This window comes from Actinophytocola sp. (genome assembly GCF_036402745.1).
Classification (GTDB): domain Bacteria; phylum Actinomycetota; class Actinomycetes; order Mycobacteriales; family Pseudonocardiaceae; genus Actinophytocola.
Genome location: NZ_DASWSJ010000085.1, coordinates 1 through 45,570, shown reverse-complemented (window position 1 = coordinate 45,570; position 45,570 = coordinate 1). Strand labels below are relative to the sequence as shown.

Sequence of the window (45,570 nt, the reverse complement as noted above, 5' to 3'; positions counted from 1 at the left end):
GTGCCGGCGGCGCTGGCTGTATGGGTCGCGACCATGCTCGGGCTCGTGCTGGGCTGGTGGTGGGTCGCGATCGGCGGCGTCCTCACCATCGCCTGCGGGACGGCTGTGCTGCGGGCCGCTCGGGGACGGCCGCCGGTGGTGCGGTGTTGGCGCCTCGGGGTCGGCTGGGCGCTGGTGATCTGCGGGCTCCTGGTGGCGGCGGGTAACACCGGTCGCCTGCGCGACGCCGCCGAGGACCCGTTGCGGGCGCACGCCACCGAGGGTGCGTCGGGCGTGTTCCGGGTGACGGTCACCGAGCGGCCGCGGCCGGTGTTCTCCGCAGGGTTCGGCGGGCAACAGGGCGGGGTGCGCGCGGTCGTGGTGCCGGCACGCGTGCGTGATGCGACGGTCGGCCGGGCCCCGGTGGCCACCACCGGCCGGGTGGTGCTGATCGCGCCGGTGGACGGGTGGTCCACGCTGCTTCCCGGGCAGGACGTCACCGCCACCGCACAGCTCGCGCCCGCGCGGACAGGCGAGCTCACGGTGGCCGTGCTTCGGGTCCGTGGTCCGCCGGACCAGGTCACCGACGCGGCGGTCTGGCAGCGCGTCGCGCAGGAGCTGCGGTCCGGGCTGCGGGATGCCGCGGCAGTGCTCGACCCGGAGCCCGCCGGACTCCTGCCTGGGCTGGTGGTGGGCGACACCGACCGGTTACCCCGGCAGGTCGAGGAGGAGTTCCAGACCGCGGGCCTGGCGCACCTGCTGGCCGTGAGCGGCGCCAACCTCGCCATCGTGTGCGTGGCGGTGCTGTTGCTGCTGCGGGCGATGCGGGTCGGGCCTCGGGGTGCGGCGGCGGGCGCGATGGCGGCGTTGGTCGGCTTCGTGGTGCTGGCGGGGCCGGAGCCGAGCGTCCTGCGGGCCGGCGTCATGGGTGCCGTCGGGCTGCTGGCCCTGGCCATCGGGCGGGAACGGGCGGCGCTGCCGGCGCTCGGCACCGCGGTGGTGCTGCTGGTGCTGTGGGACCCGGCGATGGCGATCAGCTTCGGGTTCGCGCTGTCGGTGCTCGCCACGGCCGGGCTGGTGCTGCTCGCGCCGCGGTGGGCCGACCGGCTGGCCGCGCGGGGTGTGCCGCGCGGGCTCGCCGAGGCGCTCGCGGTGCCGGCCGCGGCGCACCTGGTCACCGCGCCCGTGGTGGCCGGGATGGCTGGACAGGTCAGCCTCGTGGCGGTGCTGGCGAACCTGCTGGCGGCGCCGGTCGTCGCGCCGGCCACGGTGCTGGGTGTGCTGGCGGCTCCGGTCGCGCCGGTGCTGCCGTGGCTTGCCGAGCTGCTGGTTCGGCTCGCCGGCCCGGAGGCCGACTGGCTCATCCTGGTCGGCCGGCACGCGTCCCGGGTCCCCGGCGCCGCCATCGACTGGCCGGACGGGTGGTGGGGCGGCCTGCTGCTGGTGGCGTGCGTGCTGTTGCTGGTGGCGGCGCTGCGACACCGGCGGCTGCGGGTGCTGGTCGGTGCGGCGTTCACCGGTCTGCTGGTCGTGGTCATCCCGGTGCGGGTGATCGCTCCCGGGTGGCCGCCGGCGGGGTGGGCGATGGTCGCCTGCGATGTCGGCCAGGGCGACGCGGTCGTACTGGCCACGGCTGAGCCGGGGCGAGCGGTGGTGGTGGACACCGGGCCGGAGCCGGGCCCGCTGGCCGCGTGCCTGGACCGGCTGGACGTGTCGCGGGTGCCGCTGGTGGTGCTCACCCACCTGCACGCCGACCACGTCGGCGGGCTCGACGCGGTGCTGCACGACAGGGCGGTGGGCGCGGTGGGGGTGGGTCCGGCGCGGGCGCCGGACTGGGCATGGAAGGAGGTGCGGACGAAAGCCGCCACGGCGGGTGTGCCGATCGTCCAGCTCGACGCGGGGCGGCGGCTGGACTGGCCGGGGCTGACGCTCGAAGTGTTGGCACCAGGAGGAAGGGAGGTGATGCCGGCGGCCGAGGCCGACGGCACGGAGATCAACAACGCGTCGGTGGTCATGCGGGCCGCGACGCCGGCGGGCCGGATCCTGCTCAGCGGTGACGTCGAGCTGGCCGCCCAGGCCCACCTGCTGAGCTCGCGGGCCGACCTGTCCGCGGAGGTGATCAAGGTTCCCCATCACGGCAGCCGCTACACGACGCCGGAGCTGTTCGCGGCGATCAGGCCACGGATCGCGGTGGTGAGCGTGGGCGCCGGCAACCGGTACGGCCACCCCAGCCCGATCACCCTGCGAGCGTTGGGGCGGTCCGGGACGCTGGTCGTCCGCACCGACACCGCCGGCGACGCGGCCATAGTGCCGGGCGACTCCGGCCCACGCGCGATCACCCGCGGCGCGGCCAGAGGCCCACCGACGGCCGGAGCCGAGGCTCGGCGACGGGTTCAGGCTGCCGTGCAATCGCTTGCCTTGCCGTGACCCGTGTCCGCCGCGGCTGCCGTGCCCGGACCGAAGGCCTGGACATTCCTCGGTGTGTTCACCCGTGTCGGTTGGACCGATCGGCGGCGAGCCGTTACCGTGCCCGCCCGTGTTCGACAGGTTGCGCAAGACGATGGTCGGCGCCGACATCCCGACCGAGCCCGTGATCATCCAGCTGCCCGACCAGCGGTTCGGGGTGTTCACGGTGACCGGCCAGTGGGACCCACGGGTGGTGACGGTCACCGGGCCGTGGCGAGCCACGCTGACGTTGAGTGCCGTCCTCTCGTTGCCGGAGGTGCTCAAGCGGCGGCTGATCTGGAACCTCCCGCCGCCGCGGATCACGCCGATGACCCGCGACGCCGTGCGGCTGGAGGTCGACGGTCAGCCCGCACCGCTGGACTGCGGGCGCCGGGCCATGCGGCGCGCGACCTACAACGTGCGGGCCACCGTGGCCGGCCGGGAGTACCTGCTGCGCCACGAAGGTCGCTGGCGAGCCCGTCTGGAGCGCGACGGTCAGCCTGTGGCGCGACTGTCCACACCGGACCAAGGGCGGACGATGTCGGCGGTGTACCAGCCGGCCGCGGACGCCGCTGACGCCAGCGTCGGCGTGGCCCTGGGCATGGTGCTGGGCATCGGCGCGCCCGGGTTCATGCGCAACCTGCTGGCCAACCTGCCCTGACGGCCGCGACGCCGCGGACAGCGCGCGGGGTGGCGCCGAAAGACGTCCGTCGGGCGGCAGCAGCGAGGACTGACGGGCAGCTGGGTTGGCGTCGGGCGTGCACACGCGACCGCCGCGGGCGCGTGCGGCGCTCGCGGCGGTGCTGAGTGTCTGGTTAGGACTCGAGGGCTTCGCGGACCGCGGCGGTCGTCGGGGGCACGGTGGCCTTGGGGCCGATCTTGTCCTGGACCGCGTCGAGAGTCTTCAGGCCGTCGCCGGTGATCAGGAGCACCGTCTCGGCCTCAGGGTCCAGCTGGCCGGTCTCGACCAGCTTCTTGGCTGTCGCCACGGTGACGCCGCCCGCGGTCTCGGCGAAGATGCCTTCGGTCCTCGCCAGGAGACGGATGCCGTCGACGACCTCCTCGTCCGAGACGTCCTCGACGGCCCCGTTGGTCCGGCGGACGACGTCGAGCACGTACGGGCCGTCCGCGGGGGCGCCGATGGCCAGCGAGCGGGCGATCGTGTCGGGCTTCACCGGGCGGACCACGTCGTGGCCGGCCTTGAACGCGGCCGACACCGGGGAGCAGCCCGTGGCCTGGGCGCCGAACACGCGGTAGGGCTTGCCGTCGACGAGACCGAGCTCGGTGAACTCGCGGAAACCCTTGTCCACCTTGGTGAGCTGCGCGCCGGAGGCGACCGGGACCACGATCTGGTCGGGCAAGCGCCAGCCGAGCTGCTCGGCCACCTCGTACCCCAGCGTCTTCGAGCCCTCGGCGTAGTACGGCCGCACGTTGACGTTGACGAATGCCCAGTCCTCGTGCTCGGCCGCGAGCTCGGTGGCGAGCCGGTTGACGTCGTCGTAGTTGCCGTCCACCGCGATGAGCGCGCCGTCGTACACGGCCGTGGTCAGGACCTTGGCCCGCTCGAGAGAGGACGGGATCAGCACCACCGAGTTCCAGCCGGCGCGCGCTGCCGCGGCGGCGACGGCGTTGGCCAGGTTGCCGGTGGACGGGCAGGCCAGCACGGTGAAGCCGAGCTCGCGGGCGGCGGCGAGCGCGACGGCGACGACGCGGTCCTTGAAGGAGTGTGTCGGGTTGCCGGTGTCGTCCTTGACCCACAACGACTTCACGCCCAGGGCCGCACCCAGCCGGTCGGCCTTCACCAGCCGGGTGAGGCCGGGCTCGGTGTTGGCGTACCTGTCCACATCGGACGGGATGGGCAGCAGGCGGCGGTAGCGCCAGATCGACTTGGGGCCGGACTCGATCTCCGCCCGGGTGACGTCGCCGAACTCGTAGGCGACCTCGAGCGGGCCGAAACACTCGGCGCACGCGAACTCGGCGGCAAGTGGTACCTGGTTTCCACACTCCCGGCAGGTCAGGGCGCGTGCGGGCCCGAGGTCGAGCGTGGTGCCGGCGGCAGTAATAGTCATCGCGAGGTATCTCCTCATCTGTCCCGCGTGCGGGTCGGAATTGGCACCGTGGTCGTAGCCGTCCTCGCGGAAAGCGAAATGGCTGACGCCGGTTGCCGGGGCTTCTTCGGGCCGATCCCTCTGCCCCTCTGGATGAGCTGTATTCAGTTGTCTGTAGAACACGTTACGGCACGACCCGGCGGCTCGGCCAATGTGAGGTCCATCATTCGAGAGAAGCCTCAGCCGGGTCATGTCGATCATGGAAGCGGCGGCGACACGGACCCCCGCCAGGCTTCGGGGCGACCGCGGTGGTGCGAGGATGGCGGCGTGAAGTCGCCCGTCGTGACGCCGCCGACTCTGCAGCTCGTGCTCGGTGAGGAGGAGCTGCTGGTCGAGCGCGCGGTCCGGGCCGCGATCGATTCCGCGCGGCTCGCTGACCCGACCGCCGAGCTGACCCGGGTGAAGGTGTCGGACCTGACGTCGCCCGAGCTGGCCGAGCTCGTGAGCCCCTCGCTGTTCGCGGAGCGGCGGGTGATCGTCCTCGAGGGCGCGCACGACGCCGGCAAGGACATCGCCGCCGCGATCACCTCCTACGTGCGCGAGCCCGCGGAGAGCGTGCAGCTCGTCGTGCTGCACACCGGCGGCGGACGCAAGCCGGCCAAGGACCTGATCACCACGCTGCGCTCGGCGGACGCGCAGGTCGTGGACTGCCCCAGGATCACCAAGCCGGCGGACCGCGAGGCGTTCGTGCGCAACGAGATCCGCCGGGCCGGGGGCAAGACCGATGCGGACGCGGTGGCCGCGCTGATCGACTCGGTCGGCTCGGACCTGCGTGAGCTGGCGTCGGCCGCCGCGCAGCTCGTGGCCGACACCGGTGGGCAGGTCACCGCCGACGAGGTGCGTCGCTACCACCGCGGCCGGGCGGACGTCACGGGGTTCGCGGTGGCCGAGAAGGCGGTCACCGGCGACGTGGCCGGCGCGCTGGAGATGCTGCGCTGGGCGATGCAGCTCGGCGTGCCGCACGTGCTGGTGGCCGACGCGCTGGCCGACGCGGTGCGGACGGTGGCGCGGGTCTCCGGCGCGGGCCGCGCCGACCCGTACCGGCTGTCGACCGAGCTCGGCATGCCGACGTGGAAGGTACGCAAGGCGCTGTCCCAGTCCCGCGGCTGGCACCCGGCCGGCCTGGTGGTGGCGATGCAGGTGGTGGCCGACGTGAACGCGGACGTGAAGGGCGTCGCGGTGGACGCGGACTACGCCCTGCAGCGTGCGGTGCTCCGCCTCGTCGAGGCCCGCCGCCGCAGCTGACCGGGACTGGAGGTCGGCGTCGGCTGGACAGACAGTCGGCTGGACAGACAACAGTGCCGGCCACCCCGGGAGGGATGACCGGCACCGTCGGTACGAAGCTCAGATCTCGTTGGCGCGCTTCGCCATGGCGGACTTCTTGTTCGCCGCCTGGTTGGCGTGGATCACGCCCTTGCCGGCCGCCTTGTCGAGCTTGCGGCTGGCGTCCTGGAGGAGCTCGGTCGCCTTGTCCTTGTCGCCGGCGTCGGCGGCCTCGCGGAACTTGCGAATCGCGGTCTTCACCGAGGACTTGACGGACTTGTTGCGCTGCCGCGCCTTCTCGTTCGTCTTGATCCGCTTGATCTGGGACTTGATGTTCGCCACGCGTGTGCTCCTCGATGTCGATCACGGAAGTCTGTGCCGCGTTCAGGTGGCCCCACCGAAGCCGAGACGAACACCGGTGAGCTTCCTCCATGACGGAATGCCACACGGCACGAGAAATGAGGATAACAGCGGGTCACGACGCCCCGGTCAGCGGCTACCCAGCATGCTGCGGGTGAGCGCCTGCTGCTGGGACATGAGCTCGTCGAGGGCGGTCCGCAGGCACGGCTCGTCCAGGGCGCCGTCGTTGTCCACCGCGTGGAGGACCGCGCGCCGAACCCACTCCTTGACGAACGACGCGGTCACGCCCTCGGTGGCCGCGACCAGCGGCTCGGCGTCCGGGAGGTGCAGCGCCGCACCGGCGTAGAGGCGCAGGAGGCGTTCGCGGCACTGGGCGTCCGGGCGAGGAACCTCCACCGCCAGGTCGATCCGGCCGGGGCGTTGCGCCAGCGCCTCCTCGAGCGCCTCCACGCGGTTGGTCGTGAGGACGAACGTCACGTCCGCCTCCGAGCCGATGCCGTCCATCACGTCCAGCAGCTCGAACAGCACCGGGTTGCCCGTGGGCGACATCGACCGGTCCTGGGCGATCAGGTCGACGTCCTCGACCACGACAACCGACGGCTCGAGGCGCCTGGCCAGGGCGGCCGTCGCGCGCAGCCAGCGGATCAGCGCGATGCCGGTGAGCAGGAAGACCGTGCACTCCGGCAGCCGTGAGAGCAGGTAGCGGACCGTGTGTGTCTTGCCGGTGCCGGGCGGCCCGTACAGCAGCAGGCCGCGCTTGAGATGCTGGCCATGGTCACGCAGTGCCGAGGTCTGCGCGGCGGAGCGCACGACGTGCCGCTCGATCGAGGTGAGGACGCCGTCGGGCAGCACCACCTGGTCCGCGCGCAGCGACGGGCGGGGCATGAACGACAGCAGCTTGTTGCCCCGGTGCTCGCTCATGCCGAACGACAGCACCTGACCACGGAAGACGTCCTGCTCGCGAGCGTGTTCCAGCACCTCCTCGCGCACCGCCGAGCCCGTGTGCCGGTCGGCGGCGAGGACCTGCAGGTGGCAGCGGTCCTCGCCGCGGTCCTCCTCCGCGCCCTGGACGGCGAGCACCACCGGCGAGCCGTCCGGCGCGACCGTGCACACCAGGCCCAGCTGCACCGCCTCGGTGGCCGTGGCCGGGCCGGTCGCCACGGTCGTGTAGTCGACCGCGCCGAGCCGGTAGGACTGGCTCGTGTCCGCCGAGGCGAGCATGTCGATGACGGATGTGAAGTGCCGGGCGCCGGCGATGCCGAACCAGGCCGCGTCCGGCGAGTTTCGGGCCAGGTAGGCGTCGATGCCGCGCTGCAGGTTGGCGTGTTCCCAGCTCGGTAGGTGCTCGGCCACGTTCGGGATCTCGGCCAGCGGGCAGCCGACGTGCTCGGTGATCCGGGTGATCAGCGGCGAGCCGGACTCCGCGAGCGACTGCTGGCCGGCGTTGAGCAGGTCGGTCAGGGCACGGGCGAGCCCACGGGCGTCCTCGGTCGGCAGGTTCACCACACCAACGTGCCAGAACTCGCTACTCGGCGTCGGGCTGGGAACGGGACGACGCGGCGGGTCGGAAAAGCTTGGGGCTACGAGGGCTCGGAAGGGTTGGAGGGTTCGGTCGACGCGAGCGACGCGGGCGACGCGGCGGGGTCGGAGGGCAGCTCGGGTTCGGAGGGAGGGTCGGGTTCGGAGGGCTCGGGAGACTCGTCTCTTGGGGGGCGGCCGCGGCGGGGGAGGTGGCCTGCGTTGTCTGGTAGGCGGCCGGACTGGGACAGGGCTCGGCGCAGGAGGAACTCGATCTGTGCGTTCGTGCTGCGCAGCTCGTCGCCCGCCCACCTGGCGACCGCGTCGTGGATCGCCGGGTCCAGGCGCAGCAGCAGCTTCTTTCGTTCGGCCACGAGGACTCAGTGGTAGAGGGAACCGGTGTTGACGACGGGCTGGGTGTCGCGGTCGCCGCAGAGCACCACCAGCAGGTTGCTCACCATCGTGGCCTCGCGCTCCTCGTCGAGGTCCACGACCTCCCGCTCGGCCAGCTTCTCCAGCGCCATCTGGACCATGCCGACGGCCCCCTCGACGATCCGCGTCCTGGCCGCGACGATCGCGCCCGCCTGCTGGCGGCGCAGCATCGCGCCGGCGATCTCCTGCGCGTAGGCAAGGTGCGTGAGCCTCGACTCGATCACCTCGACACCGGCCGCCTCGACGCGGGCGCCGATCTCCGCGGACAGCTGGTCGGTGATCTCCGTCGTGTTGAGCCGGAGCGAGAGCTGCTCGTCGCCGTGGGCGTCGTAGGGGTAGGTGGTGGCTATGTGGCGAACGGCGGTTTCGGTCTGGGTGTTGACGAACTGGTGGTAGTCGTCGACCTCGAACATCGCGCGCGCCGTGTCGGTGACCCGCCAGACCACCACCGCGGCGATCTCGATCGGGCTGCCGTCCGCGTCGTTGACCTTGGTGACCGCGGTCTCGTGGTTGCGGATCCGGGTGGAGATCTTGCGCCGCATCGTGAACGGGTTGGTCCAGCGCAGCCCGTCCTCCCGCACGGTGCCGACGTAGCGGCCGAGGAACTGGATGACCCGCGCCTCGCCGGGCGCCACCATCATCAGCCCGCCGCCGAGGATGGCCGCGGCCAGCGTCACGAGGCTGCCGACGACCACCAGCACGATCATTCCCGTCGTGCCGGGGTGCAGAGCCAGCCGAAGGATCCCGACCAGCAGCATCGCCGCGCCGGCTAAACCCAGCACCACCGCGACGGCGAGCACGGGCAGCCCGCCGGCGCCGAACGCGGCCCGCTCCCGGAGGTGGGGTTCCGGCATCGGCGACTCGACTGTCTCGGCCATGGCGATTCCTTCGGCTCGAAGTGTCTATCAAAGTGATATCACTTTATAGTAGTCTGGCGCCATGAGCGAGGCTTTGAGGTTGTCCAGGTTGTTCAAACGGTTCGGCCGGACGATCGCGGTCGATCACGTCGACCTCGCGGTGCCGGCCGGCTCCTTCTTCGGGCTCGTCGGCCCGAACGGCGCCGGCAAGACCACGTCGCTGTCGATGGCCGTGGGCCTGCTGCGCCCGGACGGCGGCACCGCCACCATCTTCGGCGTCGACGTGTGGGCGGATCCCTTGCGCGCCAAGGCGTTGATCGGCGTGCTACCCGACGGACTGTCGCTGCCGGAGCGGCTGACCGGCGCGGAGCTCCTCACCTACATGGGCCTGCTGCGCGGCCTCCCGAAGGAGACCGTGGCCCAGCGGGTCGACGAGCTGCTCGCCGTGCTGGAGCTCGACGACGCGCGCAACCGCCTGGTCATCGACTACTCCGCGGGCATGCGCAAGAAGATCGGGCTCGCGACGGCGCTGCTGCACGCGCCCCGGCTGCTCGTGCTCGACGAGCCGTTCGAGGCGGTCGACCCGGTGTCCGCCGCGACGATCCGCACGATCCTGCGGCGGTTCGTCGCCTCGGGCGGCGCGGTCGTGCTGTCCAGCCACGTGATGGCCCTGGTCGAGCAGCTCTGCACGCACGTCGCCGTGATCACCCGCGGCCGGGTGGTGGCCGCCGGGCCGGTGGCCGAGGTGCGCGGCGGCACGAGCCTGGAGGAGGCGTTCGTGCACATCGTGGGCGGGCGGACCGGCGGCACGGAGGGCTTGTCGTGGTTGGCGTCCTGATCCGGATGAAGTGGCGGGTGCTGCGGCACTCGTTGCGTGGCAAGCAGGCCGTGCTCACGGCGGCCGGCGCGGTGGTCGGGCTGCTGGCGGCGCTCGGGACCATCGCGGTGGCCACGGCCGACTTCGACCACCCTGGCGTCGCGGTCGACGTCCTTGCCGCGGCCTACCTGCTGTGGACGGTCGGCTGGCTGGTCGGGCCGGTGCTCACCGGCGGCGGGGACGAGACGCTGCGCCCGGAGCACTTCGCGTTGCTGCCGATCGCGCCGCGCCGGCTGGCCGGCGGGCTGCTCGGCGCCGCGTTCCTCGGCGTGCCGGCGATCGTCACGTTCCTCGCGTTCTGCGGGCTGGTGCTGCACGCGGCGGGTCCCGGCGCGGTGGTCGTCGCCGTGCTCGCCGTGCCGTTGCAGCTGGCGCTGGTCGTGGTGCTGTCCCGGGTGGTGATGGCCGCGCTCGGCGCCGCGCTGCAGTCCCGCCGCGGTCGCGACCTCGGCGTGCTGCTCGCCGCACTCGTCGGGCTCTCCGGGTTCGTGATCCAGGCGGTGGGCCGGACGGTCGGGCCGGTGCTGCTGGAGGGTGGGTCGGCGACGCTGTCCACCGTGCTGCGGGCGCTGCCGCCCGGCTGGGGAATCGTGGCCGTCGACGCCGCCGGGAACGGCGACTGGCTCCTCGCGGTCGGCGGCCTCGCCGGGCTCGCGGCGGCGACCGGTGGGCTGCTCGCGGTGTGGGGGGCGCTGCTGGTCCGGCGCACCACCCGGGTCCAGGCCAGCGGCGGGCCGAGCGAGCGGCGAGCCGGCCGGGCGCGGATCGGCGACCTGCTCCCCGCGACACCCGTCGGCGCGGTGGTGGGCAAGGAGCTGCGCACGTGGGTCCGCGACGCCCGCCGCCGGGTCGCGCTGCTGTCGACGGCGATGGCCGCGGCGATCGTCGCGGTGGCACCGGCGCTGAACGGCGGCGGCACCGGGTCCATCCCCGTCGCCGGCCTGGTCGTGGTGTCGCTCGGCTGCGTGCTCGCCGGCAACCTGTACGGCATGGACGGCAGCGCGCTGTGGCACACGCTGGTCGTCCCCGGCGGGGTGGCGGCCGACGTGCGCGGGCGGCAGGTGGCGTGGCTGCTGGTGGTCGGACCGGTGGCGTTGGTACTCGCCATCGTGCTGCCCGCGGTGGCCGGTCCCGACGTCTACCCGTGGGTGCTGGGGCTCACGCCCGCGCTGCTCGGCGGCGGCGCGGGGCTCGTGGTGCTGCTGTCGGTGTTCGCCGGGTACGCGATGCCCGAGCAGCGCGCCAACCCGTTCTCCGCCGGCAACAACCCGGGGATCCTGCGGGCCCTGCTCCAGCTCGCCATCTCCCTGCTGCTGGGGGTCGTGGCGACGCCGGTGGCGGCGATCCTGTGGTTCGCGCCCGAGGTCCGCTGGCTCGGCGTGCCGGTCGGGATCGCCGTCGGCGTGCTGTGCTGGTGGTGGTGGGGCCGGATCGCGCAGCAGCGGCTCGAGCGGCGCGGGCCGGAGCTGCTCGCCCAGGTCGGCAAGCCGGTGTGAGATGACGTCACGGGTGGTCGTCCTCGCGCTCGTCCTCGCCGTCGCCGTGCTCGTGGTGCTGAGCCTCGGCCTGCCGGTGGGGCTCGGTGGCGGGGCCCGGCAGGGGATGGACTGGCTCGGCACCTGGGGGTCGGCGCTGCTGGCAGTGCTCGTGAGCAGGCCCGACCGGCGCGGGGCCGCGGTCTGACAGGGTGACGGCATGAACCCCGCCGCCGTCGCGCTCGTGGCCGGGGCCGCGGTGGCGCACGCCGGGTGGAACCTGTGTGCCAAGCGGGTGCCGGCCGGCGGCGCGCTGTTCGTGTGGCTCGCGGCGGTGTTCTCGGCGCTGTTCCAGCTGCCGCTCGCCGTCGGCACGGTCGTGGCGGACAGTGGCTCGGTGCCGGGGACGTGGTGGCTCGCCGTGCTCGTCAGCGGCGTGATCCACACCGGCTACTTCGTGATCCTGCAACGGGGTTACGCGGTCGGCGACCTGTCCGTGGTGTACCCGCTCGCCCGCGGCACCGCGCCCATGCTGTCGGTCGTCGCCGCGATCTGGCTGCTCGGCGAGCGACCCGGGCCCGCCGCGCTCGCCGGCACCGCGGCCGTCGTGCTCGGCGTCTGGGTGATCGGCGGGCTCGGCTCGTCCGGGAGCAGCTCGTGGGCGGCCGGCGTGGGCTACGGGCTCCTCTGCGGCACGACGATCGCCGCCTACACGCTGTGGGACGCGCACGCGGTCACCGCGCTCGCGGTGCCGCCGCTGATCCTGATGGCCGGCTCCTCGATCACGGAGACCGTGCTGCTCGGCCCGTACGCGCTTGCCCACCGGGTCGAGGTCAGGGACCTGTGGCGGCGGCACAGGACGCCGATCCTGGCAGTCGCCGTGCTCTCGCCGCTCGCCTACCTGCTCGTGCTGTTCGCGCTGCGGCACGCGCCGGTGAGCCTGGTCGCGCCGGCCCGGGAGCTCTCCATCGTGATCGGCGGCGTGGGCGCGTGGCTGCTGCTGGGCGAGCCCAACCCGGCACGCCGGCTGACCGGGGCGGCGATCGTCCTCGCGGGAGTCGTCGCCATCGCGGCCGGCTGAGCGGGGTTACCCGTTGTTGATGTTCTCGATAGTGCGCCCGGGCGGGGTCGTGGGCGAAGATGCGCAGATGGAGCGATCAGCAACGTCGGCCCGATCGTCGGCACGCGCCAGGACAGCGAGCCGGGACGGCGAGCTGTTCGACGGCTACCTCGATCCCAAGCGGCCCTACGCGGGCGCCTACGACGAGATGTTCGCGCCCGACAGCTCGCTGCGGCAGGCCTACCGGCGGCTGTACGAGTCCCTCGCCCCGTCCGCGCCGGCCGAGCTGGGCGCCCGGGCCGAGGCGCTGGACCGGGCACTGGTCGACCAGGGCATCACGTTCTCCCTGTCGGGCCAGGAGCGGCCGTTCCCGCTCGACCTGATCCCGCGGGTGATCACCGCCGCGGAGTGGTCGCGGCTCGAGCGGGGCATCGTCCAGCGGGTCCGCGCGCTGGAGGCGTTCCTCGCCGACGTCTACGGCGACCAGCAGATCATCCGCGACGGCGTGCTGCCGAAGCGCCTGATCACCTCCTGCGCCCACTTCCACCGGCAGGCCGCGCGGCTGATGCCACCCAACGGCGTGCGGGTGCACGTCGCCGGCATCGACGTGGTGCGGGACGAGGACGGCGTGTTCCGGGTGCTGGAGGACAACCTGCGCAGCCCGTCCGGGGTGAGCTACGTGATGGAGAACCGGCGCACGATGGCCCGCGTGTTCCCGGACCTGTTCGCCAAGCACCGGGTGCGCGCGGTCGGCGACTACGCGGTGCACCTGCTGCGGGCCCTGCGCGCGGCCGCCGCGGCGAACGTGCCGGACCCCAACGTCGTCGTGCTCACCCCGGGCGTGCACAACTCCGCCTACTTCGAGCACTCGCTCCTCGCCCGGCTGATGGGCGTCGAGCTCGTCGAGGGCCGCGACCTGTTCTGCCGCGACAACGCGGTCTACATGCGCACCACCCAGGGCGAGCGCGCCGTGGACGTGATCTACCGCCGGATCGACGACGAGTTCCTCGATCCGGTCCATTTCGAGCCCACGTCGGTGCTGGGGGTGGCGGGGCTGCTCAACGCGGCCCGGGCGGGCAACGTGGTGATCGCCAACGCGGTGGGCAACGGCGTCGCCGACGACAAGCTCGTCTACACCTACCTGCCGGAGATCCTGAAGTACTACCTCGGCGAGTCGCCGCTGCTGCCCAATGTGGACACCTTCCGCTGCTGGCTGCCCGACGAGCAGGCGCAGGTGCTCGACCGGCTCGACGAGCTGGTGGTCAAGCCGGTCGAGGGCTCCGGCGGCTACGGCATCGTGTTCGGCCCGTCCGCCGGCCAGCGCGAGCTCGCGGTGCTGCGCCGGCGGATCCGCAACAACCCGCGCGGCTGGATCGCCCAGCCGGTGGTGCAACTCTCGACCGTGCCGACCAAGGTGGGCCACCGGCTCAAGCCCCGGCACGTCGACCTGCGGCCGTTCGCGGTGAACGACGGCAAGTCGGTGTTCGTGCTTCCCGGCGGGCTCACCCGGGTGGCGTTGCCCGAGGGCAGCCTGATCGTGAACTCCTCGCAGGGCGGCGGGTCCAAGGACACCTGGGTGCTCGCCGCCCGCTCGTCCACCGCCGACGCCGAGCTCGCCGGCCGGGGCCTCGCCGGCCGCGCCGGGCAGGGCATGGAGGACATCGCCCCCGAGCGCGGCCCGGAGCTGACCGTGGGCCAGCAACAACAGCAGCAGCAACAACAGCAGCAACAACAGCAGCGTCAGGAGGTGCTCGATGCTGGCGCGTAACGCCGAGTCGCTGTACTGGATCGGCCGCTACGTCGAGCGGGCCGACGACACCGCGCGGATCCTCGACGTGTCGGTGCACCACCTGCTCGAGGACGCCACCGTCGACCCGGACGCCAGCAGCCGCCAGCTGCTCGGTGTCCTCGGCATCACCCCGCCGAAGGGCGAGTCGCTCGACGTGCGGCCGCTCACCGACCTCGTCGCGTTCTCCGGTGAGCACGCCGGCTCGATCGTGTCGTCGATCTCCAGCGCCCGGGAGAACGCCCGGGTGGCCCGCGAGGTCGTCTCGACCGAGCTGTGGGAGTGCATCAACGCGATGTGGAACGCCGTGCCGGACCGGCAGCGGGCGGCGAAACGCCTTGGCCCGCACGAGTTCTTCTCCTTCGTCGAGGAGCGGGCGGCGATGTTCGCCGGGCTCGCCGACTCCACGATGAGCCGCGACGACGGCTGGCGGTTCCTCGTGCTTGGCCGGTCGGTCGAGCGGGTGGACATGGTGGTGCGGCTGCTGATGTCGCGGGCCGGGGACAAGCCGTCCTCGCCCGGCTGGGTCACCGTGCTCCGCTCGGCCGGCGCGCACGACACGTACCTGCGTACCTACCGCGGCGCGCTGGACTCGGGCCGGGTGGTGCAGTTCCTGTTGCTGGACCGGCTGTTCCCGCGCTCGGTGTTCTACGCGCTGCGCCAGGCCGAGGCGGTGCTGGAGCAGCTGGACCTGCGGCCGACCGTGCGGGTGGGCGCGAAGGGCGAGGCGATCCGGCTGCTCGGCAAGGCCCGCAGCGACCTGGAGTTCCTGCGCGACGACGAGCTGCTCGACGACCTCACCACCCGGCTCGCCGGGTTGCAGAAGACCGTCCGGGACGTCGGCGAAGCCGTTGCGCTGCAATACTTCCACGCGGTGCCATGGGTGGCGTGGACGAACGCGGGGGTGTCGTTGTGAGCGGAGCTTGCGGAGCGAACCATCAAGCACAGGGCGGAGCTTGCGGAGCGAACCATCAAGCACAGTGCGGAGCTTGCCGAGCGAACCAGGGGGCGTCGTGAACTGGCGGGTGCGGGTGGTGCATACGACCGGGTACCGCTATGCCGCGCCGGTGACCCAGTCCTACAACGAGGCCAGGCTGACCCCGCGCAGCGACCGCCGGCAGAACCTCGTGGTCAGCCGGGTCGAGACCACGCCGGCCACCAGGTCCTACCGGTACACCGACTACTGGGACACCGAGGTCACCGCGTTCGACCTGCACGCCCCGCACACCGAGCTGAAGATCGTCTCCTCGTCGGTGGTCGAGACCGGCGACGTGGTCAGCCCGGTGGACAGCGCCGCCTGGGCGGACCTGCGTGCGCCGGAGGTCGTCGACCGGTACGCGGAGTTCCTCGAGTGGACCGACTACGTGCCCAGGCACCGCGAGCTCGGCGCGATCGCCCGCGACCTGCGCAAGGGCCGGCGGCCGGCGGATGCGGTGCTCGCGGTGTCGGAGTGGGTGCACGACAAGCTCACCTACCAGCGCGGCACCACCGGCGTGCACTCCTCGGCGGTCGACGCGTGGCAGGCGCGCGAGGGCGTGTGCCAGGACTACGCGCACCTGACCCTGGCGCTGCTGCGCTCGATCGGCATCCCCGCGCGGTACGTCTCGGGATACCTGCACACCAAGCCGAACGCGAGCATCGGGGAGACGGTCAACGGCGAGAGCCACGCGTGGATCGAGACGTGGACCGGCGGCTGGTGGGGCTTCGACCCGACCAACGACGTGGAGATCGGGCCGCGGCACATCTGGGTGGCGCTCGGCCGGGACTACACGGACGTGTCGCCGCTCAAGGGCACGTACTCCGGCGGCGCGGCGACGGCGATCGAGGTGTCGGTGGACGTGACCCGGCTGGCCTGATACTCCCCGGGGAGTAGTCCCGGCCCGACTGGGTACCGCCCCGCGCGTAGCCCAGGTCCAGTCGCCGGTGCGACGTTTTCCGGCGCGGTTGTCGCGACCATTGGTGTCACCGATACCGATGGGAGCAAACGATGAACGACAGTCCTACCCCCAAGCGCAGGCTGGGATGGCGAGTCGGCGTGGGTGTGGCGGTGGTCGGCCTCGCGAGCGCCGGGGCGATCGGCATCGCGGCGGCCACGTCCGGGCAGCCCTCCTCCGAGCCCGCGCCGCCCGCCCAGGAGCACGACGGCCCGCCGTGGGCCGGCGGTGACTGGGGTGGCCACTCGGGTGGCGGCGGCCCGTTCGGCCTGTTCCAGGCGTTCGGCGACCTGAACATCGCCGACATCTCGCACGCCGAGGTGGTGCTGGCCAAGAAGGGCGGCGGCTCCGAGACCCTGGTCGTGCAGAAGGGCGCGGTGACCTCCGTCAACGGCGGCGCGATCGCGCTGAAGAGCGCCGACGGCTACACGAAGACCTACACGGTGAACGCGGACACCAAGGTCAACGGCGACCAGAAGATCGCCTCGGTGGCCAAGGACGAGCAGGTCGTGGTGGTCGCCAAGGCGGGCGGCGACAAGCCGGCCGCGACGATCGTCGTCGACATCACCGATCTGGGCTGGAAGTAACCCCTACCGGACCGCCCCGGACGGCGCGCAGGCACCCGCGCCGTCCGGGGCTCAGCCTTTGGACGGCGCCGATGGACCACGACGACGGGGCGGACGAGCGGCTCTACGAGCTGAGCCGCGTGCTGGACAGCCGGGCGCGGCTCGCTGTGCTGCGCATCCTCGTGACCGGCGAGGTGCCGGTGGCCGAGCTGGTCCTGCGGATCGGCGGCAGCGTGGTCGAGGACCTCGCGGTGCTGCGGGCGGCAGGGCTGGTCGACATCGCGCCCGCGGGCCGGGTGCGGCTCGCGTCGCTGCATGTCGTGGCGCTGCTGTCGGCGCTCGGCGCGGTGGCGTCGGTGCGGCGCCAGCCTTCGGCCGGTCAGCCCTCGGGCTGACCGGTGCCGCGACGTACCATCGGGTTCTGATGAACTTCAGCGAAACCCACGCCGGTCAGCCCTGAATGAGGTGGACGGACCGGGTCGGGTGGCTCGGCGGCGCGGTCTACGACTTCGGCGTCGAGCGGGAGTGGCTCGCCCGGCCCACCGGCTGGGCACTCTGGGGTACCGACGTCTCCCTGCTGTACCGCGAGATCCGCGCGCTCGGTGACCTGCCCGACGGCGCCGCGGTGCTCGACGTCCCGTGCGGTGGCGGGGTCACGCTGCGCGGGATGCGTCCCGGCGTCCGGTACGTCGCCGCGGACCTCTCACCGGCGATGCTCGGCCGGACCCGCCGGCGCGCCGCGCGGCTCGGGCGGCGGATCGAGGCCGTCGAGGCGGACATCGTGCGGCTGCCGTTCCCCGACGCGGAGTTCGACGTCTGCCTGTGCTTCAACGGCCTGCACTGCCTGCCCGACCCGGCGGCCGCCGTCCACGAGCTGGCCCGCTGCCTCAAGCCGGGCGGGCGGCTCGTCGGTGACACGATCGTGCGGCAGGCGGGGCCGCGCCAGGACGTCGCGATCTCGCTGTTCCGGCGGGCCGGCCTGTTCGGTGCCGGTGGCACGGTCGCCGGGCTCGAGCGGTGGCTCGAGGACGCGGGCCTTCGGGTCGACCGGCTCGAGGTCTCCGGCGCGGTCGCGCACTTCACCGCCACCCGGTGAGCCGTCACCGGCCGGTCGGGCGGATGTTCTGGTTGAGGTGGAACACGTTGTCCGGGTCGTAGACGTCCTTGACCGTCCGCAGCCGGGCGAGCTTGGCCGCCGGGTAGGCCCGCCGCACGCCCTCGGCACCCTCGTCGGCCAGCGCGTTGACGTACACGCCGCTGGCGTACGGCGCGAGCGTGGCCGCGGCCGCGCGGGACGCCGCCATCCGCGCCGCGTCCTCGCCCGCGTCGGTCCACCGCATGCCGGTGCCCCACTCGAACACCGTGCCGCGGTGGCTGAACGCGGCGTCGGCGTCGGGCACCTCGTCGATCGCGCCGCCGTAGGCCTGCAGGCCGGCGTTCGGCGCGTAGGAGCCGTGGCCGCTCTCGGTGCCACGCAACAGGAACGCCTCGATGGCCGCGTCCGGGAGCGTGCGCAGGTAGTGGCCCTTGGAGTAGCGGCGGTAGGTGTGGCCCTGCACCGAGTCCTCGCGCGTCTGCAGCGCCACGTACGACGGCTCGGTGACCCGCGCGGCCACCGGCCGGCCCAGCGCACGCAGCGCCGGCAGGTAGGCCCGGGCCGCCGCCGGGTCGCCGACCCAGACGAAGCCGAGCGTGGTGAGCCCGTTGCGGCCGACCGACGCGGTGAACGTCGCCCGCCGCGGTGCCTCGGCGTTCAGGTCCCGCCAGGCCCGCAGCGCCGCGGCCGCCCGCTCGAGCGGGAAGTCGTACTCGGCGACCAGGGTCCGGGTGCCGGTGTCGTGCAGCCGGAACTCGAACTCGGTGACGATGCCGAAGTTCCCGCCGCCGCCACGCAGACCCCAGAACAGGTCCGGGTGCTCGTCGCGGCTCGCCCGGACGACCTCGCCGGCGGCCGTGACGACCTGGTAGGACTCGACGTTGTCGCAGGCAAGCCCGTACTGGCGGGCGAGCCAGCCCATCCCGCCGCCGAGCGTGAGGCCGCCGACGCCGGTGTGCGAGACGTTGCCGGCGGTGGTCGCGAGCCCGTGCGCCTGCGCGGCGCGGTCGAGCGCACCCAGGAGCGCACCACCCCGCACGATCGCCCGCCGCCGGACCGGGTCGACGCTGACGTCGTTCAGGGGCGTCAGGTCGATCATCAGGCCGCCGTCCGGCACGGCGAGCCCGGTGCCGCTGTGCCCGCCGCAGCGGACGCCGATCTCGAGGTCCAGCTCGCGGGCCGTGCGCACGGCGGTGACCACGTCGGCCACGCTCGCGCAGCGCGCGATCAGCCGCGGCCGCCGGTCCACCATCGCGTTCCAGACCGCGCGGGCCTGGTCGTAGTCGTCGTCGCCCGGCAGGAGGAGCTGGCCGTCGAGGTTCATCGTCGCTGCCTTCGTCGCTGTCGTCATGAGAAGAACGGTGACAGGAATCGGTCTCCGGATTAAGGTCCGATTCCATGACGGTTGCCAGTACCAATTCGCCGGTCGCCGAGCTGCTGATCGAGCTGCGGCGCGACGGCGTGGTCCCGCTGCACCGGCAGATCGAGGCGGCCATCCGGGACGGCATCCGCGCCGGCCGGCTGAGCCGGGGCAGCGCGCTGCCGCCGACCAGGGCCATCGCCGCCGCCCTCGGGGTGTCGCGGGGAGTGGTGGTCGAGGCGTACCAGCAGCTGGTCGCCGAGGGGTACCTGACGAGCCGGACCGGCGGGTACACGCAGGTCGCGATGGGCGCGCTCGCCGCGGCCGCGCCGGCGCCGGCCGTTGTCCGCAAGCCGCGGATCGACTTCGGCTACGGGCGCGCGGACGTGACGCACTTCCCGCGGGCGGCGTGGCTGCGCTCGATCCGGACCGTGCTGACCGACGCGCCGAGCGAGCGGTTCGGCTACCTGTCCGGGCACGGGATGCCGGAGCTGCGCGAGGCGCTCGCCGAGTACCTGAACCGGGTGCGCGGGACCTCGGCGCGGCCGGAGAACGTGGTGATCTGCAACGGGTACGCGCAGGGGAGCGCGCTGCTCATCCAGGTGCTGGCGGCGGCCGGGGCGCGGCGGCTGGGGGTGGAGGACCCGTCGGCGGGCGACGACGCGCGGCCGGTCGCCGAGGGGCTGGGGCTCGAGGTGGTCGGCGTGCCGGTCGACGCGGACGGCATCGAGGTGCCGGCGCTGGAGCGCTCCGGTGTCGACGCGGTGATCCTCACGCCGTCGCACCAGTGGCCGACCGGTGGGGTGCTGTCGGCGGAGGCGCGGGTGGCGGTGCTGCGCTGGGCGGCGCGGACCGGCGCGCTGGTGATCGAGGACGACTACGACGCGGAGTTCCGCTACGACCGCACGCCGGTCGGCGCGATGCAGGGGCTGGTGCCGGACGTGGTCGCGTACGCGGGGTCGGCGAGCAAGACGCTGGCGCCGGGGCTGCGGATCGGCTGGCTGGTGGTGCCCGCCCACCTGTCCGACGCGGTGGCCGCGGCGAAGGTGGCGGCGGACCGCGGCTCGCCCGCGATCGACCAGCTGGCGTTCGCGGACTTCGTGCGCCGCGGCGAGTTCGACCGGCACCTGCGCCGGATGCGCCCGCTGTACCGTCGCCGGCGCGACGCGTTGCTGGCCGCGCTGTCCCGGCGGCTGCCCGACTTCGAGCCGGCCGGGCGCGCGGCGGGGCAGCACCTGGTGGCGTGGCTGCCACCGGACCTGTCGGAGGCGTCGGTGGTCGCCGCCGCGGCCGCGCGGGACGTCGGGGTGTACGGGGTGTCGCCGTACCGGCTGTCCTCGCGGGGCCGGGACGGGTTGATCTTCGGGTACGCGTCGCTGAGCGAGCGCACGATCGCCGAGGGGATCGACGTCCTGGCCGAGGTGGTCGCCGCACTGCGCCGGTGAGTCGGCAGGTCGCGGTTGCCCACCCGCGACGCCGGTCGGATCCGTACCCACTTCCCCACCGTGGACCTGCTCACACCGGCGTGATCGGGGCGCATGGGACCATGTGTCGTATCCGTATGACATCGCGAGGAACCTGAGTGACTACGTTCGCCGACACGACGTTCACAGATCCTGAGCTCATCAGGAACTTCTGCATCATCGCGCACATCGACCACGGCAAGTCCACGCTGGCCGATCGCATGCTGCAGCTCACCGGCGTGGTCGAGGAACGGGCCATGCGCGCTCAGTACCTCGACCGGATGGACATCGAGCGCGAGCGTGGCATCACGATCAAGGCGCAGAACGTCCGGCTGCCCTGGCAGGTCGGTGGGCAGGACCACGTCCTGCACATGATCGACACGCCCGGCCACGTCGACTTCACCTACGAGGTGTCCCGCGCGCTCGAGGCCTGCGAGGGCGCGGTCCTGCTGGTCGACGCCGCGCAGGGGATCGAGGCGCAGACGCTCGCGAACCTCTACCTCGCGATGGAGAACGACCTCACGATCATCCCCGTGCTCAACAAGATCGACCTGCCCGCGGCCGACCCGGACAAGTACGCCGCCGAGCTCGCGCACATCGTCGGCTGCGAGCCGGACGACGTGATGCGGGTGTCGGCCAAGACCGGCAAGGGCGTGCGGGAGCTGCTGAACGAGATCGTGCGGCTCATCCCGGCGCCGCGGGGCAACTCGGACGCCCCGCCCCGGGCGATGATCTTCGACTCGGTGTACGACACCTACCGCGGCGTCGTCACCTACATCCGGGTGGTGGACGGCAAGATCACCCCGCGGCAGCGGATCAAGATGATGTCCACCGGCGCCACCCACGAGCTGCTCGAGGTCGGCATCATCTCGCCGGAGCCCAAGCCGAGCGCGGGTCTGGGCATCGGCGAGGTCGGCTACCTCATCACCGGCGTGAAGGACGTGCGCCAGTCCAAGGTCGGTGACACGGTCACCAGCGAGCGGCACGGCGCCACCTCGCCCCTCGCCGGCTACCGCGAGCCGCGCCCGATGGTCTACTCGGGGCTGTACCCGGTGGACGGCTCGGACTACGCGGACCTGCGGGAGGCGCTGGACAAGCTGCGGCTCAACGACGCCGCGCTGAGCTTCGAGCCGGAGACCTCGGCCGCGCTCGGGTTCGGCTTCCGGTGCGGGTTCCTGGGTCTGCTGCACCTGGAGATCGTGCGCGAGCGGCTGGAGCGCGAGGCCGGCCTCGACCTGATCTCCACCGCGCCCAACGTCGTCTACCGGGTCGACCTGGACGACGGCGGCGAGGTCGTCGTCACCAACCCGTCGGACTGGCCGGAGGGCAAGGTCGGCCAGGTGTTCGAGCCGGTGGTGAAGTGCACGGTGATCGCGCCGAGCGACTACATCGGCGCGATCATGGAGCTGTGCCAGAGCCGGCGCGGCGTGCTCGGCGGCATGGACTACCTGTCCACCGACCGCGTCGAGCTGCGCTACACGATGCCGCTCGGCGAGATCATCTTCGACTTCTTCGACATCCTGAAGTCCCGCACCCGCGGCTACGCGTCGCTGGACTACGAGCCCGCCGGTGAGCTGGCCGCCGACCTGGTGAAGGTCGACATCCTGCTGCAGGGCGAGCCGGTGGACGCGTTCTCCGCGATCGTGCACCGCGAGTCGGCGTACGCCTACGGCACGCGGATGGCCGCGAAGCTGCGCACGCTGATCCCGCGCCAGCAGTTCGAGGTCCCGATCCAGGCGGCGATCGGCGCCCGGGTCATCGCCCGCGAGACCGTGCGCGCGATACGCAAGGACGTGCTGGCCAAGTGCTACGGCGGTGACATCACCCGCAAGCGCAAGCTGCTGGAGAAGCAGAAGGAAGGCAAGAAGCGGATGAAGATGGTGGGCCGGGTCGAGGTGCCGCAGGAGGCCTTCGTCGCGGCGCTGTCCACCGACGAGTCCCCGGACAAGACCAAGGCGAGGAAGTAGCCCTCCGTACATTGTCGGTGACCCGTGGTTGAGTTGGGTCATGGACGGTTTTGGGATTGAGTTCGCGGGTGGGTCACCCTTCACGGTGGCCGATCTGGCGAACACACCTCACGACGGCAGGCACTACGAGCTGATCGACGGAACCCTCGTGGTGAGCCCCGTGCCGGGGGTGGTTCATCAACGGATGGTGTACTCGCTCGCGGTCGCACTGGACGCGGCATGTCCGCCGGGTCTGGATGTACTGCCCGGCCCGTACGCGGTCCGGCTGTCCGACATCACCGAGCTGCTGCCCGACGTCGTGGTCGCGCAGGACGAGGACTTCACCGAGGAGTGCTTGCCGGTCGCACCGTTACTCGTCGTGGAGGTGTTCATGCCGAGTACCAGGCTCACCGATCTGAACAACAAAAGGGCGATCTACCAACGGTTCGGCGTGCCGAGCTACTGGGTGATCGATCCGGAGGACCGGGCGCTGACCGTGTTCGAGCTCGATGCAGCCGGGGTCTACGAGCAGGTGGCCGAGGTCAAGGGTGCCGACGCGTTCGAGGCGCGGCGGCCGTTCCCCGTGCGGGTCGTGCCGCTGGAGCTGCTCGGCAAGCTAGCCCGGAAATAGCCAGGCCAGGGAGGCGCGGCACTTCTCGACGTACGCGTGCTGGTTCGTGGCTATGCCGTGTTCCATGTCCTCGAACACCGTGCATCTCGCGTAGAACGCGGCTCGCTCCGCGATGCCCGCCGGGTCGCCGCGGCGGTAGTGGCGCAACGCCGTTATCAGCGCGGTCGGGCCCAGGTCGCGGTGGAGCTTGCCGAAGTCGAAGGCCGGGTCGACGATCGCGGCGTCGGTCCAGTCGATCACGCCTGTCAGGTGCCAGGTCGACGGGTCCACCAGCACGTGCTCGATGCCCAGGTCGTTGTGCGAGAACACCGGCTCGAAGTCCGCCGCCGGCGGCTCGGCGGCCAGGAACCGCAGCACAGCCTCACGCCGGGTCGACGGCACCTGGTCGGCCAGCATCGCGTGGTAGGACGCCGCCTCGTGGAGCCACTCGCGCAGGGGCACCTGGTCCGGGTCGACCAGCCGCGCCATCCGGTCCAGCGGCAGCTCGTGCAGCACCGACAGGAACCCGCCGAGCGTGCCCGCCAGTTCCTCGGCATGCGGGGCCACCGCCGCCGGCTCGAGGTCGAGCAGCGGCGTGCCGGGCAGCTTGTCGTAGGCGATGCATCCCGCCTCGGCGTCGACGAACCGGGGCACCGGCACGGGCACCGGCGACACCGACGCGACCACCTCCAGCAACTCGCCCTCCCGCGAGACCACGGCGGCCCGCAGGGCGCGATCCTGCTCGGTGCTGAACCGCACGACCAGCGTGCCGTTCACCTCGTAGGCCGCGTTGTCCCGGCCGGCGCCGAGCGCGTCGATGGTCTCGACCGGGAGGTCGGGCAGGTGGTGCCGGACCACGTCACGCACGACGCCGTCCCAATCGCTCCCCATGTCCGGCATCCTAAGTTCGCCGGGTCAACGCTCGGCGGAGCGTGACTACAGAGCGTTCACATCCGTCCAAGCCGGCGCCGCCGCGAGCGCCTAAGGTGCCCAGACATGGCAGACGATCCCTTGTCACGGCTGCGTGCCCTGTGCCTCGCGCTCCCCGAGGTCACCGAGAAGCTCAGCCACGGCGAGCCGACGTGGTTCGTGCGCAGGACATTCGTCATGTACGCCGAACACCACCACGACGACCGGCTCGGGTTCTGGTGCGCGGCGCCGCCGGGGGTGCAGGAGGAGCTCGTGGCCGCGGAGCCCGCGCGGTTCTTCCGGCCACCGTACGTGGGCCACCGCGGCTGGCTCGGCGTGTACCTCGACGTGCCGGTCGACTGGACCGAGCTCGCCGAGATCGTCCAGGACGCCTACCGCACGGTGGCGCCCCGCAAGCTCCTCGCCCAACTGGATGGCTAAGGCCTGTCTCGTAGATCATCGTATGAAGTCCTGCGCCGACCACCGGAACCTCAGGGGACCGTGACGGCACCCAGCCACCACCCACCCCGATACCCACACCATTCGCCGGAACGCAACGCACACTTTAAATCCCGGGGAGGCGGACTAGACCGTGACGGCACCCAGCCACATCCCACCTCGATACCCGCACTATTCGCCGGGACACAACACGCACTTTTAATCCCGGGGAGGCGGACTAGCTGCCCAGCTGACGCAGCGCCGCCTCGTACTTCGCGCGCAGCCGCTCCTGGGTGGCCGTGTCGAGGCGGCCCATGCGGTCCTCGGACATGTTGTCCGCGATGTCCGCCCGCTTCACGACCAACGCCATCGGGTTGGCCATCACCCGGCTGAGGTAGTCGGCCTGGGACTCGTCGGGATGTCTGCTGATGGCCGCCACCGCCGCCAGCACCTCGGGCGGGCAGCCGACCGCGGTGAGGTCGTCGAGCGTGACCTCGGTGTCCTCGACCACGTCGTGCAGCACGGCGGTCATCCGTTCGTGCTCACCCTTGAGCGAGCCCATCACGCGCAGCGGATGCGCGATGTAAGGCCGGCCCGACTTGTCCAGCTGACCCTCGTGGGCTCGGCGGGCGAGCTGGATGGCCTCATCCAGCGTGAACGTTCGCGGCATGGGACCTCATCGAGTGAAGACGATCTTGCCGGCGGTCTCGCCGGCAAGCATCTGGCCGAACCCGTCGGCCGCATCGGTCATCGGCAGCTCGGCGCCGATCTGCGGCCGGACGCCGGCGAGCTGGCAGAACTCGAGCAGACCGGCCAGCTCGTCGCGGGTGCCCATCATCGAGCCGAGCACCCGCACCTGCATGAAGAACAGTCGCTGTAGGTCGGCGCTGGGGTCCGGGCCGCTGGTGGCGCCGGACACGACGATCGTCCCGCCGGGCCGGACCGACTTCATGGAGTGCGCCCAGGTGGCCTTGCCGACGGTCTCGAACACCGCGTCCACCCGCTCGGGCAGCCGCGCGCCGGACTCGAACGTGGCGTGCGCGCCGAGCTGGGTCGCGAGCGCCCGCTTCTCCTCGGTCCGCCCGGTGACCCACACCCGCATGCCGGCCGCCTTGCCGAGCGCGACCAGCGCCGTCGACACGCCACCGGAGGCGCCCTGCACGAGCATCGTCTGCCCTGGTCGCAGGCCCGACTTGGTGAACAGCATGCGGTACGCGGTGAGCCACGCGGTGCCCATGCAGGCGGCCTCGCTGAACGACAGCCCGGCCGGCTTGGGCAGGACGTTGCGCGCCGGGACGATGACCGTGTCGGCGAACGTGCCCTGGTACTTCTCGGTGAGCAGCGTGCGCTTCGGGTCGAGCGTCTCGTCGCCGTAGACCGACGCGTCGCCGAGGACGCCGTGCACGACCACCTCGGAGCCGTCGGCCAGCACGCCGGCACCGTCGCAGCCCAGGATCATCGGGAACTGCTCGGGCTTGATGCCGACGCCGCGCAGCGTCCACAGGTCGTGCATGTTCAGGCTCCCGGCCCGCACGGAGACCGCCACCCAGCCGTCGGGCACCTCGGGATGTGGTCGTTCGCCCACCCGCAGCGCGTCGAGCGGCTTGTCGGGGTTGGGCTCGGCGGCATACACGGCGAACATGCTTCGCAACTTACCCACGTTCGCCATCCGGCGAACCGTCGGAGTGGTGTAGGTCTACTCTCGAGGTCATGCTGTCGGACTGGTGGAACGGCGTCGAGCTGTGGGTGCTCGGCCTCGCCTTCCCGCTCCAGTTCGCGCTCGTGATGGCCGTGCTGGCGCCCGTGTGCCTGGTCGTGGCCTGGGCGATCGACCGGATCGTGGACCACACCTCGGCGCTGTTCGGCCCGTCGAGCTGCGAGGAGCCGCCGATCGGCACCACGCTGCCGGCCGACGGGGAAGCCCCTCAGGACACGGAAGCCGCTCAGCACCCGGAAGCCGCTGAGGACACGGAAGCCGAACCGGCGCCCCCGGAGCCGCCGGCGCACGACGAGCGGGTGCCCGCCGAGTCCAGCGGCCGCTGAGTTCCTAGGCTGGTCCGGTGGGTTCGTCACGTCGTATCACGGTCGCCCTGGTCGGGCTCGTCGTTCTCGTGCTCGCCGGCTGGTTCGTCCGCGGCCTGGCGAGCGGGGACGACACCGCGACGCCGCCCGGCGCGGACTCCGGCCTGCCGGTCCGCGCGCTGTCCGACCTCCCGCACGAGGCCGACGGCACCTGGCGGCTGATCAAGGAGGGCGGCCCGTTCCCGCACGAGCAGGACGGCACGGTCTTCGGCAACCGCGAGCGGCTGCTGCCGCCGGAGACGGCCGGCTACTACCACGAGTACACAGTGGACAGCCCCGGCAGCGACGACCGCGGCCCGCGCCGGATGGTCACCGGCTCGGCCGGCGAGCTGTACTACACGGCCGACCACTACGTGTCCTTCGTCGTCGTCGACCCGGGCCGGTGAGCGCCATGGAGCACGTGCTGGACGGCACGGCGATCCGCAGCAAGGACGAGTTCCTCGACGCGGTCGCCGCCGCGCTGTCCTTTCCCGACTGGTTCGGCCACAACCTCGACGCGCTGTACGACTCCCTGCGCGACCTGTCCTGGCTGCCGCCGGGCGAGCACGTGCTGGTCTGGTCCGCGCCCGAGGTGCTCGAGCGGGCCGATCCCGGTGCCTACGACGCGATCCTCGACGTGCTGCGGGACGCGAGCGAGCCGGGTGTGCTGAGCTACGTGCTCAGGCCTCGCTGACCGGCACCCACGCGGGCGGACGCTTCTGCGCGAACGCCGCGATGCCCTCCTGGCCCTCCGCGCCGGCGAAGAACCCGGCGGAGAGCTCGAGCATGTCGGCGAAGTCGTCGGCGAGCTCGGCCGCGCGGGCCCGGCGCAGCATCTCCTTGGTGGCCGCGAGCGCGGTCGGGCCGCCGAGCGCGAGCATGCCGGTGTAGCGCTCGACCTCGGCGTCGAGCCGGTCGGCCGGCACGGCGGCGTTGAGCAGGCCGATCTCGACCGCACGGGCCGCGTCGAACTTCTCGCCGGTGAGGAACAGCTCGTGTGCGGCGCGGGGCAGCAGGCGCGGCAGGACGGTGACCGAGATGACCGCCGGCACGAGGCCCAGCCGGACCTCGGTGAACGCGAACGTGGCGGTGTCGACCGCGACCGCGATGTCGGCGGCCGCGACGATGCCGACGCCTCCCGCGCGGGCCGGCCCGGCGAGCTTGGCGACGACGGGCTTCTCGCTGGTCCAGATCCGGGTGAGGATCTCGGGGAACTCGTTGACGCCGTCGGTGCTGGAGCCGGCGCTGCCGGCCTCCTTGAGGTCCATGCCGGCGCAGAAGACCGGGCCGGTGTGGTCGAGGACGATCACCCGGACCGCGTCGTCGGCGGCCGCGGCGGCCAGGTGGTCGCGCAGCTCGCGGCGCAGCTGCGCGGACAGCGCGTTGCGGTTGTGCGGGGAGTCCAGCGTGATCGTCGCGACGCCCTCGTCGGTCGAGTAGTGCACCAGCTCAGCCATGTTTCGACCCTAGTGCGCCGTGCCGCCGGCCGGCGGTTGACCTGGAGTTCGGTCCAGCACCTAGGGTTCGGGCACCGGTCTCGGAAAGGACTCGCACATGCGGTATCGCACGCTCGGCGGCACGGGCATCGAGGTGAGCGTCCACTGCCTGGGCGCGATGATGTTCGGCTCGGTCGGCAACCCCGACCACGATGACTGCGTCCGGATCATCCACACGGCACTGGACGAGGGGATCAACTTCGTCGACACGGCCGACATGTACTCCGCCGGCGAGTCCGAGGAGATCGTCGGCAAGGCGCTGGCCGGGCAGCGGGACGACGTCGTGCTCGCGACCAAGGTGCACTTCCCGATCGGCGACGGGCCCAACACCGGCGGGAACTCGCGGCGCTGGATCGTCCGCGAGGTCGAGGAGAGCCTGCGGCGGCTGCGGACGGACTGGATCGACCTGTACCAGATCCACCGGCCCGACCACACGACCGACATCGAGGAGACGCTCTCGGCGCTGACGGACCTGGTGCGGGCGGGGAAGATCCGGGCGTTCGGCTGCTCGACGTTCCCGGCCGAGGACGTCGTCGAGGCGTACCACGTGTCCACGGCGCGTGGGCTGTACCGGTTCCGGACCGAGCAGCCGCCGTACTCGTTGCTGGCGCGGGGAATCGAGCGGAGCGTGCTGCCGACGTGCCAGCGGCTGGGGATGGGTGTGCTGGTGTGGAGCCCGCTCGCGTCGGGCTTCCTGTCCGGCAAGGTCCGCCGCGGCCAGCCGGTCGACCTGTCCGCCGGCCGGGCCGGCCTGAACCCGGGCCGGTTCGACGAGTCGATCCCGGGCAACGCGGCGAAGTTCGACGCGCTCGAGAAGCTCGTGGCGCTGGCGGCGGACCTCGGCTGCACGCTGCCGGAGCTGGCGGTGGCGTTCAGCGCCGCGCATCCGGGGGTGACGTCGGTGATCGTGGGCCCGCGGACGATGGACCAGCTGACCGCGACGCTGAAGGGCGCGTCCCTGACGCTGGACGACGCCGTGCTCGATCGGATCGACGAGATCGTCGCGCCGGGCGAGGACCTCTACCGCGCGGACGGCGCCTGGCTGCCGCCGTCGCTGGCCGACGTGTCCCGCAGGCGGCGGCCGGCGACGGAGCGCTCGGCCGCCTGACGGCCGTTGGCCTCCGGCCCCGGTATCCAGCTTACGGGGCGGCACCGACGGTTTCGGCCGAGCGGACCGGCGCTTGTGGACAACCGGGCCGGGGGCCGGCAGGCGTGGCCTCCGGCCCCCGGTATCCAGTCTACGGGGCGGCACCGACGGTTTTTGGCTGCTGCCAACGGGTCTGTGGACAACCCGGTCTTGTCCACAGGCTCCGTTGTCAGCGGGCGAAACTGTCGGTGGTCGTCCGTAGAATTGGTACCGGGGGCCGGAGGCCACATCCGGTCAGGTACGTCCGGTCAGGTCACCCGATGGTTGTCGATGTCAGGACCGGGTTCGGGTTGGGGAAGCACGACGTCGGGGCGGAGACGTTGCCCAGGAACGTCGACACGACGGCCGTGAAGGACAGGCCGGCGTCACTGTAGCTCGTGCCGTACAGCGTCGAGGCGATCGTGCCCGACGTGCCCGCGGTCAGGTGTGCGGTCACGGTCGGCAGCTCGAACGTCGCGCCACCGGCGATCGGGCCCTCGAAGGTCACGGTCACGATCCCGCCGGCCGCCGACCATTGCGGCGGGGTCGGGCCGAGGCCGGAGCCGCCGGTCAGCTCGACGCCCGAGAGCGTCGCGTTGCTCGGCACCGGGACCTTCAGCGAGAACGAGCGGACTTCCTTGACGTTGTAGCCGGCCGCCTGGGACGGCACCTGGTTGGGCCCTGGATCCACCACCACGTCCAGCGCCCCGCCGGGCGCCACGGTGGCCGGCGCGGTCGCGTCGACCGCCTGGTTCAGGGTCAGGTACTGGGCGCCGAGCGGGGTGTTCGCCTGGCAGTCGTACACGATGTCGAACGCGGCGGCCGACGCAGGCGGGGCGAACACGGCCGCCAGCGCGGCCGCAGCGAGCACGCCGGTAGCGGCGCGCAGGGTGAACTTCATTGTCCTCACCTCAAGTTTGCTTGCAGGGCAAGAGGTTCCGGAACCGGTAACACCGCGGTCCTTCTGTTCCTACTCCCGAGTAGCCAACGCGTCAAGCATTCCCGGTTGCCGCAGGGTGACGTTGGGTTACTTTCCCACGAACGGCCGATCAGAGTGACGCCACGTGATCGTTCAGGCGTAACGAACACTCGAGGGGACCATCGCCGCCTCGGCGTAACGGTCGAGCACCAGCGAGGCGAGCTCCGGCGACGGGCCGAGCGGGTCGGCCACGATCGCGGCCGGGTCGGCGGCCAGCGCCAGCGACGTGACCCGGTCCGGCAACCGGCCCGGCGCGAGGAACCACGACGCCACCGCCAGCCGGCGGGCGCCCCGGGCCCGCAACAGGGCCGCCGCGGCCGGCACGTCCGGCCGCGCCGTGCTCGCGAACGCCGCCACAACCCCGGCCCAGCCGAGGGAGCGCGCCCACGACGAGGCCACAGTGGACACCGCGGCATTGGCCGGCGCGTGCGAGGAACCCGCGCCGGTGAGGATCACGCCGAGCCCCGGGTCACCGGCCCGGGCTCCCGCCTCCCGCAGCCGGCGCAGGGCCAGCGCCGGCAGCCGGGGGTCCGGGCCGAGCACGCCGGACACCGACACGGACAGCCGGGGCAGCCGCGCGGTGGACTCGGCGACCATCGAGGGCAGGTCGACCCGCGCGTGGAAGGCGTTGCCCAGCAACAAGGGTACGACCACGACGTCGCGGTGGCCGGCGCCGTGCAACGCGGTGAGCACGTCGGGCAGCCGGGGCGCGGACAGGTCCAGGAACGCCGTCCGCACGTCCAGCGCCGGCTCGGCGGCACGCACGACATCGACCAGCGCGGTGACCGTCGCGGCACTGCGCGGGTCCCGGCTGCCGTGCGCGACGACGACGAGGGGCGGCGCCATCAGCGCCCCAGCAACGGGAGCGGGGCGCCGACCAGCCCGGCGGCGAGCGTCGTGCCGTCGCCCGGGTCGATCACCAGGAACGCGCCCGTCTTGCCGTGCGTGCGGTAGTCGTCGACGGGCACCGGTTCCGCCGTGCGCAGCGACACCTGGCCGATCTCGTTGAGCGACAACGACTCCGGAGCATCCACTGTGGACAGCTTCTGCTCGTCGAACCGGGTGCGCAGCTCGCCGACGATCGCCTGCACGGTGCGCGCGCCGTGCTTCACCAGCACCCGCGCGCCCGGCCGCAGCGGCTTGTCCGCCAGCCACGCGAGCGTCGCGTCCAGCTCGTCGGTGATCACCGGCGGGTCGACCGCGCCGGCCACCAGGTCGCCGCGGGAGATGTCGAGGTCGTCGGCCAGCAGCAGCGTGACCGAGTGGCCCGCGGTCGCCTCGGCCAGCTCGCCATCCGGTGTGTCGATCCGCTCGACCCGGGTGTGGACGCCGGCCGGCAGCACGACCACCTCGTCGCCCGGCCGCACGCTGCCCGCGGCGATCTGCCCCGCGTAGCCCCGGTAGTCCGGATGCGACTCTGTCCGCGGCCGGATCACGTACTGCACCGGGAACCGGAACGGCGCCTCGTGCGGATCGGGCTCGACCGGCACCGTCTCCAGGTGCTCGAGCAGCGTGGGCCCCGCGTACCACGGCGTGCTCGCCGACGGGTCCACCACGTTGTCGCCCCGCAGCGCCGACACGGGGATCGTCAGCACCGAGCCGTCGGGGTAGCCGAGCGCGGCCGCGTGCGTGCCGAACTCCTTGGCGATGACCTCGAACGTCTCCTGGTCGTAGTCCACCAGGTCGATCTTGTTCACCGCGAGCACGAGCCGCGGCACGCCCAGCAGCGCGAGCACGGCCGCGTGCCGCCGGGTCTGCTCGATCACGCCCTTGCGCGCGTCCACCAGCAGGATCGCGAGCTGCGCGGTGGACGCGCCGGTGACGGTGTTGCGGGTGTACTGCACGTGCCCCGGGGTGTCCGCGAGCACGAAGCTGCGCCTGGGCGTGGCGAAGTAGCGGTAGGCCACGTCGATCGTGATGCCCTGCTCGCGCTCCGAGCGCAGCCCGTCCACCAGCAGCGAGAGGTCTGGAGTGGACAGTCCCTTGTCGACACTGGCCCGGTGGACCGCGTCGAGCTGGTCGGCCAGCACCGACTTCGTGTCGTACAGCAACCGGCCCACGAGCGTGGACTTGCCGTCGTCGACCGACCCGGCCGTCGCGAGCCGGAGAAGATCCGTCATCAGAAGTAGCCCTCGCGCTTGCGATCCTCCATGGCGGCCTCGGACAGCCGGTCGTCCGCGCGGGTGGCGCCGCGCTCCGTGAGCCGGCTGGCGGCCACCTCGGCGATCACCTCGTCCAGTGTGGACGCCACGGACTCGACGGCACCGGTGCAGGAGCCGTCGCCGACCGTGCGGTAGCGGACCGTCTTGCGCAGCACGGTCTCGCCGGTCCGCGGCCCGCCCCACGGGCCCTCGGTGAGCCACATCCCGTCGCGGGTGTACACGTCGCGCTCGTGCGCGTAGTAGATCGACGGCAGCTCGATGCCCTCGCGCGCGATGTAGCGCCACACGTCCAGCTCGGTCCAGTTGGACAGCGGGAACACCCGCACGTGCTCACCCGGCCGGTGCCGGCCGTTGTAGAGGTTCCACAGCTCCGGGCGCTGCCGGCGTGGCTCCCACTGGCCGAAGCTGTTGCGCAGGCTGAAGATCCGCTCCTTGGCCCGGGCCCGCTCCTCGTCGCGCCGGCCGCCGCCGAACACCGCGTCGAACCGGTGCTCGGTGATCGTGTCCAGCAGCGGCACGGTCTGCAGCGGGTTGCGGGTGCCGTCGCCGCGCTCGGCCAGCCGGCCGTCGTCGATCCAGTCCTGCACGTGCGCGACCACCAGCCGCAGCCCGTACCGCTGCACCATCCGGTCGCGGAACTCGATGACCTCGTCGAAGTTGTGCCCGGTGTCCACGTGCAGCAGCGGGAACGGCACCGGCGCCGGCCAGAACGCCTTCACCGCCAGGTGCAGCAGCAGGGTCGAGTCCTTGCCGCCGGAGAACAGGATCACCGGCCGGTCGAACTCGCCGGCCACCTCGCGCATGATGTGGACGGCCTCGGACTCGAGGCGGCCCAACGCGTCCAGGGTCGTGGTCGGGGCATCAGCGGTGACGGTCATCCGTGCAACCCACATTCGGTCTTGGCCTGGCCGGCCCAGCGGCCACTGCGCGGGTCGGCGCCCGGCAGCGGCTTCGCGGTGCACGGCGCACAGCCGATCGACAGGTAGCCCTCGCTCACCAGCGGGTTCTCGAGGATCCCGTTGGCCACGACGTAGTCGTGGAACTCCTCGTCGGTCCAGGGCGCGATCGGGTTGACCTTCACCAGCCCGTTGCGCTCGTCCCACTGCACGATCGGCGTGCTCGCCCGGGTGGGCGCGTCGACCCGGCGCACCCCGGTGACCCAGGCCTCGTAGTTGCCGAGCGTCCGCTGCAGCGGCACCACCTTGCGCAGGAAGCAGCAGCGGTCCGGCGCGGTCTTGTTCAGCAGCCCGAACTCCGCCTCCTGGTCGGCGACCGACTGCTCGGCCTCGGCGTTGACGATCCGGATCTCCGGGTAGGTCAGCGCGACCGCGTCCCGCGTCCCGATGGTCTCGGCGAAGTGGTAGCCGGTCTCGAGGAACAGCACGTCGATCTCCGGCTTGGCGCGCACCGCGAGGTCGATCAGCACCGCGTCCTGCATGTTGGACGCGACGATCCAGGACGCGCCGAACTCCTGCGCGGTCCACGCGAGCGCCTCGGCGGCGGTGGCGTCGGCCAGTTCCACCGCCGCGCTCCGCGCGAGCGCCTTGAGCTCCTCGTCGGTACGGGTCGTGGTGGTCACTTGCTCGCCTCCGCGTGCTCGGTTACAGGCGAATCCAGAACATCGGCGTCGTCGTCGGGCTCCGGGTGGGCCGGCGGGGTGGTGTGCACGGCGCCGCCTCCTGACTGTGCGTGGAGGTTGAGGCCCACGAACTTGACGGTGAACACGCGCCGGCAGCCGGTGCACAGCCAGGCCGCGTGCGGCTCCTCCTGCGGCCGCAGGTCCTCGTCGCCGCAGTAGGGGCAGTAGAACGGGGTGGCGCGCTCAGTCATCGCGGCCTCCGCGGCGACGGGTACGCCGGCTGGCGGTCACTTCAGGTCACCCTCGTCCGCGCGGCCGACCCACTGGGCGAACCGCTCCTCGGGCTCGCGCTGGGCGACGAAGTTGCGCACGACGCGCTCGACATAGCCGGTGAGCTCGGCGCTGGTGACCTTGTGGCCACGCAGCTTGCGGCCGAACCCGGCGTCCAGGCCCAGCCCGCCGCCCAGGTGCACCTGGAAGCCCTCGACCTGGTTGCCGTCGGCGTCGGTGACGATCTGGCCCTTGAGCCCGATGTCCGCGGTCTGGATCCGGGCGCAGGAGTTGGGGCAGCCGTTGATGTGCACGCTGATCGGCGCGCTGATCTCGCCGGTGATGTCGGCGAGCCGCTCCTCCAGCGTGGTCACCAGCTCGGCCGCCCGGGCCTTGGTCTCGACGATCGCGAGCTTGCAGAACTCGATGCCGGTGCAGGCCATCACGCCGCGCCGCCACGGCGACGGGTCGGTGTGCAGGCCGAGCTTCGTCAGCTCCGACCGCAGGCCGTCGACCTCGGACTTGGGCACGTCGAGCACGACCAGCTTCTGCTGCGGGGTGAACCGGACCCGGTTGGACCCGACCCGCTCGGCCGCCTTCGCGAGGGCGACCAGGGCCGAGCCGGACACCCGCCCGGCGATCGGCGCGGCGCCGACGTAGAACTTGCCGTCCCGCTGCGGGTACACACCCACGTGGTCGCGCGGCTGGGCGGGCACCTCCGGCGCCGGGCCGTCGAGCAGCGGGCGCTCGAGGTACTCGGTCTCGAGCACCTCACGGAACTTGGCCGCGCCCCAGTCCTTGACGAGGAACTTGATCCGCGCGCGGTGGCGCAGCCGGCGGTAGCCGTAGTCGCGGAACACGCTGATGACGCCGGCCCAGACGTCCGGCACGTCGTCGCGCGGGATCCAGGTGCCGAGGCGCTGGCCGATCATCGGGTTGGTGGACAGGCCGCCGCCGACCCACAGGTCGAAGCCGGGCCCGTGCTCGGGGTGGTCGACCCCGACGAACGCGATGTCGTGCACCTCGTGCGCCACGTCCGGCAGGCCCGAGACGGCCGACTTGAACTTGCGCGGCAGGTTCGAGAACCGCGGGTCGCCGACGAAGCGGCGCTTGATCTCCTCGATCGCCGGGGTGCCGTCGATGACCTCGTCCTCGGCGATGCCGGCCACCGGCGAGCCGAGGATCACCCGCGGGCTGTCGCCGCAGGCCTCCATCGTGGTGAGGCCGGCGCCCTCGAGCTTGGCCCAGATCGCGGGCATGTCCTCGACGCGGATCCAGTGGTACTGGATGTTCTGCCGGTCGGTGATGTCGGCGGTGTCGCGCGCGTAGGTTTGCGACACCTCGCCGATCACCGTGAGCTGCTCGGTCGTGACGGCGCCGCCGTCGATGCGGATGCGCAGCATGAAGAACTCGTCGTCGAGCTCCTCCGGCTCGAGCGTGGCCGTGCGGCCGCCGTCGATGCCGGGCTTGCGCTGGGTGTAGAGGCCGTACCAGCGGAAGCGGCCGCGCAGGTCGGCCGGGTCGATCGAGTCGAAGCCGCCGTGGGCGTAGATGTTCTCGATACGGTCGCGGACGTTGAGCGGGTTGTCGTCCTTCTTGCTCTGCTCGTTCTTGTTCAGGGGCTCGCGGTAGCCGAGCGCCCATTGCCCCTCACCGCGCCGTGCGTGCGCCCGCTTGGCCGCCGCGGCTGGGGCAGTGCGCGAGGTGGTGGGAGATGACACTCGTCAGTCCTCCGAGGGTCCGAGGCGTTGGCGCGCGCCGGGGCGGTCCCTGGGAACTGAGGGAGTCGGCCGGCGCACCCGGCGCCGGCTGATACGTCAATGCACGCGGCGGCGGGTTACCCGACGTGCCGGCACATGGCGCTGGAGACACGAACGAAGTCCACGTGGCGTCGGGCCACGAGGAGGACTTCGGTCGCTGCTGCCATGTCATTCAGCGTGCCACGAGTCCACCTGATGGTCCACCGCCATCCGCATGCTGGGATGGGGTGACGGGGGTCATAGCGCCGCCGCGGCGGCGCTCTACCGGGACGGGTCGCGGACCGCCCCCGAGGAGGCGTCCGTCGCCATCCGCGCGTAGGCGCGCAGGGCCGCCGTCACCGGGCGCTGGCGGTCCTTGGGCTGCCACGGGCGCTCGCTCGAGTCCACCTTCGCCCGGCGGTCGGCCAGGACGTCGGGGTCGACCAGCAGCTCGAGGCGCCGCTCGTGCACGTCGATGAGGATGCGGTCGCCGTTCTCGACCAGGCCGATCGTGCCGCCGCCGGCCGCCTCCGGGGAGATGTGGCCGACCGACAGGCCCGACGACCCGCCGGAGAACCGGCCGTCGGTGATCAGCGCGCACTTCTTGCCCAGGCCGGCGCCCTTGAGGAACGCGGTCGGGTGCAGCATCTCCTGCATGCCCGGCCCGCCCGCGGGCCCCTCGTACCGCACGACCAGCACCTCACCGGGCTGGATCTCCCGGGACAGGATCACCGAGACGGCCTGCTCCTGGCTCTCGACCACCCGCGCGGGGCCCTCGAAGCGGAACAGCTCCTCGTCGATCCCGGCGGCCTTGATGACCGAGCCGTCCTCGGCCAGGTTGCCGTGCAGCACGGCCAGCCCGCCCTCGGCGGTGTAGGCGTGCTCGACGTCGCGGATGCAGCCGCCGGCCGCGTCCGTGTCCAGCGAGGACCACCGGTTGTCCGTGGAGAACGCCTGCGTGGTCCGCACCCCGCCGGGTGCCGCGTGGTACAGCTCCACCGCCGCCTCCGAGGGCGACGCCGCGCGGATGTCCCACTCGCCGAGCCACTGCTCGATCGACGGGCTGTGCACCGTGTGCACGTCCTCCCGCAGCAGCCCGCCGCGCCACAGCTCACCGAGGATCGCGGGGATTCCGCCGGCCCGGTGCACGTCCTCCATGTGGTACATGGAGTTCGGCGACACCTTTGACAGGCACGGCACCCGCCGGCTGATCGCGTCGATGTCGGCGAGGGTGAACTCGACCTCGCCCTCGCGGGCCGCGGCGAGGATGTGCAGCACGGTGTTGGTGGACCCGCCCATGGCCATGTCCAGCGCCATCGCGTTGACGAAAGCGTCGCGGGTGGCGATCGAGCGGGGCAGGACCGAGGCGTCGTCGGCGCCGTACCAGCGGCGGCACAGCTCCATCACCGTGGTGCCGGCGCGGGAGAACAGGTCCCGCCGCGCGGCGTGGGTGGCGAGCGTGGAGCCGTTGCCCGGCAGCGCCAGCCCCAGCGCCTCGGTGAGGCAGTTCATCGAGTTCGCCGTGAACATCCCGGAGCACGAGCCGCACGTCGGGCAGGCGGACTGCTCGATCGCGGTCAGCCCGGCCTCGTCCACGTTGTCGTTGGCGGACGCGGAGATCGTGGTGATGAGGTCGGACGAGGCGTGCGCGACGCCGTCGAGCACGACCGCCTTGCCGGCCTCCATCGGGCCGCCCGAGACGAACACCGTGGGCAGGTTGAGCCGCATCGCGGCGTTGAGCATGCCCGGGGTGATCTTGTCGCAGTTCGAGATGCACACGAGCGCGTCGGCCGCGTGCCCGTTGACCATGTACTCCACGGCGTCCGCGATGAGCTCGCGCGAGGGCAGCGAGTAGAGCATGCCGCCGTGGCCCATCGCGATGCCGTCGTCGACGGCGATCGTGTGGAACTCCCGCGCGATGCCGCCGGCCGCGCCGATGGCCTCGGCCACGATGTCGCCGAGGTCGCGCAGGTGGACGTGGCCCGGCACGAACTGCGTGTAGGAGTTGGCGATGGCCACGATCGGCTTGCCGAAGTCGCCGTCGGTCATGCCGGTGGCCCGCCACAGCGAGCGGGCGCCCGCCGCGTTGCGGCCGTGGGTGGTGATGCGGGAACGGAGCTCAGGCACGGCTCCTCCAGTCAGTCTTGGCCTGCGGTGTCTTCGACCTCGGCGTCGGGTTCCACGGACTCCACGGGCGCCGCGGGCGCGGGTGCCTCGCTGGGGTCGTCCAGCCGGCCGCCGCTGATCAGCGCGAGCGCGGGCAGGTGTCGCGTGCGGACGGTCGGCAGGGTCTGCTCCTTGCCGTCGTCGAGCACCGCGCGCACCCAGGACCGCTCCGACACCCGCAGCGCCCGGATCCTGGTCCAGGCCAGCTCGTGGTGGCCGAACACGGTCCGCGCCACCAGGCCGTCGGCGTCGGCGGTGGTGCGCAGCCGCAGCACCGTCACGATGGCGCCGATGGGCACCAGGTACACCAGGAACAGCCAGGGCGCCGCGAACGCGAACGGGGTCGCGGTCACGATCAGCAGCAGCGCGCCGAGCACCGCGGTCGCCGGTGTGCGGAACACGAGGCGGCTGGGCAGCTGCTGCTGGGTGGTGGTCACCTGGCCAATGGTGCCACGTCCACGATCCGGGATCACAATCCCGCAGAGTTGACGTCAATACTGCAAAAGCACTAGCGTCCTCAGCGTGCCCAAGCAGACCGGTCTCGTACTTCCCAGGCGCGTTCGACGCTGAGGAAGCCAGGCTGCGTCGAACGCGCGACCCTCGTACGGCCCATTGGTCGGCGGGGGTTTTTTCATGCGTGAGAGCCTGAACAGAGCCACTGCGACAACACCGACCACACACCAGAGGCTGAAGCCGATGACCAGTGCCACACAGCGGCCCAACCCGGTCGCCGCGACTCCGGGGCCGGTGCGGTCCCATGGAGGCAGACCAAAGCCAGCGCCGCCGACCGGTACCCCCGTCCGGGTGACCGGCGCCCAGTCGCTCGTCCGGTCGCTCGAGGCGGTAGGCGTCGAGGTGGTGTTCGGCATTCCCGGCGGCACGATCCTGCCCGCCTACGACCCGCTGCTCGACTCGACCAAGGTCCGGCACGTCCTGGTCCGCCACGAGCAGGGCGCGGGGCACGCGGCCACCGGCTACGCGCAGGCCACCGGCAAGGTCGGCGTCTGCATGGCCACCTCCGGCCCCGGCGCGACCAACCTGGTCACCCCGCTCGCCGACGCCAACATGGACTCCGTGCCGGTCGTCGCGATCACCGGGCAGCAGTCCCGCGCGCTCATCGGCACCGACGCGTTCCAGGAAGCCGACATCTGCGGCATCACGCTCCCGATCACCAAGCACAACTTCCTCGTCACCGACCCCGTGGACATCCCGCGGACCATCGCCGAGGCGTTCCACCTGGCCAGCACCGGCCGGCCCGGTCCCGTGCTGGTCGACATCCCCAAGGACGTGCTCCAGGAGACCACCTCCTTCTCCTGGCCGCCCGAGATGCGGCTGCCCGGCTACAAGCCGACCACCCGGCCGCACGGCAAGCAGGTCCGCGAGGCCGCCAAGCTCGTCACCGCCGCCCGCCGCCCGGTGTTCTACGTCGGCGGCGGCGTGATCAAGGCTGAGGCGTCGGCCGAGCTCGCCACGCTGGTCGAGCTGACCGGGATCCCCGTGGTCACCACGCTGATGGCCCGCGGCGCCTTCCCCGACTCGCACCGCCAGCACCTGGGCATGCCCGGCATGCACGGCACGGTGGCCGCGGTCGCCGCCATGCAGAAGGCCGACCTGCTGATCGCGCTCGGTGCCCGGTTCGACGACCGGGTCACCGGCCAGCTGTCGTCGTTCGCGCCGAACGCGCAGGTCGTGCACGCCGACATCGACCCGGCGGAGATCTCCAAGAACCGCCGCGCCGACGTGCCCATCGTGGGTGACTGCAAGGAGATCATCACCGAGCTCACCGCGGCCGTGCGGGCCGAGTACGGCCCGAGCGGCGGCCCGGCGGACCTGTCGCCGTGGTGGTCGCAGCTGGACTCGCTGCGCGAGACGTTCCCGGCGGGCTACGAGTGGCCGGGCGACGGCGCGTTGTCCCCGCAGTACGTGATCGAGCGGATCGGCCAGATCGCCGGCCCGGAGGCGATCTACACCGCGGGCGTGGGCCAGCACCAGATGTGGGCGGCGCAGTTCATCAAGTACGAGAACCCCGCCACCTGGATCAACTCCGGCGGCCTCGGCACGATGGGCTTCGCCGTGCCGGCCGCGATGGGCGCCAAGTTCGGGCACCCGGACAAGGTCGTGTGGGCGATCGACGGCGACGGCTGCTTCCAGATGACCAACCAGGAGCTCGCCACCTGCGCCATCGAGGGTGCGCCGATCAAGGTCGCGGTCATCAACAACGGCAACCTGGGCATGGTCCGCCAGTGGCAGAACCTCTTCTACTCGGAGCGCTACTCGCAGACCGACCTCGGCACGCACAAGCACCGCATCCCGGACTTCACCCTGCTCGCCGAGGCGCTCGGCTGCGCCGGGCTACGCTGTGAGTCCAAAGAGGACGTCGACCGGGTGATCAACCGGGCGATGGAGATCAACGACCGGCCGGTGGTCATCGACTTCGTGGTCGGCAAGGACGCCCAGGTGTGGCCGATGGTCGCCGCGGGCACCGGCAACGACGAGATCATGGCGGCGCGGGGCATCCGGCCGCTGTTCGACGAGGACTGATCGCGATGACCTCACACACACTGTCGGTTCTCGTCGAGAACAAGCCCGGTGTCCTCGCCCGGGTGGCGGGCCTGTTCTCCCGGCGGGGCTTCAACATCGAGTCGCTCGCGGTCGGCCCGACCGAGCACGTCGACGTGTCCCGGATGACGATCGTGGTCGCGGTCGACGAGCTACCGCTCGAGCAGGTGACCAAGCAGCTCAACAAGCTCGTGAACGTCATCAAGATCGTGGAGCTGGACGCGGGTGTCTCGGTCCAGCGCGAGCTGCTCCTGGTCAAGGTCCGGGCCGACGCCACCGTGCGGACCCAGGTGCTCGAGACCGTGCAGCTGTTCCGCGCCAAGGTGGTCGACGTGTCGCCCGAGGCGCTGACCGTGGAGGCCACCGGCACCGCGGACAAGCTGGAGGCGTTGCTGCGCATGCTCGAGCCCTACGGGGTGCGCGAGATGGTTCAGTCGGGCATGGTCGCCATCGGCCGCGGCCCACGCTCGATCACCGCGACCGGCGTTCGCTAGTCCTACGGGCACTTTCAGGGAACCTCAGGAAGGAAGTACACAGCAGCATGGCAGTCGAGATCTTCTATGACGACGATGCGGACCTCTCGATCATCCAGGACCGCCGCGTCGCGGTGATCGGCTACGGCAGCCAGGGGCACGCGCACGCGCTCTCGCTGCGCGACTCCGGTGTGGACGTTCGGATCGGGCTTCCCGAGTCGTCGAAGTCCCGGGCCAAGGCCGAGGAGGAGGGCCTCACCGTCGGCACCCCGGCCGAGGTCTCGGCGTGGGCCGACCTGATCATGATCCTCGCGCCGGACACCAGGCAGCGGTCGATCTACGCCGAGGACATCGCGCCCAACCTCGACGACGGTGACGCGATCTTCTTCGGGCACGGCTTCAACATCCGCTACGGCCTCATCACCCCGCCGTCCAACGTGGACGTCGCGATGGTCGCACCGAAGGGCCCGGGGCACCTGGTGCGCCGGCAGTTCGTCGACGGTAAGGGCGTGCCCTGCCTGATCGCGGTCGAGCAGGACGCGTCCGGTGCCGCGCAGGCACTCGCGCTGTCCTACGCCAAGGGCATCGGCGGCTCGCGGGCCGGCGTCATCAAGACGACGTTCACCGAGGAGACCGAGACCGACCTGTTCGGTGAGCAGGTGGTGCTCTGCGGCGGCACGACCGCGCTGGTACAGGCCGGCTTCGAGACGCTCGTCAACGCCGGCTACGCGCCGGAGGTGGCGTACTTCGAGTGCCTGCACGAGCTCAAGCTCATCGTCGACCTCATGTACGAGGGCGGCATCGCGCGGATGCGGTACTCGATCTCCGACACCGCCGAGTTCGGCGACCTCACCCGCGGCCCGCGGGTCATCACCGACTCCGTGCGCGGGGAGATGCGCAAGATCCTGGCCGAGATCCAGGACGGCACGTTCGCCAACGAGTGGGTCGCCGAGGACGACGCCGGCCGGCCGAACTTCACCAAGCTGCAGGAGGCCGGCGAGCAGCACCCGATCGAGGAGGTCGGGCGCAAGCTGCGCGGCCTGATGTCCTGGGTCGACCGCCCGATCACCGAGACGGCGTAGCTCGTTGTCCGCCGGGCGACGCCGTGCTGGCTTGGTGCCGCACGGCGTCGCCCGGTATATCTAGTCGCCATGAGCGACGAGACCCGCGCGAACGCCCCGATCTTCGACGACAAGGCACACGTGCGCGGCAAGCTCGACCTGACCCAGGCCGAGTGGCAGCGCGCGGCCGACCCCGACGCCGAACCGGACGGCGAGTACGTGGAGATCGCGTTCGTCCCGCACACGGACGGCAAGACCTACATCGCCATGCGCAACTCCAAGTTCACCGGCCCCAACGACACCGTGCTCGTCTTCACCGAGTCCGAGTGGGACGCCTTCGTGGAGGGCGCGAAGGCCGGCGAGTTCGACGAGCCCTGGTGACCTCGCGGCGGCCGTGAGGGTCGCCACGGTCGGCTCGGTCGCATGGGCGGCCCGGCCCTGGGTACGCCTCGCCGGACCTTGTCCTCGTCCGATGAGGGGGTTGAGCACGTGTCCGGCACGTGGCTACGAGTCCTCACGGTCGCGGCCGTCGCCGTCCTGGCGTTCGCGATCTTCCTCACCGTTGAGTACCTCCTGCGCCGGGCCTTACGCAGGCTCGGCCGCCGCTACCGCCTGCTGGCCGGCCTCGTCGACCACGTCCAACGACCCTTCCGCTGGTTCGGCGCGCTCCTCGTGCTGCAGGTCACCGTCGGGTCCGAGCTGACCGGTCCGTGGCGCGAGCCCGTCACCCACACGGTCACACTCGGGCTCATCGCCACGGGCGCGTGGCTGTTCGCCGGCGTCCTCATCTCCATCGAGCAGGCCGCCCTGTCGAGGCTGCGCATCGGCGAGCGGGACAACCGGCACGCCCGCCGCGTCCACACCCAGCTCACGCTCGTCCGCCGGATCACCGTCGTGGCCGTCGCGGTGGTCGCGCTCGGCGCCATGCTGATGACCTTCCCGGCCGCGCGAGCGGCGGGAACGAGCCTGCTCGCCTCCGCCGGGGTCATCGGCGCCGTGGCCGCGCTCGCCGCGCAGTCCCTGCTCGGCAACGTCATCGCCGGCCTGCAGATCGCGTTCAGCGACGCCATCCGGATCGACGACGTCGTGATCGCCGAGAACGAGTGGGGCCACATCGAGGACATCACGCTCACCTACCTGGTCGTCCGCACCTGGGACGACCGCCGGCTGGTGCTGCCGAACTCCTACTTCATGTCCCAGCCGTTCCAGAACTGGACCCGCCGCGAGACACAGCTGCTCGGCACGGTGGAGTTCGACGTCGACTGGACGATCCCGGTCGAGCGCATGCGCGCCGAGCTTCGCGCCGTCGTCGACGGTTCCGAACTGTGGGACCGCCGGGTCTGCGTGCTGCAGGTCACCGACGCCGTCAACGCGCTCGTCCGGGTGCGTGCGCTGGTGAGCGCGTCGGACGCGCCGACCCTGTGGGACCTGCGGTGTCTCGTCCGCGAGCGCCTCGTGACGTGGGTGTGCGAGACCGAACCGGACGCACTGCCCAAACTCCGGGCGCTGCCGCTGTCGGTTGGCTCACCACGCGATGGAACGGTTCAGCTCACCTCCTAGACTGCCGACAAGTTGGTTACACCGCTGTAACCGCGCCCCCCACAACCGAGCAATCCTGGAGCTCAGGCCGTGACCCAGTCAGCCCGCCCCGTTGTCCTGATCGCCGAGAAGCTCGCCCCCTCGGTCGTTGACGTGTTCGGCGACGAGGTCGAGGTTCGCCATGTCGACGGCACGGACCGTCCCGCGCTGCTGTCCGCCGTGGCGGACGCGGACGCGCTGCTGGTCCGCTCGGCCACCAAGGTCGACGCCGAGGTGTTCGCCGCCACCACCAAGCTCAAGGTCGTCGCCCGGGCCGGGGTCGGCCTGGACAACGTCGAGGTGCCCGCCGCCACCGAGCGCGGTGTCCTCGTCGTGAACGCTCCGACGTCCAACATCGTCTCCGCCGCCGAGCACGCCGTGGCGCTGCTGCTGGCGGTCGCGCGCCGCATCCCGGCCGCCGACCAGAGCCTGCGCGGCGGCGAGTGGAAGCGCAGCTCGTTCTCCGGTGTGGAGCTGCAGGGCAAGATCGTCGGTGTGGTCGGCCTCGGCAAGATCGGCCAGCTGTTCGCGCAGCGCCTCGCCGCGTTCGACACGAAGCTCATCGCGTACGACCCCTACGTCTCGGCCGCGCGCGCCGCGCAGCTGGGCATCGAGCTCGTCACCCTCGACGAGCTGCTGACCCGCGCCGACGCGATCTCCATCCACCTGCCGAAGACCCCGGAGACCAAGGGCCTCATCGACGCCGCGGCGCTGAAGAAGACCAAGCCGGGCGTCATCATCGTGAACGCCGCCCGCGGCGGGCTGATCGTCGAGCAGGACCTGGCCGACGCGCTGCGCTCGGGCCACGTCGGCGGCGCCGGCGTCGACGTCTTCGTCTCCGAGCCGACCACGTCCAGCCCGCTGTTCGAGCTGGAGAACGTCGTCGTGACGCCGCACCTGGGCGCCTCCACCGCCGAAGCGCAGGACCGCGCGGGCACCGACGTCGCGAGGTCGACGCTGCTGGCCCTGCGCGGCGACTTCGTGCCGGACGCGGTGAACGTCTCCGGCGGCGGCACGGTCGGCGAGCACGTCCGCCCGTACCTGTCGCTGGTGCAGAAGCTCGGCCTGCTGCTCACCGCGCTGAACCCGAAGGCGCCGAGCACGGTGGACGTCGTGGTCAAGGGCGAGATCTCCAACGAGGACACCGCTGTGCTGCAGCTGGCCGCGCTGCGCGGCGTGTTCACCGGCGTGGTCGAGGACCAGGTCACCTTCGTCAACGCGCCGCAGCTCGCCGAGAAGCTCGGCGTCCAGGTGAAGCTGACGACCGAGCCGGAGAGCCCCAAGTTCCGCAGCCTGGTCACCGTCCGCGCGGCGTACGCCGACGGCACCGCGCTGACCGTGTCCGGTTCGGTCACCGGCAAGGACGAGGCCGAGAAGCTGGTCGAGGTCAACGGCCGCGGCTTCGACCTGCGGGCCGAGGGCACCGTGCTGCTGGTCGAGTACCCCGACCGCCCGGGCGTCATGGGCCGCGTGGGGACGCTGCTCGGCGAGGCCGGCATCAACATCGAGGCCGCGCAGATCAGCCAGACCACCGACGGATCCGACGCCGTGATGCTGCTGCGCGTCGACCGCCACATCGACGCGCACCTCCTGAACCCGATCGGCGCCTCGGTGGGCGCGCACACGATCCGCGCCGTCGACTTCAGCTGACCGCGTAACGCCGTAAAGGCCCCCTCACCGTTCCCGGTGAGGGGGCCTTTACGCGCAATCACATTCACGTAACGGAGTCCTTTGCCTACGTAAGTAGGTGTTTTGGGGCATTAAGTTCTCCCCGCGAGGTTGAACCACGCGCCGTCGAGGGCACGGCGCGGTCGCCGTGCTTCACCGTCGGGGGAGCTA

At 71.9% G+C, this 45,570-nt stretch carries 45 protein-coding genes, 2 pseudogenes and 1 riboswitch; of the genes and pseudogenes, 27 read left to right on the top strand and 20 right to left on the bottom strand.

Going from position 1 to position 45,570, the window contains the following annotated elements; all coding sequences use genetic code 11:
• Together VGD70_RS08305 and VGD70_RS08300 are read left to right on the top strand one after the other, a co-directional pair.
• Positions 1–2,406, top strand: a 2,406-nt coding sequence (locus VGD70_RS08305; RefSeq protein WP_331079777.1) for a ComEC/Rec2 family competence protein, incomplete at its 5' end; no start/stop codon positions are given.
• A gap of 109 nt (positions 2,407–2,515) precedes the next feature.
• On the top strand, positions 2,516–3,085 hold the full coding sequence (locus VGD70_RS08300) for a hypothetical protein (protein WP_331079775.1): 570 nt from the start codon (positions 2,516–2,518) through the stop codon (positions 3,083–3,085).
• A gap of 154 nt (positions 3,086–3,239) precedes the next feature.
• On the opposite strand, the gene thrC is transcribed toward VGD70_RS08300, so the two are convergent.
• Positions 3,240–4,493 (bottom strand): threonine synthase, encoded by a 1,254-nt coding sequence (thrC, locus tag VGD70_RS08295; RefSeq protein WP_331079773.1) that lies wholly within the window; start codon positions 4,491–4,493, stop codon positions 3,240–3,242.
• Positions 4,494–4,504: 11 nt separating this feature from the next.
• A riboswitch (SAM riboswitch) is annotated at positions 4,505–4,632 on the bottom strand.
• 167 nt (positions 4,633–4,799) lie between these two features.
• Here thrC and holA point away from each other — a divergent pair.
• Positions 4,800–5,777: a DNA polymerase III subunit delta gene (gene holA, locus VGD70_RS08290; protein WP_331079771.1), complete on the top strand. Its 978-nt coding sequence runs from the start codon at positions 4,800–4,802 to the stop codon at positions 5,775–5,777.
• Between the two features lie 99 nt (positions 5,778–5,876).
• On the opposite strand, the gene rpsT is transcribed toward holA, so the two are convergent.
• From rpsT to VGD70_RS08270, 4 genes and pseudogenes are all read right to left on the bottom strand, one after another.
• On the bottom strand, positions 5,877–6,137 hold the full coding sequence (gene rpsT, locus VGD70_RS08285) for a 30S ribosomal protein S20 (RefSeq protein WP_331079769.1): 261 nt from the start codon (positions 6,135–6,137) through the stop codon (positions 5,877–5,879).
• Positions 6,138–6,284: 147 nt separating this feature from the next.
• Positions 6,285–7,658: an ATP-binding protein gene (locus VGD70_RS08280; protein ID WP_331079767.1), complete on the bottom strand. Its 1,374-nt coding sequence runs from the start codon at positions 7,656–7,658 to the stop codon at positions 6,285–6,287.
• A 185-nt stretch (positions 7,659–7,843) separates the two neighbouring features.
• Positions 7,844–8,047: pseudogene (locus VGD70_RS08275) on the bottom strand (hypothetical protein); the annotation flags it as partial.
• A 6-nt stretch (positions 8,048–8,053) separates the two neighbouring features.
• The gene (locus VGD70_RS08270; RefSeq protein ID WP_331079765.1) at positions 8,054–8,983 is read right to left on the bottom strand and encodes an SPFH domain-containing protein; all 930 of its coding nucleotides are present in this window, start codon (positions 8,981–8,983) and stop codon (positions 8,054–8,056) included.
• Between the two features lie 61 nt (positions 8,984–9,044).
• Between VGD70_RS08270 and VGD70_RS08265 the strand changes: the two genes are divergently transcribed.
• From VGD70_RS08265 to VGD70_RS08220, 10 genes are all read left to right on the top strand, one after another.
• Positions 9,045–9,800 carry an ABC transporter ATP-binding protein gene (locus VGD70_RS08265; protein ID WP_331079763.1) on the top strand — a complete coding sequence of 252 codons (756 nt, stop codon included), beginning with the start codon at positions 9,045–9,047 and terminating at the stop codon, positions 9,798–9,800.
• Positions 9,785–11,335: a hypothetical protein gene (locus tag VGD70_RS08260; RefSeq protein WP_331079761.1), complete on the top strand. Its 1,551-nt coding sequence runs from the start codon at positions 9,785–9,787 to the stop codon at positions 11,333–11,335. Before VGD70_RS08265 ends, VGD70_RS08260 begins: the two co-directional genes overlap by 16 nt.
• Before the next feature lies 1 nt (position 11,336).
• Positions 11,337–11,522: a hypothetical protein gene (locus VGD70_RS08255; RefSeq protein WP_331079759.1), complete on the top strand. Its 186-nt coding sequence runs from the start codon at positions 11,337–11,339 to the stop codon at positions 11,520–11,522.
• 12 nt (positions 11,523–11,534) lie between these two features.
• Positions 11,535–12,395, top strand: a complete 861-nt coding sequence (locus VGD70_RS08250; protein WP_331079757.1) for an EamA family transporter — start codon at positions 11,535–11,537, stop codon at positions 12,393–12,395.
• A gap of 67 nt (positions 12,396–12,462) precedes the next feature.
• Positions 12,463–14,142 carry a circularly permuted type 2 ATP-grasp protein gene (locus tag VGD70_RS08245; RefSeq protein WP_331079755.1) on the top strand — a complete coding sequence of 560 codons (1,680 nt, stop codon included), beginning with the start codon at positions 12,463–12,465 and terminating at the stop codon, positions 14,140–14,142.
• Positions 14,129–15,076 (top strand): alpha-E domain-containing protein, encoded by a 948-nt coding sequence (locus VGD70_RS08240; RefSeq protein ID WP_331079753.1) that lies wholly within the window; start codon positions 14,129–14,131, stop codon positions 15,074–15,076. Before VGD70_RS08245 ends, VGD70_RS08240 begins: the two co-directional genes overlap by 14 nt.
• Positions 15,077–15,173: 97 nt before the next feature.
• Positions 15,174–16,016: a transglutaminase family protein gene (locus tag VGD70_RS08235; protein ID WP_331079779.1), complete on the top strand. Its 843-nt coding sequence runs from the start codon at positions 15,174–15,176 to the stop codon at positions 16,014–16,016.
• Between the two features lie 131 nt (positions 16,017–16,147).
• Positions 16,148–16,681 carry a hypothetical protein gene (locus VGD70_RS08230; protein WP_331079751.1) on the top strand — a complete coding sequence of 178 codons (534 nt, stop codon included), beginning with the start codon at positions 16,148–16,150 and terminating at the stop codon, positions 16,679–16,681.
• Between the two features lie 71 nt (positions 16,682–16,752).
• The gene (locus VGD70_RS08225; protein WP_331079750.1) at positions 16,753–17,055 is read left to right on the top strand and encodes a hypothetical protein; all 303 of its coding nucleotides are present in this window, start codon (positions 16,753–16,755) and stop codon (positions 17,053–17,055) included.
• A gap of 65 nt (positions 17,056–17,120) precedes the next feature.
• Positions 17,121–17,756, top strand: coding sequence for a class I SAM-dependent methyltransferase (locus VGD70_RS08220; RefSeq protein WP_331079748.1), 636 nt, complete (start codon positions 17,121–17,123; stop codon positions 17,754–17,756).
• A 4-nt stretch (positions 17,757–17,760) separates the two neighbouring features.
• On the opposite strand, the gene VGD70_RS08215 is transcribed toward VGD70_RS08220, so the two are convergent.
• The gene (locus VGD70_RS08215; RefSeq protein WP_331079746.1) at positions 17,761–19,107 is read right to left on the bottom strand and encodes an FAD-binding oxidoreductase; all 1,347 of its coding nucleotides are present in this window, start codon (positions 19,105–19,107) and stop codon (positions 17,761–17,763) included.
• A gap of 47 nt (positions 19,108–19,154) precedes the next feature.
• On the opposite strand from VGD70_RS08215, the gene VGD70_RS08210 reads away from it, so the two are divergent.
• The 3 genes from VGD70_RS08210 (at position 19,155) to VGD70_RS08200 (ending at position 23,156) form a co-directional block, all read left to right on the top strand.
• A complete protein-coding gene (locus tag VGD70_RS08210) occupies positions 19,155–20,561 on the top strand; it encodes a PLP-dependent aminotransferase family protein (protein WP_331079744.1) in 1,407 nt (468 codons plus the stop codon).
• A gap of 137 nt (positions 20,562–20,698) precedes the next feature.
• The gene (gene lepA / locus VGD70_RS08205) at positions 20,699–22,546 is read left to right on the top strand and encodes a translation elongation factor 4 (RefSeq protein ID WP_331079742.1); all 1,848 of its coding nucleotides are present in this window, start codon (positions 20,699–20,701) and stop codon (positions 22,544–22,546) included.
• A gap of 85 nt (positions 22,547–22,631) precedes the next feature.
• On the top strand, positions 22,632–23,156 hold the full coding sequence (locus VGD70_RS08200) for a Uma2 family endonuclease (RefSeq protein WP_331079740.1): 525 nt from the start codon (positions 22,632–22,634) through the stop codon (positions 23,154–23,156).
• On the opposite strand, the gene VGD70_RS08195 is transcribed toward VGD70_RS08200, so the two are convergent.
• A complete protein-coding gene (locus tag VGD70_RS08195) occupies positions 23,142–24,026 on the bottom strand; it encodes a phosphotransferase family protein (RefSeq protein ID WP_331079738.1) in 885 nt (294 codons plus the stop codon). The genes VGD70_RS08200 and VGD70_RS08195 overlap by 15 nt on opposite strands.
• Before the next feature lie 105 nt (positions 24,027–24,131).
• Here VGD70_RS08195 and VGD70_RS08190 point away from each other — a divergent pair, with 105 nt between their 5' ends.
• Positions 24,132–24,485, top strand: coding sequence for an MmcQ/YjbR family DNA-binding protein (locus VGD70_RS08190; protein ID WP_331079736.1), 354 nt, complete (start codon positions 24,132–24,134; stop codon positions 24,483–24,485).
• 235 nt (positions 24,486–24,720) lie between these two features.
• Here the strand turns inward: VGD70_RS08190 and VGD70_RS08185 are convergent, their stop codons facing one another.
• Both VGD70_RS08185 and VGD70_RS08180 read right to left on the bottom strand, forming a co-directional pair.
• Entirely contained in the window at positions 24,721–25,152 is a 432-nt protein-coding gene (locus VGD70_RS08185; protein ID WP_331079734.1) for an HD domain-containing protein, read from the bottom strand.
• Between the two features lie 6 nt (positions 25,153–25,158).
• On the bottom strand, positions 25,159–26,124 hold the full coding sequence (locus VGD70_RS08180) for a zinc-binding dehydrogenase (RefSeq protein WP_331079732.1): 966 nt from the start codon (positions 26,122–26,124) through the stop codon (positions 25,159–25,161).
• A 68-nt stretch (positions 26,125–26,192) separates the two neighbouring features.
• Between VGD70_RS08180 and VGD70_RS08175 the strand changes: the two genes are divergently transcribed.
• Genes VGD70_RS08175 through VGD70_RS08165 form a run of 3 tightly spaced genes read left to right on the top strand, consistent with a single transcriptional unit; the run spans position 26,193 to position 27,237 of the window.
• Positions 26,193–26,525 (top strand): hypothetical protein, encoded by a 333-nt coding sequence (locus VGD70_RS08175; protein ID WP_331079731.1) that lies wholly within the window; start codon positions 26,193–26,195, stop codon positions 26,523–26,525.
• A 17-nt stretch (positions 26,526–26,542) separates the two neighbouring features.
• A complete protein-coding gene (locus tag VGD70_RS08170) occupies positions 26,543–26,950 on the top strand; it encodes a ribonuclease domain-containing protein (RefSeq protein WP_331079729.1) in 408 nt (135 codons plus the stop codon).
• A gap of 5 nt (positions 26,951–26,955) precedes the next feature.
• A complete protein-coding gene (locus VGD70_RS08165) occupies positions 26,956–27,237 on the top strand; it encodes a barstar family protein (protein ID WP_331079727.1) in 282 nt (93 codons plus the stop codon).
• On the opposite strand, the gene VGD70_RS08160 is transcribed toward VGD70_RS08165, so the two are convergent.
• Positions 27,224–28,000, bottom strand: a complete 777-nt coding sequence (locus VGD70_RS08160; RefSeq protein ID WP_331079725.1) for an enoyl-CoA hydratase-related protein — start codon at positions 27,998–28,000, stop codon at positions 27,224–27,226. The two genes, VGD70_RS08165 and VGD70_RS08160, sit on opposite strands and share 14 nt — an antisense overlap.
• Positions 28,001–28,097: 97 nt before the next feature.
• Between VGD70_RS08160 and VGD70_RS08155 the strand changes: the two genes are divergently transcribed.
• Positions 28,098–29,147, top strand: a complete 1,050-nt coding sequence (locus VGD70_RS08155; RefSeq protein WP_331079723.1) for an aldo/keto reductase — start codon at positions 28,098–28,100, stop codon at positions 29,145–29,147.
• A 292-nt stretch (positions 29,148–29,439) separates the two neighbouring features.
• Here VGD70_RS08155 and VGD70_RS08150 read toward each other — a convergent pair whose 3' ends face one another.
• The 10 genes and pseudogenes from VGD70_RS08150 to VGD70_RS08110 form a co-directional block, all read right to left on the bottom strand.
• Positions 29,440–30,066, bottom strand: coding sequence for a cyclase (locus VGD70_RS08150; protein ID WP_414637913.1), 627 nt, complete (start codon positions 30,064–30,066; stop codon positions 29,440–29,442).
• A gap of 171 nt (positions 30,067–30,237) precedes the next feature.
• Complete coding sequence (locus VGD70_RS08145) at positions 30,238–30,990, bottom strand: sirohydrochlorin chelatase (RefSeq protein ID WP_331079719.1); 753 nt, start codon at positions 30,988–30,990, stop codon at positions 30,238–30,240.
• On the bottom strand, positions 30,990–32,264 hold the full coding sequence (locus VGD70_RS08140) for a sulfate adenylyltransferase subunit 1 (protein ID WP_331079717.1): 1,275 nt from the start codon (positions 32,262–32,264) through the stop codon (positions 30,990–30,992). The genes VGD70_RS08145 and VGD70_RS08140 overlap by 1 nt, the downstream gene beginning before the upstream one ends.
• The gene (gene cysD, locus VGD70_RS08135; RefSeq protein WP_331079715.1) at positions 32,264–33,184 is read right to left on the bottom strand and encodes a sulfate adenylyltransferase subunit CysD; all 921 of its coding nucleotides are present in this window, start codon (positions 33,182–33,184) and stop codon (positions 32,264–32,266) included. The genes VGD70_RS08140 and cysD overlap by 1 nt, the downstream gene beginning before the upstream one ends.
• The gene (locus tag VGD70_RS08130) at positions 33,181–33,885 is read right to left on the bottom strand and encodes a phosphoadenylyl-sulfate reductase (protein ID WP_331079714.1); all 705 of its coding nucleotides are present in this window, start codon (positions 33,883–33,885) and stop codon (positions 33,181–33,183) included. Before VGD70_RS08130 ends, cysD begins: the two co-directional genes overlap by 4 nt.
• A 113-nt stretch (positions 33,886–33,998) precedes the next feature.
• Positions 33,999–34,136: pseudogene (locus VGD70_RS08125) on the bottom strand (Insertion element protein); the annotation flags it as partial.
• A gap of 36 nt (positions 34,137–34,172) precedes the next feature.
• Entirely contained in the window at positions 34,173–35,876 is a 1,704-nt protein-coding gene (locus tag VGD70_RS08120; RefSeq protein ID WP_331079712.1) for a nitrite/sulfite reductase, read from the bottom strand.
• 116 nt (positions 35,877–35,992) lie between these two features.
• Positions 35,993–36,082 carry a putative leader peptide gene (locus VGD70_RS36915; RefSeq protein WP_414637912.1) on the bottom strand — a complete coding sequence of 30 codons (90 nt, stop codon included), beginning with the start codon at positions 36,080–36,082 and terminating at the stop codon, positions 35,993–35,995.
• Positions 36,083–36,176: 94 nt separating this feature from the next.
• Complete coding sequence (ilvD, locus tag VGD70_RS08115) at positions 36,177–38,021, bottom strand: dihydroxy-acid dehydratase (RefSeq protein WP_331079710.1); 1,845 nt, start codon at positions 38,019–38,021, stop codon at positions 36,177–36,179.
• Positions 38,022–38,032: 11 nt separating this feature from the next.
• Complete coding sequence (locus tag VGD70_RS08110; protein ID WP_331079708.1) at positions 38,033–38,497, bottom strand: PH domain-containing protein; 465 nt, start codon at positions 38,495–38,497, stop codon at positions 38,033–38,035.
• 259 nt (positions 38,498–38,756) lie between these two features.
• Between VGD70_RS08110 and VGD70_RS08105 the strand changes: the two genes are divergently transcribed.
• The 6 genes from VGD70_RS08105 (at position 38,757) to serA (ending at position 45,381) form a co-directional block, all read left to right on the top strand.
• The gene (locus VGD70_RS08105) at positions 38,757–40,601 is read left to right on the top strand and encodes an acetolactate synthase large subunit (RefSeq protein WP_331079706.1); all 1,845 of its coding nucleotides are present in this window, start codon (positions 38,757–38,759) and stop codon (positions 40,599–40,601) included.
• Positions 40,602–40,606: 5 nt separating this feature from the next.
• On the top strand, positions 40,607–41,113 hold the full coding sequence (ilvN, locus tag VGD70_RS08100) for an acetolactate synthase small subunit (RefSeq protein ID WP_331079705.1): 507 nt from the start codon (positions 40,607–40,609) through the stop codon (positions 41,111–41,113).
• A 47-nt stretch (positions 41,114–41,160) separates the two neighbouring features.
• Positions 41,161–42,174 (top strand): ketol-acid reductoisomerase, encoded by a 1,014-nt coding sequence (ilvC, locus tag VGD70_RS08095; protein ID WP_331079703.1) that lies wholly within the window; start codon positions 41,161–41,163, stop codon positions 42,172–42,174.
• A gap of 69 nt (positions 42,175–42,243) precedes the next feature.
• On the top strand, positions 42,244–42,534 hold the full coding sequence (locus VGD70_RS08090) for a DUF397 domain-containing protein (protein ID WP_331079701.1): 291 nt from the start codon (positions 42,244–42,246) through the stop codon (positions 42,532–42,534).
• A 108-nt stretch (positions 42,535–42,642) separates the two neighbouring features.
• Entirely contained in the window at positions 42,643–43,713 is a 1,071-nt protein-coding gene (locus VGD70_RS08085) for a mechanosensitive ion channel family protein (RefSeq protein ID WP_331079699.1), read from the top strand.
• A 69-nt stretch (positions 43,714–43,782) separates the two neighbouring features.
• A complete protein-coding gene (serA, locus tag VGD70_RS08080; RefSeq protein ID WP_331079697.1) occupies positions 43,783–45,381 on the top strand; it encodes a phosphoglycerate dehydrogenase in 1,599 nt (532 codons plus the stop codon).
• Positions 45,382–45,570: the final 189 nt, after the last annotated feature.

What these genes read in the sequence shown, in the direction of transcription:
- thrC (WP_331079773.1), bottom strand. Translation starts at nt 4,493, where the DNA reads ATGACTATTACTGCCGCCGGCACCACGCTCGACCTCGGGCCCGCACGC.
- VGD70_RS08270 (WP_331079765.1), bottom strand. Translation starts at nt 8,983, where the DNA reads ATGGCCGAGACAGTCGAGTCGCCGATGCCGGAACCCCACCTCCGGGAG.
- VGD70_RS08265 (WP_331079763.1), top strand. Translation starts at nt 9,045, where the DNA reads ATGAGCGAGGCTTTGAGGTTGTCCAGGTTGTTCAAACGGTTCGGCCGG.
- VGD70_RS08255 (WP_331079759.1), top strand. Translation starts at nt 11,337, where the DNA reads ATGACGTCACGGGTGGTCGTCCTCGCGCTCGTCCTCGCCGTCGCCGTG.
- VGD70_RS08250 (WP_331079757.1), top strand. Translation starts at nt 11,535, where the DNA reads ATGAACCCCGCCGCCGTCGCGCTCGTGGCCGGGGCCGCGGTGGCGCAC.
- VGD70_RS08245 (WP_331079755.1), top strand. Translation starts at nt 12,463, where the DNA reads ATGGAGCGATCAGCAACGTCGGCCCGATCGTCGGCACGCGCCAGGACA.
- VGD70_RS08240 (WP_331079753.1), top strand. Translation starts at nt 14,129, where the DNA reads ATGCTGGCGCGTAACGCCGAGTCGCTGTACTGGATCGGCCGCTACGTC.
- VGD70_RS08230 (WP_331079751.1), top strand. Translation starts at nt 16,148, where the DNA reads ATGAACGACAGTCCTACCCCCAAGCGCAGGCTGGGATGGCGAGTCGGC.
- VGD70_RS08225 (WP_331079750.1), top strand. Translation starts at nt 16,753, where the DNA reads ATGGACCACGACGACGGGGCGGACGAGCGGCTCTACGAGCTGAGCCGC.
- VGD70_RS08220 (WP_331079748.1), top strand. Translation starts at nt 17,121, where the DNA reads ATGAGGTGGACGGACCGGGTCGGGTGGCTCGGCGGCGCGGTCTACGAC.
- VGD70_RS08215 (WP_331079746.1), bottom strand. Translation starts at nt 19,107, where the DNA reads ATGACGACAGCGACGAAGGCAGCGACGATGAACCTCGACGGCCAGCTC.
- VGD70_RS08210 (WP_331079744.1), top strand. Translation starts at nt 19,155, where the DNA reads ATGACGGTTGCCAGTACCAATTCGCCGGTCGCCGAGCTGCTGATCGAG.
- VGD70_RS08195 (WP_331079738.1), bottom strand. Translation starts at nt 24,026, where the DNA reads ATGGGGAGCGATTGGGACGGCGTCGTGCGTGACGTGGTCCGGCACCAC.
- VGD70_RS08190 (WP_331079736.1), top strand. Translation starts at nt 24,132, where the DNA reads ATGGCAGACGATCCCTTGTCACGGCTGCGTGCCCTGTGCCTCGCGCTC.
- VGD70_RS08185 (WP_331079734.1), bottom strand. Translation starts at nt 25,152, where the DNA reads ATGCCGCGAACGTTCACGCTGGATGAGGCCATCCAGCTCGCCCGCCGA.
- VGD70_RS08180 (WP_331079732.1), bottom strand. Translation starts at nt 26,124, where the DNA reads ATGTTCGCCGTGTATGCCGCCGAGCCCAACCCCGACAAGCCGCTCGAC.
- VGD70_RS08175 (WP_331079731.1), top strand. Translation starts at nt 26,193, where the DNA reads ATGCTGTCGGACTGGTGGAACGGCGTCGAGCTGTGGGTGCTCGGCCTC.
- VGD70_RS08165 (WP_331079727.1), top strand. Translation starts at nt 26,956, where the DNA reads ATGGAGCACGTGCTGGACGGCACGGCGATCCGCAGCAAGGACGAGTTC.
- VGD70_RS08160 (WP_331079725.1), bottom strand. Translation starts at nt 28,000, where the DNA reads ATGGCTGAGCTGGTGCACTACTCGACCGACGAGGGCGTCGCGACGATC.
- VGD70_RS08155 (WP_331079723.1), top strand. Translation starts at nt 28,098, where the DNA reads ATGCGGTATCGCACGCTCGGCGGCACGGGCATCGAGGTGAGCGTCCAC.
- VGD70_RS08150 (WP_414637913.1), bottom strand. Translation starts at nt 30,066, where the DNA reads ATGAAGTTCACCCTGCGCGCCGCTACCGGCGTGCTCGCTGCGGCCGCG.
- VGD70_RS08145 (WP_331079719.1), bottom strand. Translation starts at nt 30,990, where the DNA reads ATGGCGCCGCCCCTCGTCGTCGTCGCGCACGGCAGCCGGGACCCGCGC.
- VGD70_RS08140 (WP_331079717.1), bottom strand. Translation starts at nt 32,264, where the DNA reads ATGACGGATCTTCTCCGGCTCGCGACGGCCGGGTCGGTCGACGACGGC.
- cysD (WP_331079715.1), bottom strand. Translation starts at nt 33,184, where the DNA reads ATGACCGTCACCGCTGATGCCCCGACCACGACCCTGGACGCGTTGGGC.
- VGD70_RS36915 (WP_414637912.1), bottom strand. Translation starts at nt 36,082, where the DNA reads ATGGCAGCAGCGACCGAAGTCCTCCTCGTGGCCCGACGCCACGTGGAC.
- VGD70_RS08105 (WP_331079706.1), top strand. Translation starts at nt 38,757, where the DNA reads ATGACCAGTGCCACACAGCGGCCCAACCCGGTCGCCGCGACTCCGGGG.
- ilvN (WP_331079705.1), top strand. Translation starts at nt 40,607, where the DNA reads ATGACCTCACACACACTGTCGGTTCTCGTCGAGAACAAGCCCGGTGTC.
- ilvC (WP_331079703.1), top strand. Translation starts at nt 41,161, where the DNA reads ATGGCAGTCGAGATCTTCTATGACGACGATGCGGACCTCTCGATCATC.
- VGD70_RS08090 (WP_331079701.1), top strand. Translation starts at nt 42,244, where the DNA reads ATGAGCGACGAGACCCGCGCGAACGCCCCGATCTTCGACGACAAGGCA.